Genomic DNA, 57671 nt, shown 5'->3' on the forward strand with positions numbered 1-57671 from the left:
ATTTTGTGATCGCAGTCTTGGGAAACCCCTATTCGTCTAATAATGGCTCTCACCACTCCTCTCCCAATCCTTGCCTAAATCCTAGTCTCTATCACCGTTTCGACTACTTTTGCCTAATGGATAGCTTAAAAAAGGGGGGCTGGGGGGGATCATAATCTTGCGGAAAACTTTGAAAACACGCCCTAGGGGGGCAAAACCATACCCAGAATCAGCAACGCCAAAAAAATAGCCGTAGAAATACTATCCACGGCTATTTAAATGACTTATGTCACTGAGTTCCCAAACCGAAACTGATGTGATCTTATTTGATTGAGCTTGGTCTTTCGGCCACCCTACGGGACCAGACCGGAGCCAAGGCTCTGGGGGGAAGCCCCCCCAGAAATTAAGGTGTTATGGCAACAGCCAATACTTCATCATGGTTGTCTTCACTTCCCCTGGAGTTTCAGTAGGTTCCAAAGGGCTCCAGTCGGCAATCTCCCCATAGCCAAGGGAATAAAACCTTTGCATACTATGGATTACGGCTTGACGAGGACCTTTTAGAGTGTGCTCAACAGGTTGTTTCTTGAAGTTTTGGTTAGAGTATTTTGACATAAGTCAGAACTTGAAATCATTGTGGCTTTATATTAATTATTGTAATGATTATAATTTAAGTTGTCAAGGGTTTTTATAAGTTTTTATTTGGAAGTTTTAGAGATAGTTAAAAAAAATGATTGGAGCAGGGAGACTATGTAATAATAATTGAAATTATAGCGTTTATAGGACTCATGATGTACATATAATTATTTTACTACTGGTTGTTCCCTGTTCCCTATTCCCTGTTCCCTGTTCCCTGTTACCTATTCCCTATTCCCTGTTACCTATTCCCTGTTACCTATTCCTTATTGCCTATTCTCTGTTCAAAACTTCTGATGCTATAGTTATGCTAAATCAGCAAGACTATGACAGAGTTTAGCCAGGGTAATAAAACTAAAAAACTAACTATCGCCGCTTCTTAAAAAGGTGTATAAACAGCGAAAAAGGCTTTGGATAAGCTAGGATTTGAGTTAAAAAGTAACTTTCCAAAGTCACAAGGGATAAGTCACTATACAGTTACAAAATTTTTTAAGTCAGAGCCAATTCAGCTTGATTTATTTAAACGGATATGCGAGGGATTGACCCTAGACTGGAAAGAAATTGCGGGAATAGCAGAAGAACAAGCATCAGAACAGCTAAACAAAACTGATGGCAGTAGCTCAGAGCTGGTGAAGGGTGTAGAGCAAAGTGAATCCCTGAGCCAAAAAGAGACTGTAATCGAGAGACACAGTGAAACAATCAAAGCTGTTCTTGTATTAGAAGGAGATATAAATTCAGTTCAACCTTCAAAACTGATTGAATCTATTTTACAACAATCTTCAGGATACACGATCAACATTATTGATATTAAAACCAAGCCGCTTAATCCTAGAGTGCTCTCAAGAGGCGATTGAACAGCTTGAAGCTCGGATAAAATCAGAAGACCTAAAAGAATTAAGCGGTTTTCCTATTAAAGATATTCAAATTTTGAACGAAAGGTCAGATGATGAAGAAAATAGCAACCTTGATCATAAATGGCGTCTAGTGGCAGAGATTACCAGCAGTGGAGCTGTGGGTCGAGATTTGAGGGGTGCGGACCTTAGTGATGCCGACCTCAGTGATACGAAGCTTAGTGGTGCTAATCTATGTGATGCGGACTTGAGGGGTGCAGACCTTAGTGGTGCCGACTTAAGTGGTGCCGACTTCAATGATGCAGACCTGAGTGGTGCCCACCTCAGTAGTGCTAACCTGATTCGTGCTAACTTGATTCGTGCTAACTTGAGTGGTGCCAACCTCACTGGTGTTAACCTGATTCGTGCCAAGCTGATTGGTGCCAATTTCAGTAATGCCAACCTCAGTGGTACTAACCTCAGTGGTGCTAACCTTAATGGTGCCGACCTCACTCGTGCCCAGCTCAGGGATGCTAAAGTCAAAAATGCCCGATTCGCATATATTTTAGGAATTGATGAATCCACCAAGCTTGAGCTAATTAAAAGAGGAGCAATTTTTTATAATTTTCCAGCTTAACCCTCTGAAATTAGTTCTTGAAACATTACCAGTTATGTGTATTAAAAAAAAGCGATCGCTTTTTTTACATAACTGGTAATTCGACGGATAATTTATGTGTATAAAAAAAAAGCGATCGCATAACTTACATAACTGGTAATTAGTCTAAAGGTAGGTGAACCTAAAGGATAAATCCTAATTTTAAATTCTTCAGCTAGGGTTTAAACAAAGCGACCAATCACTTTTTTATAAAGTTCATATTCAGGGGAAGGATCCATGATTTCTAGCTTCCCAGGATTGTAGGTAAGGCGTAAGCAGCGATAGTTTTACAATTTATTGAGTAATGTTTAATAGTGTTGCTAACTGATCCCATAGCGTTATATTCCTTATAATGCTGGGGTAAAGGGAGTGATGGTCATAGGGAGAGTGCTTTGGAATTATAGTTATTTTAGCAGTACAATTTAAGTAGAAGGAGACTAGTTATGAATCAAGCAATGACACTAATCAGGAGTAACGATTATGAAAGATTACAAGAACAACGATGTAGTCAACTCTTATGAAATTCTGAAACGAGAGGAAGGGTATACTGACAACCGTAATACAGAAGAAGTCTTTTTAGCAGACCTGACTGGAATAGAAGACCCTGACCGGATTTTTGAGGGTGTAGTTGACCGTGACACTGGGATGGGACGCACCTTGGAGAAGTTGAGAACTAGCAAACTATCCGGTGGCAATGTCACCGGTGGCGATATTTACGATAATTGGTATCAGGCTGAAGTAGTGGGTGAAGAAGCAGTTGGAGGAGAAACGCCCACTCCTGACCAAAATGTAACTGAAGACTTGCTGGAGTCCATGGGAATTTCTTCAGTTGATGGTGAAGCTGTCCAAACTCGAGACAAGTTAGAGGTTCGCGATCACCTCCGCTGGGAGCTGAACCCTGAATCTTCTGAAGATTACTCCCAACACTTGAAATAAGTTCCTGTTGGCAACGGATGGCTTAACGGATGTCAGGGATGGGGAGAGGGATTGATGGTTTTTTGCGAATCCATTAGTTTGGGAATTGATTAGTTTGGGAAGATCGGGACTTAAACTCTAAAAAACCTCTAAAAGAGGGGAGAGTTGCTGCCAACCTTAGTTTTCCCCTCTAGTTCAATCCCGATAAATCAGACAACTACAGCTAAGGATAAAATGATTATTTATACTCAAAAAAAATAAGTAATTTTCTGGCGGCTTCTGTGTTATATATATACTACATTTGAAGCATGTATTTGGGTTGATCAATTGGAAAAATTAACGTAAAGTCTTGAAAGTAATCTCAATCATAGAATAGTGAAACAAATTTTACTGAGAAGCTTTAAAGCTTTGGTGATGACAGTTATGTTGATGCTTTCGATAGTAGCATCACTGACTAGTTACCCCGATCTAGCCCTAGCCCAAACATATCTTAACTTCTCCAGCCCTGGTTCTCAGGTTGAAATCCTACATCCAACTGGTTTTGTTAACCTAAATAATGGCTCGTTCACACCTAATTTTGGAGCTGTAGCTAACATTTTCAATGGCAATGGACTGACTGGTAGCGGCACGGAACTGGATCAACTCCACGTAGCTGGAGGAAATTCAGATAACTTTCTCTCAGCGAAGCTAAATCATTGTGCAACGGCAGCTGATGTAAACTTTGACTTTGACTTTGGCAGCCCAGTCGTCTTGAATACACTAGCCCTATGGAATTACAATGCTTTCAATACAACGGCAACTAATCGGGGTATCAAAGACTTTATCTTAGTTCTCTCTAACAAAGCAGATTTTAGTGATCCAGTTTTTGAATCTTCAACCCTAACTCTGCCTAAAGGACCTGCAACCAATATTCCGGCTACTATCTTCTCTTTTCCTAATGTGAAAGCTCAGTTTGCCAGAATCGATGTTGTCTCCAACTATGGACCGACAAGTCTGATTGGCTTATCTGAGGTTCGTTTTGCCAAGATGGTTAGTAACACAACACCTAACTCGTCTCCTGCTCCACAACCTGAATTGCCCAATTGCGTGAATACAGATTGCAATTGTTCAGATTTCAGTACTCAAGCTGAAGCCCAACAGGTGCTTGATGCCTTTCCCGGCGACCCGCACCGGCTAGACCGTGATAAAGATGGTATCGCTTGTGAGTCACTGCCCTAAACAAAGTGGGCGTTGCTGAATCTTCGCGCTGAATAGGAGTAGAGTGGGCATCCTGCCCGCCCGGGAATGAAACAGGCAAGATGCCTGTTCCACGCCTGATGCCCATTCTACCAAGATCGCCGAACGGGCAAGATGCCCATTCTACCAAGATCGCCGAACGGGCAAGATGCCCATTCCACCTAACTATTAAAATCATTCCATTATTGATACTTAGCTGCAACAAGCGCCCTACCCCGGCGAGTTAACGAAACTTAGGGCAATCCTGCCAAATTAAAAAATCTGAGCTTTAATCAAAAATGGAAGCTCCAAAAGGAAAATCTAGGCACGCCATGGGTAGGGTAATTAAAACAGCCATAGGGTTATTACTGGGATTATCTCTCATCCTAGGAATAATAAGCTGTGATAGCGCTAAACTAACGTCAGGGTTTCAACCCTTACCAGCAGTAGCTCCCCTACCGATGCCTCAAATCCCAGAGTGGATTGAACAAATTAGTCCCATCGGCATGGCTGAGCCCCTTTCCCAAATTCGGATTCGCTTCAAAGACCCCCTGATTCCCGTTGAACGCTTGGGAAGTCCGAATCAGCGGGAAATCTTACAGAAATTTGAAATCATACCCCCTATCCCTGGGAAATTTCGTTTCTTAACCCCACGGATGGTAGGATTCCAAGCTGACCAAGCTCTGCCTCTAGCCGCTCGTGTCCAAGTTACCATCAAAGCAGGATTAGCTGACCTAAACAATCATAGTCTAGAACAAGACTTAGCCTGGACCTTCAATACTGCCCCGATCCAGTTAACCAATTTGCCAGCAACTCAGCGGAATCCAGAAGCGGAACCAGAACCGATTGCTCTGGAGCCTAAGTTAGAGTTTACCTCCAATACCCAATTGGATCTCGCTTCAGTAAACCAGCACTTGACCATGACACCGAAAGGTCAGACTCAGAGTGTCAAGCTAGATGTAGCCCTTAAGGAACAAGCAGATGTTTCCAATGAGTATAGGCAACCCGCTCAGGAATTTAACCCTTCGTTGCGGCAATGGATTTATACGATCACCCCTAAGCAACCCCTCACTAAAGCTACCGATTACAAATTAGCCTTTGCCCCTGGAGTGCGTCCCGCTCGCGGCAATATCGCGACCGAAACCGCTTTCGTTAGTCAAGTCAAAACCTTTGACCCCTTGACCTATCAGGAAACCACATTTTACGGACAGCCAGAGGCGGGAGGCGCTTATGGACGGTTTGTGAAAGGGGCAGCTCGGTTGGAATTTAATAATGGTTTGCTGGCCTCTTCCGCCATGGAGCATATTACGGTTGAGCCTGCTCCCAAGGAAGCTCCCAAATTGGTGCAAGCTTATGATGGCAATCGATTCGTTAACCTTAATCCTTGGGCATTAGAACCAGAAATTACCTATACCGTTACTCTCGGTGCTAATCTCACTGACCAATTTGGGCAAACCTTGGGTGAACCTGTAACCTTTAAATACCAAACAGGGGATTTAGCAGGGGATATCTGGGCTCCCTCGGATTTGCATATCTTTCCCTCTACCCTAAAACGCAATTCCGAGTCCCTACAGTTGAATATTTCTACAGTCAATTTACCGCAACCGGAGTATAAAGCGGCTTATCGCATCGTTCAACCTACTGACTTGGTCTATAAAGATTCCGCTTATCCCAGTGGCAAGAGCAATGATTTATTACCGAACCCAAGTCAATGGGAGCGTTTCCGGGTAGCGGGAAAGAAAAATAAAACCACTAATATCGCGGTTTCCCTGAGGAAACGACTGGGAGGTTCAACGGGAATGTTGGCCTATGGGGTGCAAGCGAAAACCTATCGCTATCAAGATGGGAATGGAAACGAAAAGTGGTGGGAACCAAAGTATTATGGCATGGTGCAGCTGACCAATTTGGGAGTGTTTGCGCAATGGTTTCCTGATTCGGGTTTGGTGCAAGTGAATCATCTGTCCGATGGCTCACCAGCAGCAGCAACGGTAGAGATATATAAGTCTGAGCTGAATGCTTCCTATCGAGGGTCACCAAAACCCTGTGCGATCGCAAAAACTGACAGAACTGGCACCATCGCCCTAACCAGCCAGGCTCTACGTCAATGTATGAATGGGGCAACGCGCTTCACTAAAGGCCCGAAATTACTGGTAATAGCTAAAGAAGGCAAAGACTGGGCATTTACTCGAACCAATGAATATAGTGGGTATTATGGCTACGGGATTTATTCAGACTGGGACAATGGCAAACCCAAATCCCGAGGCACTATTTTCTCAGACAGACAGCTTTACCAACCAGGAGAAAAGGCTTGGTTCACCGCAGCAGCCTATTATCTGGAAAAAGATAACCTCACCCAAGACAAAAATGCATCTTATCAGGTCACGCTGGTCGAACCCAATGGTAAGAAGACAGACTTAGGCACTAAGACAACCAATGAATTTGGTACCTTCTCCTTAGAATTACCCCTGAAAGAGAATCAACCCCTAGGTTTCTATACCGTTGAAGCCAGGGGAAGCAATGGCAGAGAAATTTCAGGTGGTTTCCGAGTAGCTGAGTTTAATCCTCCTAACTTTAAAGTTGACCTGACCCTTGCTCAAAAATTTGCTAACATGGGCGAGAAGGTGGACGCTAATGTCCAAGGAAATTATTGGTTTGGTTCAAATGTAGATGGGGGTAAGGTTGCCTATTATGTCACCCGCACCCCCTTCTACTTTACTCCAGCAGGATGGGAAGAGTTTTCCTTTGGTCAGCAGTGGTTTTGGCCCCAGGAAAGACCGCAAGTTACCAGTGATGTCCTCCAAACTAATCAAACTTTAAGTGAGTCTGGGGAAAGTAGTCTAACTATTCCGGTGACGAAAGACCTGCCCTATCCCATGACTTACCGGGTGGATGCCCAAGTTACCGATGTCTCGAATCTGTCGGTATCCGATTCTAAAACATTTACAGCTTTACCTAGCGATAAACTAATTGGATTAAAAGGGGATTGGGTGGCGGATGCCGGAAAACCATTCCCTCTAGAAGTGATTGTTACTGACCCCACGGGTAAATTAATCAAAGGACAATCAGTACGCCTGGAACTGCAAGAAATGAAATACAGCAGTGTCACCCAGGTCTTGGCAGGGAGTCAGCGAGAAAAGAATCAGGTGGAATACAAAACCGTGAAAGAGGTAACTGTCCGTTCCGGTAGTAGTCCGAAATCCATCAAGCTCACTCCCCCCTCATCCGGTTCTTATCGAATTCGCGCTAACTTTGCTAAAGCGAAAAATGACTTAGCAGCAACAGACTTGCAAATTTGGGCAACCGGTGGAAACGCAGTGTACTGGGGGTCTCGCTATGATAACTCTCGCCTGGATATCAAACTAGACAAGGATAGCTATAAGCCTGGGGAAACAGCCACAGCCTTGATTCAATCTCCTTATGCCGAAGGGGAATTGTATTTTTCAGTAGTTCGGAACAATACCCTCTATCGCAAAGTAGTCAAAGTTAAAGGGGGTGCGCCAGAGATTAAGTTCAAAGTCACTCCGGAGATGGTACCTAATGCCGCAGTAGAAGCAGTAGTAGTGCGCCAAGGCAAACCCCTCTCCCAAGTTGAGCCGGGGAGTGTAGAAAATCTGGTGCGGATTGGTTTTGCTCCCTTTAATACCAGCTTGGATGATAACTATCTCAAGGTAACAGAGACATTGCAGTCTAAGTCCATTGAACCTGGTGCTAAGCAAACTGTGGAATTAGCATTGCAAGATTCTAAGGGTAAACCTGTAAAGGGACAGTTTACCGTCATGGTTGTCAATGAAGCTATCTTGCAACTGAGTGGCTACCAAGTACCGGATTTAGTAGAGACCGTGTATGCTCAGCAAGATATTTCCACTCGCTTCAGTGATAACCGTCCTAAGGTGGTGCTAGAAAAGCTAGCGATGGAAATGACGCAAAAAGGCTGGGGCTATGGTGGAGGACAGTCTTCTGGGGCAGCTAGTACTCGGATTCGCACGGAATTCAAACCCTTAGCCTACTACAATGGTTCACTGGTAACAGATGCCAATGGTAAAGCAAGGGTAACCTTTAAACTACCAGATAACTTAACCACTTGGCGGGTGATGGCAGTAGCAACGGATGGCAACCTACACTTTGGTAATGGCCAGGCTACCTTTATCACCACCAAGCGGCTGATGGCTAATCCAGTATTACCTCAATTTGCTCGTCCAGGCGATCGCTTTAAAGCTGGGATAGCGCTAATTAATAATACTGGGCAAACGGGAGATTTACAAATTAATGGACAACTGACCGGTGCCGTTCAGTTTGATGGTGGTAAAGGGCCTACGCTGAATCAAAAAACCTCAGCCAAGACCGGAACCAGTGGTTATCGTTTTCCGATGGTAGCCAATAACTTGGGTAAAGCTAAAGTCAAGTTTACGACTAAGCTCAATGGTAATCAGGATGGGTTTGAAGTACCTTTAGCTGTTAAACCGGTTGACATGACTGAGCAAGTGGTGGAATCGGGAGTAACCAGGACTCAAGTAAAAATCCCAGTGAATATAGCTAGTAACGTGGTACCTGACAGGGGAGGGTTAGAGATTTCCCTGGCTAGCACTCTGATTCCTGAAATTACTGCTCCGGCTAAGCAAGTCTTGGATAACGAAGACTTACCCTTCTTAGAACCGGTAGCAAGTAAATTAGCGATCGCATCCAATTTGGAAATACTCGGCAAACAATATGGTCAGACCTTTGCTGAGTTTAACCCTAGCCAACAAGGCACTGAGGCTATCAAACAGTTACAGAAACTTCAGCGACCAGATGGTGGCTTTGCCAGATGGCCCGGACGAAAATCCTCAGACCCCTTTGTTTCTCCCTATGCTGCTACTGCTCTAGCTCGGGCGAAAGCAGCAGGATTACCAGTAGATGCTGGGATGGTGAGCCGTCTCCAGAACTACTTGCAGAAAATATTGGCAAATCCTGGTCAGTATGATTATTGCAAGAGCGTAGTGTGTAAGAGTAAGGTGCGATTAGAAGCACTGATGGGGTTAGCAGAACTCGGTCAGACCCGCAGTGACTTCCTAGGATACCTTTCTGAACAGAGCAGTAACTTCGACCGGGTCACTCAGATTAAATTAGCGCGTTACTTATTCCAGTTTCCTCAGTGGCGGAGCCAAGCCCAAACTTTAGTCAATCAGTTTCAGGAAAGCATCTATCAAACTGGGCGTTCAGCTCGGATAAACTTACCCCAAAGCTGGCGTTGGCTGGATTCTTCTACAACTGCACAAGCTCAAGCCTTGCGCCTATATATCGCCCAAAACAGCTCAGCCGAGGTTCGCAGTAAACTATTACAAGGGTTATTAGAGTTACGGCGAGACGGCACTTGGCAAACTAGCTACGATAATGCCCAAGCCTTGAGTGCCTTAGTAGACTATAGTCGATTACAGCCTACACCCCCGAGCTTTGGAGCAACGGTACAACTAGCCGGGAAAAAACTTGGCTCAGCCCAGTTCCAGGGGTATCAGAAACCTAGTCAATCGATTCAGGTTACAATGGATAACTTACCCCGAGGTCGCCATGACTTGATTGTCAAAAAATCTGGTTCAGGGACTCTACACTACTTAACCAGCTATCGTTATCGCTTACAAGGCAATCAACCCGGTCGGTTTAATGGATTACGAGTAAACAAGACCATACGTCCCGCTAATCAGGAAAAGGTATTGCGAAAGATTGGACTGTATGCTCTCAAAGAGCCATTAACAGTACCAGCGGGACAAGTGTTTGATATTGGCGTGGAGGTGATTACCGATCATCCAGTGGATCATGTCGTGATCGAAGATCTCTTACCAGCTGGCTTAGAAGCCGTCGATACTAGTTTCCAAACTGCTACCCCTTACTTCCAAGCTCAACAGGATAGCTGGCAAATCGATTATCAGAAAATCCATCGCGATCGCATTGTGGCTTATGCCGATCGATTGGAAGCTGGTGTCTATAATTTACATTATCTGGTGCGCTCAGTTACACCAGGAACCTATTTATGGCCCCCTGCCCAAGCACACCTCAACTATGCCCCAGAAGAATTTGGCAGGTCGGCTTCCTCTACGTTAGTGATTAGTGATTAATGATTAGTTAATTATTAATTGTTAATTGCTAATTGCTAATTACCATTTTGCTTTTGCCTTAAATGGCTCTCCTAGGGTGGCTATGATAAATTACTATAAAATAATCGCTATAGCCCTTACTAAGTAAGGTTTTTAGTAATTTAAAAATGCAATTTTAATAAAAGCGATGCAGCGCGGTCTTGGGGGTTTCCACGGGGCTTACAAGGTGCGGACGCAGGTTCCGCACACAGCCCCTCCCCATGAGCGACTGCATCAAGACAATGTATTTTGATTTTATTGAATCCCTTGCTATTTAAGGGGTTAAGCTCATTTAAACTACTAATTTACTATAATCAGTCTAGGAGAGCCCCTTAAATTGACAACTTAAACTTATTGAATACCCTTATGAACTACCCCGCCCTGGACGTTCGCCTTTGGCGTGGCCTACGGCCAGGACGGGGTATCAGCAGACCCGTCTGATGAGCGCGATTTTTGACGCTTCATCTTTCCCAGTTGCTTCATCGATCCAGTATGTTTACTGGTCTTTGAAGTAGAGCTAGAAAATCCACGTTTTTCGAGGTCAGTCCCGTACCCCGGCTGATTTCCATTAGCTGCTTTGAACATCACCATTGCGCTTGTTTTGTCTCTATCAAGTTCAAACCCACAAGCATCACAGCTGTGGTATCTATTTGATAGTTCAGCCCATTCTTTGTGAACTTTTCCACATTTTGGACAGCGCTGAGATGGTTTTAGCTGTCTAGTTGGTAACTGAAGGACAATTCCGCCTTTGAGTTCAATTTTGTAGGTCAGCATTTTATTGATAGTACCGAATCCTACATCTAAAATGGCTTTGTTCAATCCAGCTTTTTGCTTCTTTCTTTTTGACCCTTTTTTTGCTTTTCGGGTCATCCCTTTCGTGTTGAGTTTTTCAGTTACGCCGATGTCATAACGACTAGATAAATCTGACGTAACCTTGTGTTGCCAGTCTTTGCGCGCCAAGCCAACTTTTCTTTTTAACTGGGATTCCTTTTTGTTGGCTTTTTTCCAACGCTTAGACGCCAAAATACCTTTTTTGAAATTAGGAGCTTGCTTTCTACGTTTTTCTTTCCCGGCTGCCTTCACTTTAGGCTCTAGAGTTTTAGTAAAACGCTGGTTAGCTATCTCCTCAAACTCGCTGCCATTGAAGGCTGTGATTGCTGTCTCAGTCCCCAGGTCATAGGCTATGATCTTCTTGTACGTCAAATCAGATTCTGAGCCATATTTAGTTAATGGGGTTTCTGCTTTGACAGTTATTGAAGCATACCAAGCGTTTAGACTAGGCTTATAAGTAATTGTTAAGGTTGTTGGTGTTCCCCAAAACTTTGCCTGCCCACGCATCTTTATAGTGAGACCGAGGTCGTTCAGTGTCAAAGTCCCATGCTTCCCGTCAGTATTCACTTTCCAGCCAGCTTTACTGGGGTAAGTCCATCCGGAGTATTTCCGAATTGGCTTATATTTTGGGATTCCAGCTAATCCTTGAAAGAACCGATTATAAGCCAGGTCTACTCTCTTTAGAGTAGCTTGCAAAGACGTACTATATAACTCCTTATATTCCGGCCAGCATTTTTTGAAATCAGGCAAACAGTTTTGCTGATCAAAATATCCTATAGACTTTTTGTTTACTTTCCACTCATAACGACGATCAGCTATCCCAGCGTTGTAGAGTAACTGGTGCAGTTTTCTCGCATAAAACATCTTTGATGTAGCTGTTTTATTGGGATATATACGGAACGTCTGCCTAAAAATCGCCATAAGTGGAATCACCTCCTTGAATCTCGTGCTATTTGTTTGCTATTATTTTAATATAGTTGATAGTAAATATAAATGTCAAGCATAAAAAGGAAAAAAACTCAGAAAAGAATGAGAGGAGCACCTGATCATTATGACGAACTAAAAAAACAACACGGAATTTGGTTAACAGACACTACTTGGAAATGGTTGCAGTTAGCAGCTAAAGATTCCGGGGTAAGCGTTGGAGAGTATATAGAGAGCTGGGTAAGAAAACAGGCTTCTGGTATTTGTTCGCGTAGCGTGGCCGTAAGCCAAGGGGCTATCCATCCCCCACCTGAAAGTTCGCTTAGCGTGGCCTTTGGCCAGGTGGGAGAATTTCGCCCCCTTAAACTCCCCCTATTTTGTTAAAGTTGATGGTACTAAATTCATATCCGAATCAAAAACCGAATCCCAATAAAAAACCATATGTCCGCCCCTTGGAGGTCAAGCTAATGTTAGAGTTTAATAAATCTTCAGCTATCGACATCGATAAAGGAAATTCGAAAAAAACTAATAATCATGAAACCATTGAAACCGTTGTCAAAACGGACAATCAGGAAACTAAGCCAATAGGCTTAACTGAGCCAAAATTTTGGTCGAAGCCCCTGATTGGACATATCGCCATAACTTCTGTATTGGTTTTACTTATTACTGTAGGAGTCATATTTCTGTATTCCTTAGGTAACTACCAAACCCAAAAGTGGTTGTTGCCCCCAAGAGAACCAGTTGCCTATACTGAGACCATCGCTGATGCTGCTCCCCTTGAACAAGAAAGAATTAGTGACCAAATCCAAGAAATCCAAGCGCGAGACCAAAGACATTTTAAAATGATGACATTCTTCTACAACAATTACTATATGTCTAAGTTAATGACCTATGGTACAGCAATTGTAGCAGGAATTTGTTTACTCTTTATTATTCGATCAGGTTGGAATAGTACTCACCCTTATGTGATTAATATCTTCGTAGTGGTTTCAGCATCAGCTATTCTGTTTGGAAATATTCCGGGATTATTCCGGTATGAGGACAGTATTGTCAATAACAAACAGTTATACCTGAACTATGCATCTCTACAGAATGAGGTAACTAGCTACTTGGTGACAGGCCAAGATATCGATGGGAATCCTAGAGAAATGAAATACTTTATTAATCACATTGATAAGGAATTAAGTCGATTAAATCGACTGCCAATTGGGTTTGAGAGAACTCCACTATTAAATTATCCCACTTTATATAGCAGCTCTCAATTGGATAAGGGACTTTAGTCCTGGGTTATAGGGAGTAGGGAGTAGGGAGTAGGGAGTCGGGAGTCGGGAGTCGGGAGTCGGGAGTCGGGAGTCGGGAGGTAGCTTGCTCATGGGGGGACTCTCATGAGCAACTGCATCAAGACTACGATTGTATAATCAACGAGCTCTAAAAGCTAGGTCGCTTATATAGTCTGCGTTTTAGCTTATATATAGTCTGCGTTTTAGCTTATTTCCTTACCCCCTCAGGCTTGATCGATGAAGATTCTAAGACGAACACAGAATTTCCGGGTCTAGTGTACTGAGGCTCGGAGTACCGATTTCCCCAACTGCGCGAATCACTAAATCAGGGCATTTGCGTCCAGGGTCAAGGCAAGAAGCAATAAGCATATGCTTATTGATAAAAAGACCGCGTCATTCTCAACAAATTAACTCTATTGCGAGTACAGTTCTACGAGATTATAGGGGTTTCGAGCCACGATCAACCGATATCCAGCCAATGCACATTATGAGCCATTTTTTCTTGCGCTTACCCTGGTAATTAGGCGTTGCTGAATTAAGGAATGAATGCGGGATAATTTGGTTTTATTAAAGCCCCCTAAATCCCCCGAGCGAGCAATCCCTCGCTCGGGGGACGCAAGAGAGTTTTGTTCCCCCCAAGCGAGCAATCCCTCGCTTGGGTGGCTAGGGGGGCGTGCGCCATACCCAGAATCAGCAACGCCGGTAATTAAGCCTCTTTCTCTGGGTTAATTGTTCAAGTTATTTTACACGGTTCCTAAGTAGTCGGTTTGCAGCCAAGAGGCTGTTTAAACCACTGCCCTCCCAGGGAATAGAAGATCTGATAAATGCACCATTCACTAGCTTATAATAATTATCATCAGTGCCGATTAACCAGACATTCTCCGATGCATCTACTGATATCTGCTTGCCCTCAGAGCCAGATGGAGTCTGTACAAATGATCCGTTCTTTAGCTCATATGTATTGGTGTCCGTTCCAATTATCCAAACCGTAGTAGTGTCGTATACGGAGATCTCCAGTGCTTTAGAGCCAGATGGAGTCTGTACAAATGATCCGTTCTCTAGCTTATATGTATTGGTGTCCGTTCCAACTATCCAAACTTGGGTTGGATCAGCTATACCAACAGATATGCGAATAGCTTTACTGCCCTGCGGTTGTTGAACAAAGCTATTTCCTTCAAGTTTATAAGTGAATAATTCTCCAGCCCCGATTGCCCAAACATTTTCACTGTCACCAACTGCTATTTGAACTGCTTCAAAATCTGGGTCTACCCTTTGCCAACCCTGTAATGAATATTTGAAAACTCTTTGTTGATTGTCAATGCCAAAAGCGGTACCATCAGAACCAACAGAGATGTCCAGCATGGTCTCGAAGTCACTCATATAAAACTCCTGTGAGTGTGGAAACTACATGTATGTATTTGCAGATTGACTGAAAAAAGATCAGTGTCATTAATTTCAATCAACACATTTATATAATGTTTGATTTAACCTAGACTTTGCAGTACCCCTGAGGGTACCTTTTGTACTATTTTCGGATATTGTGTAAAATGGCTCTCCTAGTTTGGCCAGGGTAAGCGCAAGAAGCAATAAGCATATCCTTATTGATAAAAAGACCGCGTCATTCTCAACAAATTAACTCTATTGCGAGTACAGTTATAAGAGATTATAGGGGTTTCGAGCCACGATCAACCGATATCCAGCCAATGCACATTATGAGCCATTTTTTCTTGCGCTTACCCTGCATTTGCGTCGGATTTGAGTTGGGTAAGCTGGGTCAACATTCTCATCCATTAGATACTTCAGTGCCATTGGCTTTCAACTGGGCTTGTCTTTCTGCTTTGATTTTCCGGAGTCGAGCAACAGCAGGATGAGGATTCAAGGCTTGAGCTTTACGCTGTTGATGTGCCCACTCTAGCCAGTCAGCAATGTATTGACTAACTGTGTCTTTGTTCTGTAGGTAATAAAGAATTGTGGCATAGACCTCTTCCAAGGTCAGAGTTGAGTAGATTTTCGCAATTTCTTCAGCAGTGCGTCCTTGTCTTGATGCAGTCGCTCATGGGGGAAACCCCCAAGACCGCGCTGCATCGCTTAAATAGATACTCGTACAACACAGTTTCAATCCCAATCCGATGACCTTTTATCCGAATGTCATCAGGAGCCAGAAAGTTGAAATACTCTTCTAGTTGCATAAGGAATTTGATGGCGATAGTGTTTTGAAATGAGATGCTCTACTAGGATTGATGGAAACAGGGAATCGGGAGTCGGGAGTCGGGAGTCGGGATACAGAAAGGTAGCGCTATAAGACCATCGAACCTTGGCCAATAGGCCACGCTACGCCAACAACCGACGAACCTTGGCCTATTGGCCACGCTACGCGAACAACCGACGAACCTTGGCCTATTGGCCACGCTACGCCAACAACCGACGAACCTTGGCCTATTGGCCACGCTACGCGAACAACCTTCAACCGGTTAACCTTCAACCGGTTAACCTACCCTTCGGGAACGCCAAAGGCGAACAACATAACAACTGACGTTACCACTCATCTTTAAGCCTCTTTTGGCTTTAACCCCATCACCTCTGCCACAGCAGCAGTTGTGGGCTCAATCCCTTCTGTCAATGGGTTTTTGCTGTGTTCGATAGCAGTATCTGGATCTTTGAGACCATTACCTGTCAATACACAAACCACAGTTGCTCCTGTGGGTACCTGGTCTTTTACTTTCAACAAACCAGCGACTGATGTGGCGCTAGCTGGTTCACAAAAAATTCCTTCTTGGGATGCCAATAACCGATAGGCATCTAAAATTTCTTGATCGGTAACACTATTAAATGCCCCTTTACTAGCTTCTTGGGCTGCGATCGCTTTTTCCCAGCTAGCTGGGTTACCCACCCGAATTGCCGTTGCAATGGTTTCGGGATGCTCTAGGACTTTGCCAGCGACAATCGGAGATGCTCCAGATGCTTGAAATCCCATCATTTGGGGTAAGCGATCGCATTTCCCCTGCTGATGGTACTGGCAAAAGCCCATCCAGTAGGCACAAATATTACCAGCATTGCCCACTGGTATGCACAGCCAATCAGGAGCATCACCTAAGTTGTCCACTATCTCAAACGCAGCTGTCTTTTGACCTTCTAAGCGATAAGGATTGAGGGAATTGACCAAGGTCACGGGATACTTGGATGCCATTTCCCGGACAATTGTCAAGCAGTCATCAAAATTTCCCTTAATGGCGATTACTGTCGCTCCATATACCAACGCTTGGGCTAATTTCCCCAGAGCTACATAACCATCAGGAACAATTACAAATGCCCGCATTCCCCCCCGACGAGCGTAGGCTGCTGCTGATGCCGAGGTATTTCCGGTACTAGCACAGATTACCGCTTGGTCTCCTGCTTCCTTAGCTTTTGAAATCGCCATGGTCATGCCCCGGTCTTTAAAACTACCGGTAGGATTGAGACCATCATATTTCACCAGTACCTTTACTCCTCTGCCAATAATTTTGGCAATAGTGGGGACAGGAATTAAAGGAGTGTTACCTTCGAGTAAGGTTACCACTGGTGTGGAGTCAGTGACTGGCAAATAAGGACGGTAAGCCTCAACTAAGCCAGGCCAGTTGAGTGAAGTAGAAACAGACAGACTTAAAGCCACGTTTGGTTAGGGAAGTATTCAGGGTGAAGTATCAAGTGTGAAGTGTGAAGTATGAAGCATGAAGTATGAAGCATGAAGGTTATGATTTGTCAACCCTTCCATTGATTTTTATTGCTTACTCAGCAACTGGTATATTGTGCTACTTCATCCAATACGCCTTCATCCTTTACACTTCATCTTTGTCTATCTTATCTTGACTGATTCTGAATCACAGGCTTTCTCGGTTTTTCTGACCGATGGCGTTTGTCTGTGTTAAGCCGCAGTTTGGGACGTTCCACCATTCGTTCTTCGATATCGTCACTAATGGGGGGTTGAGTTTTGTCATAGAACAACTGCAATGCTGCCGCTGCGATCGCATGAGCATCATATTCTTCTTCCAATTCCCGTACAACTGGCAAGAAAGAAGCCATCCGTTCCCCTGATAAAGCTTCCCGTAACTCTGCCTGCAGTCTTTCTAAGCGCCGGGCTTCAATTTGTGAGCGGGTCGGAATCCGGGTAACTTCCAACCGTTGCCGCACCTTGCGCTCAATCTGGTAGAGTTTACGGCGTTCAAAGGGTTGAATCAGGGTAATTGCTGTTCCTGTCTTACCAGCACGACCGGTACGACCAATGCGGTGAATATAGCTTTCTACTTGATCTGGCAGGTCAAAATTGATCACATGGGTCAGATGATCCACATCTAGACCACGGGCAGCAATATCGGTTGCTACTACCCAACGCACTTGATTTTTCCGGAACCGATACAATAACCGCTCCCGCTGACTCTGACTCAAATCACCGTGGTACTCATCCACACTGTGACCAGCCGCTTGTAATTGGTTGGTTAGTTCAGCAGCCGCTTTTCGTGTTCGCACAAAAATGATTGAAGCTTCTGGGTCTTCCAGTTCCAGAATCGGATGGAGAGCCCTGATTTTTGAGCAGCCACGGGGTACCATGTAAACTCGCTGTTCAATGCGCGCTGGTGCTGCTTTCGATTGCTGAACTTTAACAGTGACCGGGGATTTCAGGAATTTGCTGACTAGGTCCTGAATTGGCCGGGGCATAGTTGCTGAGAAGCAAGTAGTCTGACGCTCTTCGGGAGTCTGTTGCAGGATTTTCTTAACATCATCGATAAAGCCCATGCTTAACATTTCATCCGCTTCATCGAGTACCACCCAGCTCAGGTTTTCCAGCTTAAGGTCTCCCCGGTCTAGCAAGTCAATCACCCGTCCGGGAGTTCCTACCACAATCTGAGCGCCTTTGTAGAGCATCCGAATTTGCCGCTCAATGGACTGACCACCGCAGACGGTTAGTATATGCAATCGACGGTCCTCACTGAAGTCCCGAATCGCTTGGTTAACTTGCTGGGCTAACTCTCGGGTTGGGGTTAGAATTAAGGCTTGTACGGTTCGCTTGTCCAAGTCAATGCGATCTAGCATTGGTAGGGAAAACGCTGCTGTTTTGCCAGTACCGGTTTGAGACATACCGAGTACATCATGGCCATTGAGCAGTTCAGGAATAGCTTGGGCTTGGATAGTAGTAGGTGTAGTGAAGCCGATTTTTTCGAGTTGGCTTACACAAGTTTCAGACAATCCCAGGCTTTGGAAAGAAACGGTCATAAGTTATTTTTCGATTTTTCGTTGGTTAGTTGTGGTTTTTTTCTGGTAAGTCAGAAAGTTAGTAGTTGAACGTGTGAGGAAACACTGTCATGGCTATAAAGACAGTGAGCCTTCAGGTTTTACTCACCATGGTTTTTGCCTTGACAAACCTATGATGAGATTAGATGAGTAGAAAGCGGTTTAGTTTCCACCCATTTGGTTAGGTGCGCTTTCCGTTGGCGAATTAAATTCGCCACGGGTCGCACCTGTTGATAGGCATCAACTCCTAAGTTGCACCTTGTCCCATAGGCAGTCGCGCTTTGGCTTAAACCCCCTCAGGTCGGGGCTGCATCGCGCTTCACCATCAGCTGGGGTCTGTTGCGACCTATTTAGTGTGTCTAAAAGCTTGAGATTAGGTTCATCCCACTAGAACACGTCTTACAGACGCAATGGTTAATGCCCTAGACACAGTTGTCAGGTTGAGGGTGGCTCCTTAGCTAGGTATTGCCCGTTGGATTGGGGTGGGTTAAATCATCCCAAATTTGACCCTCAAAGCTGAATTGATGCACCGCTCAGCTAGTTTTTACCCCCTAAGCAGGTCTTTTAAGTGTGCCGTTTACGCTGCCGTTTAGTGTGCGCTTTAGTGTGCCATTACTATGGGCGACAGACACCTGCTTTTGATAAGGCTAGAGGCCTTGTGAAAAGCTCCATAATCTAAAAGACCAAGGATTATGTCTGGTTCAGGATTGACCAGATTACTTGCCCTAGTGGTGGAGTGTTTAATTCCAGCCCCTAGTTAAAGCCTGTGGCTTGTTTACGGAGGTAGTACTACAGAACCATACAAGTCGTAGAAATCACAATCAGTAATTTCTACTGATACTATGGTTCCTAAAGAGGCATCACCTTGAACGTAGACCAATCCATCCACCTCAGGGGCAAACCTGGCACTGCGACCAATAAATTCACCCGTTAAGGGATTTTCTTGTTCTATGAGAACATCAACTATCTTGCCCAGACAGTTTTGATTTTTTTTCAAGGAAATCGGTTGTTGAACTGCCATCAGGGCATCCCGTCTGGCATCCATCACCCCTTGGGGCAACTGATTAGGCAATTTGTATGCTGCTGTTCCCTCCTCCGCAGAAAAGGTAAACACTCCAACATGGTCAAATTCATGATGCTGGACAAATTCCAGCAAGTGTTCAAAGTGCTGCTCTGTCTCGCCGGGAAACCCGACAATAAAGGTGGTTCGCAACACTGCATCAGGAAGTGCAGTTTTTAGTTGCGTGATTATAGCGTCATTTACTCGTCCCTGCCAAGGACGGTTCATGGAGCGGAGGATTTCTGGATGGGAGTGCTGTAGAGGCAAATCGAGATAAGGAAGAACATTATGAGTTTCCTGAATGGCTTTTATGACGGATGGGGTTAAACCGGTGGGATAGGCGTAGTGGATCCGAATCCAGGGGATGTCTACTTCACCTAATGCTCTCAACAGTTCTGGCAGTTTCGGTTCGCCGTATATGTCTAAACCATAGTTGGTGGTGATTTGGGAAATTAAAATCAGCTCTTGAACCCCTTGAGATGCCAACTGCTCGGCTTCCGCAACAATGGATTCTATGGTACGCGATCGCTGCTTTCCCCGGAGGTGCGGAATTATACAGAAGGAACAGCGGTAATCACACCCTTCTGCGACCCGCAGGTAAGCAACCCCTTCAGAAGTTGTTCGGTAGCGTGGCGTTGTTTCGTCAGCAATGTAGGTTGGTTCAGTAGAAACCTCTTGAACGCGATCGCCTGTTTCTACTCTTTGGATTACATCTACTATTTTATGGTAGTCCCCGGTTCCCACCACTGCCACTGCCTCTGGCAACTCTTCCAATAGTTGGCTTTGGAAGTGTTGAGCCATACAGCCGGTAATCACAATTTTTTGATCAGCTTCCGCCAGTTCTACCAGCGTGCGCACTGATTCTCGCCGCGCTTCTTCTATAAAACTACAGGTATTTACAATAACATAGTCAGCTAATTCTTCATTGGCATCTACCTGGTATCCTGCCTGCACCAGCAGACCCAGCATATGTTCGGTATCAATGCGATTTTTCTCGCACCCCAAGTGAGATATTGCTACAGTTGGCTTTTTGCCCATTCATTCATCATTTTATATTGTACTACGGCTTAGTCACATAACCTACTGCCCTTTACCAGAACCTTACACCATTGATTGAGCTTGGTGTGATTGAGCTTAGTGTGTAAGTGATGTGCTCAACTCCTAATCTGCTCTGCTAATCTACTAGTACTGATGTTCCATGTTGATTTCACTATCAAAACCTATACACTCATTCTAAATTAAATTTTATTAAAATATTCAAAAAAATATGAGGAAATCTAAAAATATCCCTCACAGAAAATCATGGGCTCGCGGGGATCGTGACTCCAACGGGCTCGTGTTGGTAAGCTCCCTCTATGGGGGAGCGGGGGGCTGAGCTCCTACAGGGATTAAATCGAGTAGTGCTGATCTGGGCTCTTAACCACAAGCAGCTCGAAAAGCTCAAAGTTGACAGGACAAAGGTACAATCTACTGGTACTATATATAATCCTATTTTACCCTTGACCTAGCATCAGTAGGCATCAAAAACAGATGTAGTAGTTTTAGGGCTCACCTCTGTTAACCTACCACCACTAGAAATCGTCTTCAGGAATTAAGGTGCTTGCTTTGGGGATAGCACTGACCGATACAATTGGTTTGAGCGACTGGTTTTAGCAACCGGGAGAACTAAATCCCAGGTTTCATCAAATAGAGTAAGCACCATAGCTTTACCATTAATGCCAGTGGTAGACCGATGCCAGAAAGCGATGCAGCGCGGTCTTGGGGGTTTCCCCCATGAGCGACTGCATCAAGACAAGGCATCCGACCTCTCAATTCCCAAGTTTTCTACAGGGGGCGCTGAGGCGCTCTATCTGTAGCTTTTCCTCCCCGCTCCCTGATGAGATGGGGCTTCCAAACATCCCACGATTGTGAACTTAGAGCAAATTTTCCAGACACCGAATCCGATCATAGGAGTTGTGCATTTGCTGCCACTCCCTACTTCCCCGCGCTGGGGGGGTAGCCTGCAAGCTGTGATTGACCGAGCCGAGCAAGAGGTCACCGCCTTAGGGTCTGGTGGAGTCGATGGGGTGATTGTTGAGAATTTTTTCGACGCCCCATTTACTAAAAACCAGGTCGATCCAGCAGTAGTCAGTACCATGACGATCATAGTCCAGCGACTGATGAACCTGGTTCCCATACCAATAGGGATCAATATTTTACGCAATGATGCTCATAGTGCTTTAGCAATTGCTACTTGTGTAGGGGCTAAATTTATCCGTGTTAATGTTCTGACTGGGATTATGGCAACAGACCAGGGGTTAATTGAGGGACAGGCTCATACACTCTTGCGCTACCGTCGGGCACTGGGTAGTGATGTTAAGATTCTTGCTGATGTTCTAGTCAAACATGGACAACCTTTGGAGTCACCGAATATCACCATAGCTGTACAAGAAACCATAGAGCGGGGGTTAGCTGATGGTGTGATTCTCTCTGGCTGGGGAACCGGTACTCCTACTAATCCCCAAGACCTGGTGTTAGCCTCGGCGGCGGCTAAGGGCAAACCAGTGTTTATTGGCAGTGGGGCTAATTGGGAAAATATCTCCACCCTGATGCAATATGCTGATGGGGTAATTGTCTCTAGTTCCCTCAAGCGTCGTGGACAAATTGATCAACCTATTGATCCGATTCGGGTCAGTCAATTTGTGGAAGCAGTACGCAGTAGTGTGTCTGCTAAACAAGAAGAAAAACCAATTGTTTGAAGGTTGGCCAGTTGAAGGTTGAAGGTTGGCCGGTTGAACGCGCACGCGTGGCCAATAGGCCAAGGTTATCAGGTTGAACGCGCACGCGTGGCCAATAGGCCAAGGTTGGCCGGTTGACTTTCAACAGTATGTCACCTTGGTTTCTGTCTATTGGTTGTTTGACTTGATAACGTAATAGTTAGAACTTTCAAGCAACCCCTATTCCTCATTAATCTAGATTATGAGTGTGAGTCGTCGGCGTTCTGCCCCCTGGATTTATCGTTGGTCCCGTCAGCTGATTGCTGCGATCGCTGTCGTGGGTGCCCTGTTAACTGCTTATCTGACTGTGGTTAAACTGACAGGTGGTACTGCAGTTTGCAGCGCGGGTGCAGCTAATGCTTCTAGCTGTAATGATGTCCTTTCCAGCCCTTATGCTAGTATATTTGGTCTGCCACTAACCTTGTTTGGTTTCTTGGCATACACCAGTATGGCTACATTTGCCTTGGCTCCGTTGTTAGTAAAGGGAGACCCAAAGAAGGGACTTCGCTCAAAACTAGAAAATTGGACTTGGTTACTGCTGTTAGCAGGCGCAGCAGCTATGACAGTTTTCAGTAGCTACTTGATGTACTTGCTAGCGTTTGAGATCCAAGCACTCTGTATATACTGCATCACTTCAGCATTATTTGCCATTAGCCTGCTAGTCCTAACCCTTGTGGGTCGCAGTTGGGACGATATTGGTCAAATTTTCTTTATCGGTCTGATCGTGGGCATGATCACCTTGGTGGGTACCTTAGGCGTTTATGCTAATGTTGGGGAATCCGTGGCCACATCAGCAGATAATGGTGGTCCAATTCCCACAGCCTCTGGTGCGCCAAACGCAGCTATTGGTGGCTGGAAAGTTAACACAACCTCTGGTCAATCGGAAATTGATCTGGCGCGTCATTTGACTGAAGTTGGTGCTAAGAAATACGGAGCTTACTGGTGTCCCCACTGCTATGAGCAGAAGCAACTGTTTGGAAAACAGGCATTCTCTCAAATCAATTATATAGAGTGTGCTCGTGATGGCAAAAATGCTCAGACAGAAGCCTGTATCGCTGCTGGAATTCAATCCTATCCTACTTGGCAAATTAATGGCGAATTGCTCCCTGGTGTCCGAACTCTAGAAGAATTGGCTAATGTCACTGACTATCAAGGCTCCAGGGACTTTAAGTACTATTTGCCAGGACGATCCTAATTGGGAAGTGTGGGAAGTGTGGGGAGATGGGGAGGTGGGGAGATGGGGAGATGGGGAGATGGGTGCGATTCGTTGGCTAGAAACCTTGTCCAGAAAGGGCTTGGGGGATTAGCCGCTAGCCAGATAGAGCACCACGCTCTATTTGGAACCTAGATAACTTGATAACCATGCTGGTGAGTATAAGCAAGTCCAGCCGGAGTGGAATCCTCCTGACAGCCTTACCCCTATTCATAGGAACTAACAAGCCTATGGGTAAAGCGGGGTCAAACAGCGAAGCACTAGAAGCCGAATCTGGTGTTAGTAGCAGGCAAGGACTTATGGGTACGCAAGGAAGGTACGCTCAAATCATCGTTACCATCGTATGGCGCAAAGGCTGACACGCCATAGACAAAACGTCAAAGGAGGCACTGACTTCAAGGTTCCATCTCCATGAAGTGATTCCCAAAACCACACCTCCCGGTGAACAGTACCACCCTAAAAGTCCAACCAATGGTAATCAGGAACGAAGTAACCCCTGTTTGTACTCTTGGAAAGGTCGATATCCAAGTAGGTAGTTAGCCGCAAGTCATATGGGGGCAAGATTGAGCTCAGTTGCTAACGCCTAGGGTAATGCCTAGGATATGCAGACGGACTCACGTTGTAGGAAAAGAAATAGTCGCAAGTACCAATGAATAAGTCTAAAACGATGGGATTCTCCCATACGTCGGAATGGAATAAGGTCAATTGGCGTAAGTTAAAACGAGCCTTATTTAAGTTGCAAAAACGAATATTTCGAGCCTCCCAACGTGGCGATGTTCGCGCGGTTAGACGACTACAAAAAACCTTGATGAAGTCTTGGACTGCAAAAATGATTGCGGTGCGTAGGGTCACACAAGATAACAAGGGTAAGAAGACGGCTGGGGTTGATGGGATCAAATCATTAACACCATTACAACGTCTGTCCCTAGTTAAAAACTTGAAAGTCTGCGGAAAGGCCAAACCAACTCGACGGGTTTGGATTCCCAAACCTGGCAAAGGTGAAAAACGCCCACTAGGCATCCCTACCATGTATGACCGAACATTGCAAGCTCTTGCCAAACTGGCATTAGAACCAGAATGGGAGGCACAATTTGAACCTAATTCATATGGGTTTAGACCAGGACGCTCAGGCCACGACGCCATCGAAGCAATATTCAACAGTATCAAACAAAAACCAAAATGGGTTCTAGATGCTGATATTGCCAAATGCTTCGATAAAATCAACCACGATGCACTTCTGAGAAAATTAAATACTTATCCATCCATGAAACGTTTAATACGTTCCTGGCTCAAGGCTGGTGTGATGGACAATGACACATTCTCCACTACAGATGAGGGCACACCACAGGGGGGAGTAATATCCCCTCTACTGGCAAACATAGCCCTTCACGGCATGGAAAAACGGATTAAACAATATGCCGAAACATTACCCGGAAAAAAACGGGATAACAAATCAGCGTTAAGTTTGGTTCGATATGCTGATGATTTTGTCATCATGCACAAAGACCTAACCGTGGTAGAAGAATGCCAGAAGGTCATCAACCTATGGTTGATGGATATGGGCTTGGAACTAAAACCAAGTAAGACCAGGATTACCCACACCATGGATGGATTTGACTTTCTTGGATTCAATGTCCGTCAATATCAGGTTGGTAAAAACCAGTCAAAACAAGGTTTTAAGACCATCATCAAACCATCTAAACAGAAAATCCACAAGCATTATGAGCAGCTTTCCTCTGTTATTGATAGATATAAAGCTGCTCCACAGAAGGCTCTAATCAGCCGACTCAAACCCATTATAACAGGTTGGTGTAATTATTACAGCACAGTCTGTAGCAAAGAAACCTTGGCCTATGGCCACGCTACGCGAACAACGACCTGGGGAATATGTTATGGAATAAACTCCAACGGTGGGGGTACAGAAGGCATCCAAAGAAATCAAAAACCTGGGTAAACCAGAAATATTGGGGAACCATCTCAAACGACAACTGGGTATTCATGGCACAGGAAGATAACTATCTACCGAAACATGCTTTGACACCAATTGTTAGACATGTCAAAGTCAAAGAATCCAGAAGTCCTTACGATGGAGACCTAATCTATTGGAGTACCAGAATGGGCAAGCATCCTGTTTTGACCAATCAAAAGGCCAGACTTTTAAAAAGGCAAAAAGGGAAGTGCTCCCACTGTGGTCTTACCTTTAGGGACGAAGATTTATTGGAAAAACATCACATTATACCGCGCTCCATTGGTGGAAATAACACAGACGACAATCTGGAACTACTTCACCTACATTGCCACGATGTCAGACACGGTTCTACCGTAAAAACCAGTCATGAGCTTGATGCCCATCCCTGGTAGAGGTACCAATGTCAATGGTTCTTACAACGAGGAGCCGGATGAAGCGAAAGTTTCACGTCCGGTTCTGAAGACGAGTCAGTGGGGTGACTCACTGACTTAGTTTAATGGAGATGGGGAGATGGGGAGATGGGGAGATGGGGAGATTTTTATTAAGGGTAATTATCGGTTCTCATATTAATAAGGTAAACAAGATTTTTTCCCTGTTCCCGATTCCCGATTCCCGATTCCCGATTCCCGATTCCCGATTCCCAATTCCCGATTCCCGATTCCCTTGGATAATTCACGAAATCTCAATGTTGTAGTCATTGGTGGTGGAGCCGCTGGTTTTTTTGGGGCAATTACCTGTGCCACTACTCATCCCCATACCAATGTCACTCTCCTAGAAGCCTCACGCCATCCATTATCGAAGGTGCGCATCTCTGGTGGTGGACGGTGTAATGTTACTCATGCTTGCTTTGACCCAGCCCAGTTGGTGCAAGCTTACCCCAGGGGAAGCAAAGCATTGCGAGGGGCTTACACCCGTTTTCAACCCAAGGATACCATTGCTTGGTTTGGTGCTCACGGTGTTGATCTGAAAACTGAAGCGGATGGCAGGATGTTTCCGATTACTGACACTTCCGAAACTATTGTTGATTGTCTCTTACAAGTAGCTAAGAGGGCAGGGGTAAAGATTCGCACCAGTAATCCGGTTAAGTCGATCTCTCGGCAATCTTCCCAACACCCAACTCCTGACACGCCACACCAGACCCCAGGAGGATTTGAAATTGGGTTGAGGAATGGTGAGATTATAAAATGCGATCGCGTTTTGGTTGCTACTGGTAGCAATCCCCTAGGCTACCGTTGGGCAAAAGCCTTAGGTCATACCATCGAAACCCGGGTTCCCTCTCTATTCACTTTTAATATCCCAGACTCCCGTTTACAGGATTTAGCTGGGGTGAGTGTTAAACAGGTGTGCCTCAAATTACCCGATGCTGGTAAAACGTTGAAGGAACAAACGGGACCATTGCTAATTACCCACTGGGGTTTAAGTGGTCCAGTGGTACTCAAGCTTTCTGCTTGGGGGGCTAGAGTATTGCATGAACACCATTATCAAATGCCCTTGTTGGTGAATTGGCTTCCTGAGTATAATCCAGACCGATTGCGCAAATTACTCCTTGATGTTAAATCCCAGTTACCTCGACGCTTCATTACTACTAGTTGTCCCATTCCTATCCCAAAGCGCCTTTGGGTGAGCTTAGTTACTAGTGTGGGAGTGGGAGCACAAAACCGTTGGGCTGAGTTATCGAAAAAAACCGTACATCAGTTAGTTCAAGAACTGACTCAAGGACGCTATTTGATTCAAGGTAAAGGGGTTTTTAAGGAAGAGTTTGTTACTTGTGGTGGTGTTAGTCTCAAAGAGGTGAATTTCAAGACTATGGAAAGCCGCCAATGTCCAGGTCTTTACTTTGCTGGGGAAATTCTCGATATTGATGGAATTACCGGGGGATTTAATTTTCAGAGTGCTTGGACAACGGGTTGGTTAGGAGGTCAAGGTATTGGAAATAGTTAGTGTTGTGGGAATTGATAATTTGTCTTTTATTTGTCCATTAATTGTGATATTATTTGCGTCCTTAGTTAGAGTTCAAAATCCCAACGTACCAGTAAGCCATTTCAGAGTTTTGTAAGTCAACCAGGGCTTTCCCCAGTTCAACCCCTTGTTGTCGATCCCTGTCTAAAAAATCATCCATCTTGGCTGTTTGGGCTTCAGGAGATAGGGTTCGCCAGTCATGCTCAATCCAGGTTAGCTTGAAGGTTTTACGTACAACTTGCACCGGCTGCTTACGGTTTCTCCAAACAAATAAGGTGCGCAAAACTGGGTGTCTTTCTACCAGTCTCACCCAAGCCTGTTCAAAGAACTTCGGATTCAGCTTGCCGTGAATCGTCAACTTAAATTGGTCGAAATATACCCGATGTTCCGGGTGATACAATGTCTGAAATAATATCCCTTTTTGCGTTGAGTAAAGGGGATACATTGCTTCAATATCTTTAGTTTTATTTTGGGCAACAACCATTTTTTATATTGAGAATTTTTATGTTAAAGTCTTAAGAAATAAGGGAACAGGGAATGGGGAATAGGGAACAGGCAAGAGGCAACACTAGGGAATCTCCGTGCCTTTAGGTCGGGGAAGATGTTAAATGAGAGTATGAACTGCCTGCTCAATTCGATCCAATGCCTCTTCAATCTTGCTGAATGAGTTTGCGTAGGACAGGCGTAAATATCCCTGACCTTGATTGCCAAAAGAAGAACCAGGTAACACTACCACCCCAGCCTCAGTCATCAAATAATCTGCTATGGCTTGATCATCTAACGGTAACTGGGAGACATTTGGAAATGCATAGAATGCCCCTCTTGGCATTTGACAACTGATACCAGCTATTTGGTTGATCCTGGTGACAATCATATCTCGACGCCGATGAAATTCCATCACCATCTTCTCAACAAAGGTTTGGTCTCCTTCCAGGGCAGTCACCCCTGCCAATTGAGTAAACGAACAGGTACAGGAATTGGTATTGATCATGAGTTGAGTTAGCTTTTCACTGATTTCTGGAGATGCAACGGCATAGCCCAAACGCCAGCCAGTCATAGCATAGGTTTTAGAAAAACCATCTAGTAAAATAGTGCGCTCCTCCATGCCTGGCAAACTTGCAATACTAGTATGGGTCTGGTCGTAGAGAATATGAGAATAGATTTCGTCTGCGAGAATGTAGAAGTCGTATTGCTGAGCAAGGGTAGCAATTTCAGCTAGATCCTCAGACGTCAGCACTCCCCCAGTTGGGTTTTGAGGAGAGTTGAGGATCAATAACTTGGTACAATCGTTGACTAGGGTTTTCAAATCCTCAATTTGGATGCGAAAGTTCACGACTTCTCGCAAAGGTAGCGGAACAGGTTTAGCTCCGACAAAGTCAATAACTGATTTGTAAATGGGAAACCCTGGATTTGGGTAAATGACCTCATCTTGGGGATCAACCAGAGCCAGAATAGTCAAGAATATTACGGGTTTTGCCCCTGGCATTATGACAACCCGATCGGGTTCGACTGACAAATGCCGGGTTTTGGAAATGTGGCGTGCGATCGCTGACTTCAGTTCTGGTAGTCCTGCTGCAGGACCATAACCCGTGTGGCCCGCTTGCATGGCTTGGTAGGCTGCCTTACAAATGTGAGGAGGAGTAGGAAAATCTGGCTGTCCAATCTCCATATGAATTATATCTCGTCCTTGGGCCTCCAATTGTTTGGCTTTGGCGAGATATTCAAAGGCAGCTTCAGTGCCTAACCGTTCCATTCGGAGCGCAAAAGTTCTCATGGTCTTGATGTAATCGTTTATTCACTTTTCCAGTGCAGTGCGCTTGAGTTATAGTGTGGTAGTGTAGGTTATCCTGTGCCCCTCCCACTGTTTTTGTACTTGATGTGTTCAGTACTGTAACATACAATGCCAGCCACCAAGCCTCTCTCGTTACCACTCCGGATGCGCGGAATTCCCCATCTGTAGCTTAGGTCATATCTCAATTTCCTCAGTGTTTTTAACTGCTGCAAGGTCCACTGCATCTCGACCAAACCATAGCACTAGATCGATGTGTTTAGCCCACCCAGCTACCGTTGGATATTCAAAGAGGCTTTGGATTGGCAGTTCAATCTGCAAAGTTTGACGGAGCTTTGAAATGACCCGAGTAGCAAGGAGAGAATGACCACCCAATTCAAAGAAGTTGTCGTGAATACTGATGCGATCGCATTTCATGACTTCAGACCAGATTTTAACAATCCTGTACTCAGTTTCAGTTTGGGGTGCAGTAAACTCAAGCCTGTGAGGGAGTTGAGAAAAGTCAGGAATCGGCAGAGATCGACGATCTACCTTGCCATTTAGGGTTAAAGGCAAGGTTCTTAATTGTACAAAGGCGGAGGGGATCATATAATCTGGTAGCCTCTGCTTGAGAAACTGTTGGAGTTGATTAGGGAGAATTTGCTTATCTGCCTCAACTACAAAGTAAGCGACTAACCGCTTATCTCCTGGATTATCTTCTCGGGCTAACACAACGACTGCCTGTAAATCAGGATGCTCACCGAGCACTGTTTCGATCTCTCCTAACTCAATGCGGAAACCCCGAATCTTAACTTGATGATCAATCCGTCCTATAAATTCGAGATTTCCATCTGAACGGTAGCGGCAAAGATCACCAGTTTTGTAGAGGCGACCCAAAGCAGGATGGCAGATAAATCGTTCTGCTGTCAGATTAGGACGGTTAAAGTACTCGCGTGCTAAACCATCGCCACCAATATAAAGCTCTCCCGAAACTCCTATAGGAACTGGATGATAGCTGTCATCCAACAGATAAACCTGAGTATTTGAAATCGCACAACCGATTGGAACCGACGTGCCAATGGCTTCAAGATTTCGGATTGGGTAACAGCAGGTAAAAGTTGTATTCTCCGTCGGACCATAACCATTAATTACAAGGGTATTCGGTAAGGCTCGAACTGCTTTCTTGACATGGGTAACTGACAGAACGTCTCCCCCCGCCAGAAGTTGTCGAACTGAGGTGAAAGACTCCAAATGCTCTTCTACCATCTGATGGAAGAGTCCAGAGGTGAGCCAAACTACAGTGATTTGGTGATGTGATAGCAGATGTGCGATCTCTGCCAGAGATGGACGAGCAGCAGGAGCTAGGACTAATTTTGCTCCATTGAGCAAAGCCCCCCAAACTTCGAAGGTGGCCGCATCAAAGGCAATGGAAGCTAGTTGTAGGCATGTGTCGTCTGAGCAAATTGTCACATAGTTAGGATCGATCGCCAAACGTATCACTGCTTGATGGGGAATACTAACTCCTTTGGGTTGACCCGTAGAGCCAGAAGTATAGATTACATAGGCTAGACTCTCTCTTGTCACCAATTGCGGCTCTGACGAGCTATCAGACTGCACTTCATAAGATTGCAATCCATTGGATTGTGTCAAATCAATCTCATCGAGACAAATCAGGACACACTGCTCATAATTGGCTAATCGGGAGCGCAAAGTCGTTTGCGTAATTAATACGGGAATTTGCGTTTCATTTAAGATGAAAGCCAAGCGCTCCGAAGGATAGTTGGAATCAAGGGGAACGTAGGCTCCTCCAGCTTTGAGAGTTCCTAGCATGGCAACAATCAACTCTGGTGATCGTTCCAGGCAAAGGCCGACCAATACTTCTCGTTCTACACCCAAGGTCTGCAAATAAGTGGCAAGCTGATTTGCACGGCGATCCAGTTCTCGATAAGAGAGCTGTTGTTCTCCAAACACTAAGGCAACCGCATCTGGTGTACGTTCTACTTGTTGTTCAAATAGATGGTGTATGGAGGAATCACCGGGATAATCTCTATGGGCTTGGCTCCATTGTGCCAGTAATTGCTGCTGTTCTGCTTCGGTTAGCAGGGGTAACTCAGAAATTAATTGATCTGGATTGGCAACAATCCCTTTAAGCAAGGTTTGAAAGTGGTGATGCAATCGTTGAATTGTGTTAGATGTGAATAAATCACTGTTATACTCCCAAACCCCTTGCAACCCTTGAGAAGCTTCCCGCATTGACAAAATCAAATCAAATTTTGCAGTGGTCCGTTCTACCCTTCGTGGACTCACAGTTACGCCTGGAAAACTCAAGGCATGGGATGGGATGCTATTTTGCAATACAAACATGACCTGAACCAGGGGATGATAGCTCAGGTTGCGATCTGGATTTAATTCCTCTACTAACTTCTCAAACGGGAGATCCTGATGGGCATAAGCATTTAAGGCAACTTGGCGAGTTCGTTGCAACAATTCTAAGAAGCTTGGATTCCCTTCAAGGTTGTTACGCAACACCAATGTATTGACAAAGAACCCAATGAGAGGCTCAATTTCCTGACGATTACGATTGGCGATTGGCGACCCAACAACGATGTCAGTTGAGTTGCTGTAACGACAGAGTAAGATTGAAAACGCGCTCAGAAGTGATATGAAGAGGGTAGTGCCAGATTGTTGACTGAGAAGTTGTAATTTTTGGGTTAAGTGAGCATCTAAATCAAATTCAATCGTGCTACCCCGAAAAACTTGTTTTGCTGGACGTGGGTAGTCGGTTGGTAAATCTAGCAGGGGTGGACTGTCTGCAAGTTGGTTTCGCCAGTAGTCGAGTAAGGTCTCCAGAACTTGTCCTTGTAACCATTGATGCTGCCAATAGGCAAAATCTGCATATTGAATGGGCAAGGGTGCCAGCGGTAAAGGTTCCGATTGACAAAAAGCAGTATAGAGTTCGGAGAGTTCTTGCTGAAAGATGCCCAGTGACCAATCATCGGCAACGATGTGATGGATTGTAATCACAAGCACATGGACTGTTGTACTGCATTTCAAAAGCTTGCAACGAACAAGCGTATCTTGGGCAAGGACAAACGGTGTTTGAGCCTCAGCATTAATCAAAATCTGAATCTGAGATTCTAGTTCTGTTGGGGGAAGCGATTGTAAGTCGATTAGGGGAACCTGAACTGTAACGTCAAGTTGAATTTTTTGATATGGAGCAGCATTATCGCTCGGAAAAATGGTCCGTAGCCCTTCGTGGCGCTGCACAATTGTTTGAAGACTTTGGGTCAGTACTGATAGATTTAAGTCTCCTTCCAGTTGCCAGACATTTGAAATATTATAAGTTGAACTAGGTCCTTCTAATTGATCAAGAAACCAAAGACGTTGCTGAGCAAAAGATAAAGGAACCTTGGTGTCTTTGGGAACTGAACTAATGGTTGTCAGTTTAATTGAGTCTGTTGGCTGGATAGTGTCGATCGACTGGGCTAATTCCATCAAAGTGGGATAAGCAAACACTTGAGCCAGAGGTAATTCAATGAAGAATACGTCCCTGATCCGAGAAATCACCTGCGTTGCAAGCAGGGAATGTCCACCCAATTCAAAGAAGTTATCGTCAAGGCTAATCTGAGTAAGATTGAGAATGTCACACCAAATCTTGGCAAGCTTCACTTCGGTCTCTGTACGGGGAGCAATCAATTCTCGGTTTTCAAACTGCGCTTCTTGTTGTGCAAGCAGCACCTTACGATCGACTTTGCCATTCGGAGTTAGGGGAAGATCTTCCAGAATCACAAACTTGGATGGCACCACATAGCGAGATACTTGGGCTTGGAGATATGTCTTGAGTTGATGGATCAGCTCTGAGTTTGACTCAGCAACGGTAAGACTATCTATCTTCACAGACTTGCCAGATCTTACCGTTTGGAGGGCGATTTCAATTTGCTCCCAATTGTTATCCTCACGAGACAGGGATGTTGGTTCGAGGGTTAAATAAGCAACTAAATAAGGTTCATTCAGGTTCGTTTTCAGATCTAAAACAGCAGCTTCCCTAACGGTGGGATGTTGAGAGAGAATTGCTTCAATTTCGTCTATTTCAACTCGAACACCATTAATCTTAACTTGACGATCTACACGCCCCAACATTTCAAAAACCCCATCGCTCCGACATCGCCCCAAATCTCCAGTTTTGTAGAGGTAGAATGGAACAGTCTGGTCAAGTTCTTGTTCACTATTGCCGGACTTATGATTAATCAAGGGATTAACGATAAACCTTTCATCATTCAGTTCTGGGCGTTTAAAGTATCCCTGAGATACCGCTGGTCCTCCCACGTAGATTTCCCCGCAAGTTCCAGGCGCTACAGGGGTTAAATTATCATCAAGGATGTAGAGTTTCATCCCTGGTAATGGCTGACCGATCGGCATCACAGCGCCAGGTTCTCCGGATTGGTAAAAACAAAAGGCAACCGAACCTGTTGCCTCTGCTTGACCATATAGATTCAACGTCGCAGCAGGATGCTGTAACCTCTCTTGCCAGATCTGAGGAATATATTGGGGGACAGGTTCCCCATGACCGTTAACAAATCGTAGAGTGTTGGTCAGAAGTTTCTGGCGCGTATCAGGAGGCAAATGCTGTAGGGTTGAATTTAGAATTCGCCAATAGGATGGCACCATATCCATTAAGGTAACCTGCTGATCCTTTGCCAGTTGTAGCACTTTGAGCGGGATTTGACGTTCTTCCGAGGTCGCGATAACAACAGTTGCCCCATGTGATAGGGGTGACAATAACTGACGGGCAGATGTGGCAAAGCAGATGGAGGCAAGGTGCAAATAAATATCAGTGGATTGCAGAGCCATGGGCTGAACGATCGACCAACAGTAATGTGCCAGATTCCGATGGCTGATCATTACGCCTTTGGGTTTGCCCGTTGAACCAGAGGTGTAAATAATATAAGCGAGGCGATCGAGGGGGTTGATTTCAGGAGAAGATTTGGCTCGCTTGTCCCAGCTCAGTTTATCGCGGCCTTCACTGCACTGATCTACAGAAGGAGGATCTTCCACCTTCGACGGGGAAAGATCCTTGGCCGTCACTGGCGCAGAAATCGCTGTCGAGACAGATGGTTTTAATTTCGATGAGATTACTGAAGCAAGGGACAAACGACCGTCGGTCTCGACCTTTAACGTGATCACCTGTGCAATTGTTGATAGTTTTGGTAAATCCTGACACAACTGAGGTTCAGTTAAGACTATCGCTGCTTCAGTCTCTGCCAGCATAAATTCGAGACGCTGCTTGGGATATTGACTATCAAGTGGAACATAGGCACAACCCGCTTTCCAAATTCCCAATAAACCAACAATCATAGCCAACGATCGATCCATATACAGCCCGATCAATCCTCCGGATTCAATCTCTAAATGCTGCAAATGCTCAGCAACTTGATCGGCAAGCTGATTGAGTATGCGATAGGTCAGGGTCTGACCTCCACAAATTACAGCAGTTTTGTTAGGTATATTGTGGGCATAAGCATCTATCAGTTGATAGATACATTGGTTTCTTTGTTCAGGCAACACTTGATGTTTCAGATTCATCAGTAAGTTTTCCTCACCAGGTTCTTGCTTTGGAGTTGAAAGAGTGGCAATGGGGGGGGTGATCATAACTAAAGAACCGATTGGTAGGTTAAGGGTAGAGGGTCACCGATAAGTAGGTGGGCATAAATAAACGTTAAAACTCAAAATCCGAAAATGAAGCTGGAATCCTCTATTCATAGGGGTTTCATGATTTTGAATTTCCATCGCTATTTTACACTTAATTACGCCCACCTACTTAGCAAAAATCACGATTGCAGTGAGATCATGAAGGTTTTTGGGATCGATTCACTAAATCAACCAATTCATGATCAAATAGCATTCGCTTATTCTGAATTGTCCCTTCACGAATCTGGGGCAACAGTTTGAGAGCAGCTTCATCAGTCAACGGTATGCCCAACCCAGCAAATTTATGCTGGACGGCACGTTTGCCAGAATGTTTATTGATACCTAAACGTCGAGCAGTGTTAGTTTTGCCAACAAATTCAGGGCTTATCAGCTCGTAATTTGCAGGGCTTTTCAACACACCATCTACATGAATACCTGAGGAATGAGACCAAATATTGGGACCTACTACTGGTGCATTAATCGGGATCGGGCGACTACTTGCTTGCGAGACATAATCACAAACGCTGGAGAGTCTCGATTCCTGTACAGATAGATTTATATTTAGCCCAACTTTCAATGCACCCACTAATGTAGCCAAATCAGTGTTACCAGCTCGCTCACCAATTCCATTCACTGTAGTGGTTAAATAGAGCTTCCGGCTTGGTCGTTCTTTTTGGGCCTCATACCAGAGATCAAATGCTTTGATCGCAGCCACACAGTTGGCAACCGCCATACCCAGATCGTTATGGGCATGGAGTTCCACATCGATTTCCGAGTTATTGAGAATATCCGTTATGATATCGAAGATCATGAAGGGATCAGTGCGACCTACGGTATCGCAGAGCCGTACTCGATCTGCACCTGTTTCTTCTGACATCTGGATCATCTCAAATAAAAATGAGCGATCAGCATTAAAAGCATCCTGAAAGTCAGAAACAGCGTATAAGCCGTTCTCCTTGATGAAAGCTAATGCACTCCGTTGAGCTTGTAAGATTTTGTCCGGTGTAGATCTCAGGATGCTATCAATCATATAAGGGGTAATCGGAGTAGAAGAGCAGCAGCCATCTAGGCCCAACTTAACTGACCAGGATAGTTCTTCACGCAATGGCCGATGCCAGCCTAACACCCGTGCTGAGATACGCCCATTGGTTTTACGGGAAATCAGCTCTTGCAGGTAGGTCCTTTCACTTCCTTCTTGAGCTGGAAATCCAGCTTCCAACTCCTGAATGTCTAGTGCATCAAGTTGTCTAGCAATTTCCAACTTTTCCTCATTGCTGAAGACAATGCCAAATGTCTGTTCACCATCACGGAGGGTAGTATCTGAAATTATGATTGAATCTTTCAGGTCATTACTTTTCATTAATTGATTCATGGTTTTTTCCAGAGAGATCTTGAAAAAGGTGTTACAATGTACGTTTTTCGATTGTTCAATTAGAAAAGGTTAATAGGATGTAAGAGTAGTTCACACGTTACCTTAACCTTGAGGGTATAAATTATTACTTTTCAAATGATTACAGAATTTTACCACGGCTTCAAGGCGAAAAAATTCTGCTTCAGAAACAGGTGAATGATATCCTATAAGGATTGCTTGGCTAGACGCCTACTTCCCCCACTTCGCAATTACGATGTTAGATTTACTGCAATCATCTCGAATTCAGTTTCTATGGCGAGGGTGTCAGAATGTCGCTGGGATAACTTTAAGATTGGTAGTGATCTGTTTTCTAGTGCAAACCGCGATCGCCTGGAGTGACCTTGCCTACATTAGGACATTGGCCGAAGAAATTCTCATAACTCTTAGCCACGAGATCTCCCTTAATCCGTGGTTTTATGGGATTGTCTCAATGATTCTACTGATCGAAATCTGGTTACCCGCACGTCAGCAGGCTCGGCTGTCCGTTGGTTTCTGTCAAGACTCCTTGTGGTTGCTAGGTGACCTTGTCGAAACGATTCTTTTTCTGAAGCCTTGCATCTCCGTTCTTTACGCTTTGAGCAATCGTGTCGGTTTCCCTATCTTTGATAGCGCAACAATACTTCCTCCACCAATCATGTTAGTGCTCGGCTTTCTGCTTAGCGACTTTCTAATTTGGTTTGGACATATTCTACGCCACCATATCCCAGCCTTTTGGTATTTTCATGCTGTCCATCACTCCCAAACCGAACTGAACCTCTTGAGTGGTCTACGCTTTCATATCGTTGATAAAGCAATTGCTTATATCATTGTTGCTTTACCCATGATCGCGCTTGGGATTTCTGCGCCTTCTATCATTCTATTTAAAGTGTTGCAAAAGTGGTATTTACGTATCTATCATGCCAATCTCAAACTCAATTATGGTTGGTTGAAGCATATCATGATTACCCCTCAGTCTCATCGCATTCATCATTCAATTGAAGCACAACATCGCGATCGCAATTTTGGCTCAATTTTAATTATCTGGGATTACTTATTTGGAACTCAATACTGCCAATATGACGAATACCCAGCAACTGGCATCGACGATCCGAATTTTCCCCTTGAAAGCAGTCGCCAGCCGCACCATCTTCTGATCAACTTTATTCATCAAAACCTCTACCCATTTCAGCAACTTTCGAAATTCTCAATTAATCACGATAGGTTTACAGGTTGGTTCAAAAACTTGTTTGTTATTCAACCTCAGAAATAACATCAGATGAATCATCTCCAATTACATCAGGTAGCTCATCCTCAAGGTATCTCAACCGAGGTAAAAAATAAGCGATGCAAGTCATGGTAAGCGTTAAGATTCCCATGCAAATATAAAGCAAACCAATACCTCGGCCAGGACCTACCCCGATCGCTTGACCAATCAGTCTAGCACCTGGGTTATCTCCACTCATAAAGCGTTCAAAGTAATGATCAGCAAGGAAGCCAGCAAGAAGAAAAGAAATAGGGATTCCAGAGCGAGCAACTGATCTTAATAACGCTAAAACCCGCCCTAGTAATTCAGGGGCTACTTTACGTTGAAAGATACTAATAATGGAGCTGTTAATTAAGGGGACAGGTAGAAGCAAACAAAAACTTGAGATCGTAACTAACCAAATTGAGGGACGAATACCTTCAAGCAGAATGGATAAGCCGATTAAAGCCATGCCAATCAGAATGGTGCGCATTTGATTTTGCTTACCTCCTCTGCTCATTGCCACTAGACCTCCTGCAACCATACCAACATTTGAGCAGGACACAACTAGGCCAAAACCGATCACTGATGCGAAAGAAAGAATGAGGGGAGCCTCTAAAACAGCATGGGCTCCTATCAAAAAGTTACAGACTGTTAGTAGAAAAGTAAGCCATAGAAGACCTGATCGTTCTTTACAGTAATTCCAGCCAAGGGCTAAACTCTGCATAAATGACTCATGCTCAGTCTGCTGCTCAGTTTCAGCGGCAATCTCAGGGAATTTGACGATTAAGAGAGATACTAGGGCAAAGGCCAGGGTAATGAAATCGATAGCCACAATGCCTTCAAACTGAACGATCCCTAATAAAGCTGCAGCTAGTGCAGGTCCTATCAACTTGGATATGGCTTGACTCGTTTGCATCATACTGTTAGCACGAATTAGCTTATCTTTAGGGACAAGCAAACTGGTTGCAGCAAGATAGGCTAATTCTTGAAAGGTGCTAAAGCTAGATCGCAATATATTAGTCAGGCAAATATGCCAAAGTTCTAAATGACCTGTTACGTACAACCAAGCTACTATCAAGGTAGACAAGCCAGCACAGAAATCACTGATTATCATTGTCCATCGGCGATTCCAGCGATCGATATAAACTCCAGCAATGGGACTGATGAGAATAGTAGGCAGCAAAGTAGATAAAATAGGCAATGAAAACAGGGTGACAGAATCCGTGTGTGAATAAACCCAGATGCTGATGGCAAAACTGGTAAGCCTGGAGCCAAGTAGAGAAACGACCTGGCTGAGCCAGATGAAGCTGAAGATTTCCATACCCTCTAGGGCAGTAAATTGCTTCGTGAAAGCGTTAATGATGGGAAAGCTGCTACCATTAATGCGTGATTGCTTTATATCAGTCATTTGATTTATCAGTACATCACTGCCCGAACAATTTGCAGTTTTTCTAAGCAAGAGAGATAGAAAAAGGAAGATTCTTTTACTGTGACAAACCCTACCTGGCAAATTTGAAATAGTTCTCACAACCTTGCCGGAGCATCAAGGTAATTCTCTTGAATTAGAAAAGATAGAAAGAGGTTGAGATATGCCTGGTTGATGGATTCCAACTGAATATTACTTTGAGCTAAACCATTAGTCAAATTTTGATAGTCAAATCTCAGCACCTTGCCTGTATAAGGAGGATTATAGGGTGAGAACGCAGGAAATAACGAATATAGACTGTTATTACTCGCTTGAGAAATTTCTAGTTGTGTAAATTGAGTTCGCCACTCTGAATAGGGGATAGCTTCTAAAGGATAGCCAAAAGCCTTGATCCACTCAAACAATGTTTGTAGATTTACGGTTTCAGGATTATTGATATGGAAAACTTTACCCAGCTGACCTTTCAAAGATAGATGAACAATTGCTTTACTTACGTAATCTACAGGAGTCAATCGGTCTACCATCTGATCACTGTCGGGATATTTGCCAAACTGGATACAACCTCTCAGGAAAATGCAAAGGAAGTCCTGCATGTTCATGATGCCTGTCTGGCAATGGCTAAAGACTCTCCCTAGTCGGTAAATTGAAGTGGGTAATCCACGATTTCGTGCCGCCATAACAAGTTTTTCTGCTACCCACTTGCTCTGGCTGTATCCTCCTTTGAGTCCTTTGCCATGAATCAGGGGATCATCCTCAAAAATAAGGTTTTGTCCAGAATAACTTCCGGCAGAAAAAACTCCAAGGGTTGAAATATGGTGCAGCGGTTTGACTCGACTGGCACATGCTAGCTTTATAATCTCCTGGGTTCCTGCAACATTTACCGGACTTAAAAAAGAGTATGGATACATGCTATTGACCCAGGCTCCAGAGTGATAAATAGATTCAACCTGATGACTGAGCTGTTCGTACTCTGATTCCTCAAGACCAAACTTAGGCAGTGAGAGATCTCCCTTAATCACAACCACTCGCGATTGATAGGTTTCATGCCAAAGACCAAAAGATTTCAGGAGCTTGTGCAGGCGCTGCCAACCCTGAAGGGGATCGCCAGTCCGCATGAGACAGTAAATCTTGGCTGAAGTTTGTTTGAGTAATTCATGCAGGAGAAAAATACCGACAAAACCTGTTGCTCCTGTTAAAAGAATGTGATCTGGGTTGCGAGAAATTTGTGCCTTAGCAGGCTTGATGTTTGGATCTAAAATGGCTTCAGCTTCTAAATCAACAAAAGATGTGCCAAGTTTTGAAATATCCTGATCGCTATTTCGAATCCGATCTATAGCTTGAGCCAGCTCTAACAGTGTTTTGGAGGTAAATAAGAGTTGAACGGGTAGACTAATTTGCAAAGCTTCTTGTAGGCGAGAAATAACCTTAACAGCTAGCAAAGAATGTCCCCCAAGGTTAAAGAAGTTGTCATAAAGACCAATCTGGTCCACTCCTAAAACATCGGCCCAAACCATTACTAAGAGTTGCTGGGTGGAGGTGGAAGCAGGGACAAAAGTTGTCTGTCGCTGCAAATCAGAAACGTTGGGCGCAGGCAGTGCTTTACGATCTATTTTGCCATTGGGCATTAAGGGTAATTCTGCCAGTGACACAAACGAACTGGGCAACATATAAGCTGGTAAGCTTTGCTGCAAATATTGCCGCAAGACTGGTGGATCTACATGAACGTTATCCTTCGCTACCACATAGGCAATCAGTTGCCGATCTCTAGTCTCAGATTCACGAGCGATGGTGACAGCCTGACTAATATCTGGATGTTGGCTTAAGACGGTTGTAATTTCACCTAACTCAATGCGGAAACCACGAATTTTAACCTGTTGGTCCAAGCGACCCAGGTATTCAATGGAACCATCAGGCAAGTAACGGGCTAGGTCACCAGTTTGGTACAATCGCCCAGCACCAAAGGGATTAGCAATAAACTTTGTGGCAGTCAACTCTGGACGATTTAAATAGCCACGGGCTAACCCTGCCCCTCCAATATACAACTCGCCAGGAATTCCTATCGGAACAGGTTGTAGATGACTATCCAACAGATAAACCTGCGTATTCACAATAGGGCGACCAATAGTACCAGCACTATGAGCGGACTGTAAACGACAGATCGTAGCATCTACAGTACATTCTGTTGGACCGTAGAGATTAAAGCAGTGAATTGTCTCGCAGCTTTGAACCGCTAGCCAAGTGGAGGAGGCAATCGGTTCTCCACCTACTAAGATGGCTCTCAGGGGTACTTCATCTGTGCTAAGGAGACCTGCTTCTATCAACCAGGTGAATTGCATGGGTGTACAGTCAAAAACATCAATCTGATATTGCTTGAGATAGTGCAGTAGAGTTGAGCCGCTGTATCGATCGCTTTCTGGAACAATGACTAGGGTGTGCCCATGTAAAAGTTGAAGAATCTGCTTAACCGATGTGTCGAAGGCATATGAACCATTAATACTAATGCAAAGGTTCTCCTTACTATGAGTCAGAGAACTGTAAACAGCGTGCAATAATCCCTGATCCAGGTTCAGTACAGAATGATGAGTGATCGCTACGCCTTTGGGTTGTCCAGTAGACCCTGATGTATAGATGACATAAGCAAGGTTAGTAGGATGGACCTTACTGTGAACTGTATCAGTGCTGTATTTAGCAAAAACGTCATCTTCTACATCCAAGCAGATGATTTGAGGTCGGTGAAGCGGTAATTCCTTTAGCAAACATTGTTGAGTGAGGAGCAGCCCAATCTCTGAATCTTCCATCATGTAAGCAATTCGATCACTCGGATAGGTGGGGTCTAAGGGAACATATGCCCCTCCTGCTTTAAGAATACCTAGCACGCCCACCACCATCTCTAGGGAACGCTCAACACAAATACCAACTAATACTTCGGGGCCTACACCTTGCTGCTGTAAGTAATGAGCCAACTGATTAGATCGCTCATTCAGTTCCCGGTAAGTTAGTTTCTGCCCTTCGAATATTACAGCAATGGCATCAGATGTGCGCTCAACCTGAGCTTCGAATAATTGATGAATACATTGATCATGAGGATAATCTTTCTGAGTTTGATTCCAGGCAACTAACAGTTGCTGTTCAGCCTGAGTCAGGAGGGGAAGTTCTGCAATTCCTTGAGTACTATCAACAACAATGGCTTGTAAGAGAGTCTGAAAGTGGCCCAACATCCGTCGAATTGTTTCAGCCTTAAATAAACCAATATTGTAAGTACACCGTCCTGCCAAACCTTCAGGATTCTCAAAAAGATCAAGTTCAAAATCAAACTCACGAATGGTCTTCAGTTCTACGCCTAGACGTTCTACTTTCAAATCAAAGAGTTCTAATTTATCACCCAGGGCATTCTGCAAAGCAAACATGACCTGAACGATAGGATGATGATTGAGGTGACGTTCTGGTTGTAAGGTTTCCACCAGTTTTTCAAAAGGCAAATCTTGGTGAAGATAAGCCTCCAAGGTTGTTTGTCTGACCTGAGCCAATAACGCCTCAAAGCTAGGATTGTTAGACAGATCAGAGCGCAGTACCAGGGTGTTGACAAAAAAGCCCAGCAACGATTCAACTTCAACCTGTTTGCGGTTGGCGATTGGCGATCCAACCACAATATCTGATTTTCTGGTGTAGCGCGAGAGCAACACTTGAAACGCTGCCAGTAAGGTCATAAACAGGGTGACACCTGCTTTTTGGCTTAGGGTCTTCAGTTGTTGCGTCAGGCTAGAATCCAGCCAGAACCACTCTATTCCTCCCTCAAAGGTAGCTACCTCTGGGCGAGGATGATCTGTGGGGAATTCTAACAGGGGAGGAGCACCATCAAGTTTCTGTTTCCAATAGTCTAGATGGCTTGTCAGGGCTTGACCTGCTAACCATTGCCGTTGCCATTGGGCAAAGTCGGCGTATTGGATTGTTAATGGAAAGAGTGGAGAGGTCTCTCCTTGACAAAAGGCTTGATAAAGTTGAGATAGTTCCTGAATGAATACCCCTAATGACCACCCGTCTGAGACAATGTGGTGTATGGTTACTAGCAATACATGGGTAGTGGGGGACAGACACAGTAACTTGGCACGAATCAGTTGATCTTGACTAATATCAAAGGGCTGGTGGCTTTCTGCTTGAATTTGATCTTTAACTTGGCGTTCTTGGTGTTCGCTGTGTAATTCAATCACTGGCAAGGTAAAGATTCCAGCCTCATTAATATACTGGTAAGGTGTACCCGTATCATCAGCTTTAAAGGTGGTCCGTAGGGTCTCATGACGATGAATGATCGCTTGAAAACTTTGCTCCAATGCGGTGTGGTTCAACACACCCTCAAGTTTGAAAGCATTGGGGACGTTATAGCCAGCGCTCATGCCTTCGAGCTGAGTTAGAAACCAAAGCCGTTGCTGAGCAAACGAAACGGGCAAGAGTGTTGCACGAGAAACGGGCTGAATGGCAGGAAAAGAGATTAAATCCCCTTGCTGAGCAGTCTCTATTGCCTGGGTGAGATCCCTCAATGTCGGTTGCTCGAACATCACTTGCAAAGGCAGTTCAACTCCTAGTCTATGGCGAATCCGCGACATCACCTGAGTTGCCAATAAAGAATGTCCCCCTAGCTTAAAGAAGTCATCGTCAAGGCTAATCTGTTCAATTCGCAAAACCTCACGCCAAATCGCAGCTAACAACTCTTGAGTCGGGGTCTTCGGTGCAACAAATGCTCCCTCTCGAGCCACATCCATAACATCGGGGACTGGCAAAGCGCTGCGATCGACTTTGCCATTGGCGGTCAGAGGTAAATGGTCTAAGACAACAAAGTGCTGAGGCAGCATATACTCAGGCAACTTGTTTTGCAAAAACTGGCGTATTTCAGGAATCAGTTTGTAAGTTAGCTTACTTTGTAGGGGGATATTGGCATAGTCTTGCCTCAGCTTAAGAGGACTTCGGTGCTCTTGCCAAAAGGCAACCTTTTGAAGAGCTGAGACAACATCCTGGTCCTTGGGAACAGTCTCACGTAGAAAAACTACATCATAATACCCTGTTGAACTGGCTTCCCACCAACTCAAATGCACCTGATAGCCCAATTCTTCTGCTAATTCCCAGAACATATCCGGCTCAACGCCACTGGAGTTGTTGTGTGCTCCATCACCCATTACATCCATTAGATGTTGTCGGAGATGTTTAACGGTTTTGAATTCCTGAGACGATTGCTCCAGACATTGTTGGACTTGTAATGCCTGTTGAATTCGCCCATTGGGAATACGACGAATACCCAACGATTCTGGACGTTCTTCCAACAACACACGCCGAACTTGAGTCAACATGTCTGGGTCATCCTGCCAGTCCTGCCAAGGAATTGTTACATTTTCCCTTGGTTGAGTCATGCTGAGATGGAGCGTTACATCATAACGAAACTGGGTTAACTCATTGTGATGTTTGCCTCGCTTCGGTTGAACTTCAACATGGCTAATTTCAGGGAAATAGTGAGGTAAGGTAACAAAGAAATCTGGATCAATGACAAGCTCTTCTTCCGCTTGCAAGCTCTGCTGACATCGAGTTGTCAGTTCCTGTAACAACATTGAATCGTCCGCTTGCAAGTATTGCACCATCGTATGAAACTTATCTAATAAGGGTAAACTCCGAATATCTCCCACAAAAATGCGACCGGGGGTGCCAGGAATAATGACATCTATTGCCCCTTGTAAAACCTGGAGAAGATAATGAATACTGGGGAAGTATTGAATGACTGAATTGAGTATAACGGTGTCAAATTTTTGCTTAGGAATGCCTTCAAAGTCATGGGCTAATTTATGATGAAAAATAACATGATTTAAGGTCGTTTTACTTTGCTGTAGATTTTGGTTATAGGCTAAGGCTGCCCTGGAATAATCAGTTCCTTCATAATGTTTGCAATGGGGAGCAATTCGACTTAACAATAATCCTGTTCCACAGCCAATTTCTAATACTGACTGAGGGTGATAATGCTGAATTCGCGACACGGTATGCTCAACCCATTCCCTCATTTCGATAGCTGGAATTGGCTGACCTGTATAACTGCTATTCCATCCTACAATATTGAAATCCAAGTTAGATTTTAATCCTGTCTCATCCGGTTCTGAAGTGGATGGACTGTAGATTTCTTCGTAGAGGGTTTGCCAATCCTCTAATAATTCCTGTTCTGCCTGAGCAAGTAATGCAGCAATCCCTTGTCCGCGCCAGTCAGGCACTAAATAAGCAATCAAACTTTTATGACTGGTTGCATCTCTATGCACCGTAGCAACGGTTTGAGAGACAATTGAATTCTGCCGAATCGTTGCTTCAATTTCTCCCAGTTCAATGCGGAAACCACGAATTTTAACTTGATGGTCGACTCGTCCAAGAAACTCAATATTGCCATCAGGAAGGTATCGAGCTAAGTCTCCTGTTCTGTAAAGTGTGTCCGAAGTTGAAATCTGGAGGGGTTCTTTTGATTCTCTCCCTTCATCCTTTTCTATGACTTTGCCAGAGAGAAAGGGATTCACGATAAAGCGTTCTGCGGTCAGATCAGGACGCTTGAGATACTCGCGTGCTAAGCCGTCTCCGCCAATATAAAGCTCTCCAGGTACTCCAACTGGAACTGGGTGAAAAGTTTGATCTAACAGATAGACTTGAGTGTTTGAAATCGGAGATCCGATCGGAATTGATGTGCCGATCTCATCAAGATCTCGAACAGGGTAACAGCAGGTAAAGGTGGTATTTTCTGTTGGACCGTAGCCATTAATCACCAGGGTGTTGGGTAAGGCTTCAACTACGGTTTGAACATGAGCAACAGAGAGAACGTCACCTCCAGCTAAGAGTTGTTGAACAGAGGAGAAAGCTTCAAGATGCTCTTCCACCATTTGATGGAAGAGCCCAGCAGTGAGCCAGAGAATCGTAATGTGATGATGCTGCAGGAGGTAAGCAATTTCAGCCAGAGAAGAACGAGAGGCTGGAGCGAGCACCAAGGTAGCTCCGTTGAGTAACGCACCCCAAATTTCAAAGGTGGCTGCATCAAAAGCAATGGAGGCGAGTTGTAGAAAGGTATCCGCTGCGGTGATGTTAACATAGTTGGAATTGACCACCAAACGAACAACTCCCCGATGGGAAACTGCAACACCTTTGGGTTTACCTGTAGAGCCGGAAGTATACATCACATAGGCAAGATTGTCAGCGGTGATTGATTTTCCGCTCAAAGAAGTCCCAGCCTGGGTTTCTAGGGTAGGAGAGATGGTGTCTGTTAACGTTCTCTTCAAATCAGGCTGGACATCGTGTTCTTTCCGGTTAGTCGGTTGTTGAGCAGCAAACTCTCTTAAGTTGATTTCATCTAAACAAATGAGGAAACAGGTCTGAGAATCCGAAAGGTGGGCTCGAAAAGCTGTTTGAGTAATTAATATCGGTATTTGTGTATCTTCGGCAATGAAGGCCAAACGTTCTGAGGGGTAGTTTGGATCAAGGGGCACATATGCTCCCCCAGCTTTAAGAATTGCCAGTATGGCCACAATCAGGTCAGGCGATCGCTCCAGGCAAACCCCAACCAATACGTCTGGATCGACACCCCAGTTCCGTAAGTAAGCGGCAAGCTGATTGGCCTGGTAATCCAGCTCCTGATAAGTAAGTTGTTGGTCTTCAAATACTAGGGCAATGGCATCTCCTGATCGTTCTACCTGTTGCTCAAATAGTTGATGAATACAGGAGTTACGAGGGTAGTCTCTTTGAGTCTGATTCCATTGCGTTAGAATCTGGTGTTGTTCAGCAAGAGTCAGAAGGGGCAACTCATCGATCCTTTGACTGCTATCGATCACCACTGCTTGCAATAACCTCTGAAATTGTTCAAATAACCGCTGGATCGTTTCAACTTTGAACAAATCACCCCTGTAAATACAGGAGCCGACCAACCCCTGAGGTTTTTCCCAAAGGTAAACCTCCAAATCAAATTCGCGGGTTGTCTCAACCTCTGATCTGAGGGACTTGACTTCTAAGTCTGGTAGTTCTAAATCAGCATCTGGAACATTTTGCAAAGCAAACATGACCTGAATAATCGGATGATGGTCAAGACGACGCTTCGGTTGTAATTCCTCTACTAATTTCTCAAAAGGTAGGTCTTGATGCGTGTAAGCCTCTAGCGTGGTTTGTCTAACCTGTCTCAGCAGTTCCACAAATCTAGGATTGCCGGACAAGTCGGAACGCAATACCAGGGTATTGACAAAAAAACCAATCAAAGGCTCAATTTCAGCCTGATTACGATTAGCAATGGGCGCACCCACCACAATATCGGTCTGTCTGGAGTAGCGAGATAATAATATCTTAAAGACAGTAAGCAAGGTCATAAATAGGGTAACGCCTGCTTTTTGGCTGAAGGCTTTCAGATTCTGGCTCAGGGATGCATCAACCTGAAAACTGACCTCCCCCCCTTGAAATGTTTGCACAGCAGGTCGAGGGTAGTCTGTGGGCAGTTCTAATAGAGGGGGAGCGCCTTCCAGTTGTTGTTTCCAATAGTTGAGTTCAGCCTCTAAAACTTGATCGGTTAGCCATTGCCGTTGCCAACAGGCAAAATCTGCATATTGGATCTGTAAAGGGGAAAGGGGAGAAGATTGATTCTGGCAAAAAGCTTGATACAGTTGGAGTAGCTCTTGTTGGAATACCCCGATCGACCAACCATCACAAATAATGTGGTGTATCGTGACCATCAAAATATGATCAGTAGGCGACGATTGCAGCAGTTTGAAGCGAATGAGCCTGTTGTGAGTCAGATCAAAGGGTTGTTGACTTTCTACTTTAATTAGCTCTTTAATCTCGGCTTCTTGTGCTCCTGCTTCCAACTCAATCACGGGTAATGTTATCGTTCCAGGCTCATTAATCCGTTGACAGGGAATACCTTGACGATCAATGGGGAAGGTAGTGCGTAGGCTTTCATGACGTTCGATGAGGGCTTGCAGACTTTGTTGTAGTGCGGGTCGATTCAAATTCCCAGTTAACTGAAAAGTTCTACCCGTGTTATAGCTTGTTGTATTGACCCCTTCAAGACGATTGAGGAACCAGAGCCGTTGTTGGGCAAATGACAGGGGAAATGATTTGGGGTCGCTTAAGGGGTTGCGATCGATCGGCTGAATAGGAGGTAAGGGAGAAAAATCTTTCTTCTGAACAGAGTTCACAGCCTGAGCAAGGTCTATTAACCTGGGTTGCTCAAATAGAGTGATCAGTGGGATCTCAACCCCAAAACTTTGACGAATTCGAGAGATAACCTGAGTCGCTAATAACGAATGGCCTCCCAGTTCAAAGAAATCATCCTGCAGACCCACCTGTTCTAAACCCAATGCCGAGGCGATGATATTGGCAATAACAATTTCAACCGGACTGCGAGGCGGAACAAAGGTAGCTTGTTGTAGGTGTTGCAAATCAGGAGCAGGCAAAGCAGCACGGTTGATCTTGCCATTGGGGGTCAGGGGGAATTCTGACAGCAAAATGATCGCCATTGGCACCATATAGTGAGGCAAGAGTCCTCGCAAAAACCTTCGCAGTTCAGGAGCAGAAGGCTGATCACTCCCACTGTGCAAAACTGCATAGGCGACCAATTGTTGTTCGCCACGTTGATCTGGTCTCAACAAGGCAATTGCAGTCTGAATGGCTGGATGTTGTTCCAGGGTTGCACTGATCTCTCCGAGCTCGATCCGGAATCCGCGCAACTTAACTTGGTGATCAATCCGTCCTAAAAACTCAATTCTGCCATCAGCAAGATAACGCACCCGATCACCCGTTTTGTATAAACGATTGGCTAGAGAGTTTGCAGGTAAAGCCTTGCCAAAATCCTCGTGCAGCCTCTTTAAGCTGTGAGGCATTGCGGCAAATGTTGCCTGGGTCAGATCAGGACGGTTGAGATAACCTCGTGCAAGACCGATCCCCCCAATATACAACTCGCCAGGAATACCGATCGGAACCGGCTGACCATAGGGATCTAGAATATAAACGTTGACATTGGGAATGGGGCGACCGAGTGTAATGATAGGGTCCTCTGGTTGACAAAGGGCGATAGTCGTATACACACTCGCCTCTGTTGGGCCGTAAGCATTAAAAAATTCCCGACCCTTAGCCCACTCTTGCATCAACGGAACAGGACAGGCTTCCCCTCCTACAATCAGCACTTGTAAACTGGGGATTGGCATGAGCGGTAAAGTCGCCAGGGCAGATGCAGGTAATGCCAAATGCGTAATTGCCTGCTGCTGGAGAAGTTGCACTAAATCTAAACTCGGCAGTAAAGATTCTGATGGATTCAAGCACAAGCAAGCCCCAGAACTTAAAACCATCAAGATTTCTGAGATTGAAACATCAAAACTCAAGGAGGTAAATTGAAGAACCCGACTGTGGGGGTTGACTTTAAAAGTCGCAATCAGAGTTGCTGCTAGATTGCTTAACCCCCGATGCGTGACCATTACTCCTTTGGGTCGTCCGGTAGAGCCAGAAGTATAGATTACATAGGCTAGCGTCTCTGCAGTAATGGCAGAGGTTGGTGCTGTCACAGGTTGGTTGGCAAAAACAGCAGAGTCGCTCTCTAACATCACCACTTTTGCTGGGTGAGATGGAAGTCTAGTCAGTAGAGTGGGCTGAGTCACAAGCACCGAAACTTGTGCATCTGCAAGCATATAAGTGAGCCGTTCTTGGGGATAGGTCGGATCAAGAGGGAGATACGCTCCACCTGCTTTAAGGATGCCCAGAAAACCCACAACTAGCTCTATAGACCGTTCGACACAAAGACCTACGACAACTTCTGGACCAACCCCAAGACTTTGGAGATAATGAGCGAGTTGATTAGCCCGATCATGCAATGCTTGATAAGTGAGCGTTTGCTGTTGAAACTGGACAGCTATAGCATCTGGATGCTGAGATACCTGCTGCTCTAACAGAGTTAGAACCTGTGAATGAACAGAAATGTCACACAGAGAATCCATTTGGGTTTGATTCCAAGCAACTAGGAGTTGATAGGATTCCTCAAGACTTAAAAGCGGCAGGTGACAGATCGATTGATCAGGATTTCTGACAATTGCGGCAAGGAGCGTTTGAAAATGCCCAATCATTCGAGCAGCAGTGTCCTGATCAAACAAATCCGTGCTGTATTCTAACTTCCCTCTCAGCCCAGATTCCCGATTCTCAAGACATAGGGTCAAATCAAACTTGGCCGTGACCCTTTCCGTTGGTAAAGGAGTCAGGGTTAAATCCGAAAACTTCCATTCATCAACCTCATTCTCCTGCAGAACAAACATCACTTGAAACAGCGGATTGTAACCAGGGTTTCGTTCGGGTTGTAGCTCTTCCACAAGCTTCTCGAACTGCAAATCTTGATGGGAATAAGCGTCTAACGTTACCTGTCGTGTCCGATCCATTAATTCTCGGAAGCTTGGATTACCAGAGAGATCAACCCGCAACACTAACGTATTGACAAAAAAGCCAATCATTGAATCAAGGGCAGGATGATTGCGACCCGCGATCGGAGTGCCCACTATAATATCTTCCTGGCCGCTATAACGGCTTAGTAAGACCATAAAAGCCGTCAACAATGTCATGAATAGTGTTGTTCCGGCTTGGTAACCCAGTTCTTTAATTTGTTGCGTCAGGTCTTTACTGAAGTCAAAAAGCTGAGTCGCACCTCGAAAGGTTTGCACTGGAGGGCGAGAATGATCAGTAGGTAAATCTAGCAAAGGTGGTGCGCCAGCTAATTGATGTCTCCAATACTCCACCAGATTTGCCAATCGTTCTTTTGATAAGCATTGTCGCTGCCAGTGGGCAAAGTCTATATATTGAATTGGTAACTCAGGTAATGGTGAAGACTCATCATTCAAAAAAGCCGTATAAAGACTTCCGAGTTCTCGCAACAAAACTTTTGTAGACCAGCCATCTGTAATAATATGATGACAAGTTAATAGTAAGATATGCAAAGGCTCTGACAGATGAAGCACTGTGGCTCGCAATAATATCTCTTGAGATAGGTCAAAAGCATATTGATTTTCTGCCTGAATGAATTGTTCTGTTTGAGTCAACTGCTCTTGGCTAGGTAGCGATTGTAAATCAACAACTGATAAGATCAGATTTAAACTAGGTGCAATTGCTTGTATTGGGCTACCTTTTTTTATGGAAAATGTGGTTCGTAGCACCTCATGACGGCGAATAATCTCATTTACACTTTGTTCAAGTATTGAAACATTGAGTATTCCTGAAATTTGAAAATTATGAACCACATTGTAGTTAGTATCACCAGGATTAAGCTGATTTATAAACCACAGTCTTTCTTGAGCAAAGGAGAGACTATAGTTTCCTTCACGAGGAACTTTTACAATAGTTTCAACTGCTTGATTATTATATTTCTCCCACTGTTGTAGAGTCTCAATTATTGCTATTTTATGCTGTTGCAACTGATCTCGTAAGGCTGGATTTAAAGCTCCTTCTGGAGCTCTACATTTTAACCTAGGTGCTTGAGTTGAATCACTATATTCAAGCCATAGCTTTATTCCCAAACGACTGATATCAGATAAAAGATTCTCGATTACTGTCATAAATATCCTGTTTTATAAGAGCTTGAAATGCTTAAACTTTTTGCTCAACAAATTTTAGAAAATATAACTTTTACTCCAATACAGGTGTCTCGAAATAACATTCGAGGTAAGGATTCAGGTCGTAAAAATAGGGATAAGTCAAGGAAAACCCATGTCACGACCGATGTGGGCACGTAATGCTTCAGCAAAAAAGTTGACGACACAACGTTGCTGAGAACGACAGGTTTGCACAACAGTCAAAAGTCTGGCGGTGTTTTCAAATCTTTCCAAGGAGCGAGAACCTCCGCGCTCCCTTACGCTTTGTAACAGCCAATCAATGACAACGTTCTGCCAAATTGTTTCAGGAGGTACTTCTGGATGCATGGCGAAAATACCACCACTGATCAAACTTGTTTTGGAGATTATTTAAAAGCCTCAAAGCTCTTGCTCCCCCTTGCGGTATCCATTTATTGAAAGCTTTACTTAATTTGGATTTGAATTCCTTGGCCCATAATTCGTAAGCTTTATGATCAGCCTGGGTTTGCCATAAGTGATAATGCTCAAAAGCGCACATCTTGCAGACTAATAAATGCTTTGCCAATACTCTCATTGTGTAATCCAGGACATTTAATTAAACCCTTGAAATGCCTGCGCATATGTGCCAAGCACTTTTGTTGGGCTACTACAGGGTAACCATTAGTATACACGCTTTTCGTCGCTGCGCTCGAACTCCACCATACTTATCTCCTAGCAGTGACTCTAGTTCTTTTCGTGAACGTGTATCTGCTGCTCTTTATAGGCAAAAATCCTGGTTGGCGACTAGCCATAACCATTCCTTTACCCCAATGACCCCCCAAGGGGTTTCATCGACATGGACATTGGGTTGTTCTATTTTTACCCAATTTTCCAGTTCTAGTACCGGCTGTTCTATGGCTTGGGCTACTAGGCACGTTGGTGGCCCCTTTGGTTCCGACTCCAATCTCTACTTCACCCATCTGCTAAATCAACTCTTACACTTAATTACGCCCACCTACTTAGCATATCCAAATTTACACTATATACCAAGTTAGTATACAGGAAGTTTTTTTTTACAAAACTTTATTTTTTAGGAACGCAGTATCAGGTGATGAGAGAGTAACTTATTACTGTATCATAGTAAGTACCGCGCGCCGAATTAATTACCTACTATAATTCTCTGTAACCCTTGAATTAAAAGAGTTTCAGTTTTTGCAAATTTGTAATTAATTTTGTGTACCTGCTTACATTTGAAAAACTGTAACAAGGTAAGCATATGCGCTACGCGCACGCTACGCGAACAGCGGTCAGCGTTCAGCCGTCAGCTTAAAATAAACACTGCTTGGTGGGATTAGCAGTGGTGGCTTTCTAATTAGCTCAATAACAAACTCAACAAACTCAGGAAACAAACTTTTTCCGAGCTACATGAGTAGTTTCAAAGATTTTTTCCAGACTCGACCAATCTTCCTGTTCAATCACCTCAATTATCTGGTCAAGGCGATCGCGATACCCTAAAAGCGTACGCATGATCGACTCCTGATTGTAACGAGCCATCATTACTCCCAGTTCTGGATTACCACCCCCGACACGGCTAGTATCACGAAAACCAGAACTAGCTAACTGTTGGGCTAACTTCAACACCACTGGGTCAGTCTCCTGCATACAAGCATCAATCAAACTCCCACTCACCATCACCGGTAGATGAGAAATCCATGCTACCGCTTGGTCATGGTTTTCCGGGCTTGTGATGTAAACCAATGACTTAAGCGATCGCACAATCTCCTCCACCTTCTCAAGTGCTGGTGGTGGTGTTGTCTCAATCGGCGTCAGTACGTAAGGATTTCCTGCAAATAGATTCGACACCGCAGCTTCCACACCCCTGTGTTCCGTTCCTGACATCGGATGACCACCTACAAAATTTTTCCACAGGGGAGCAATGTCTCTAACCACTGGCATTTTGACCGAACCAATATCAGTGATTACGGTATCCTTGTTAAGATAGTTGACTAAATCCTTGACAGTAGAGGCGATCGCGGCTATCGGGGTGCAAATAAATACAACCTCTGCTGTGGCTAGGATACTTAAGTCAATACTCGCATCATCAACAATGCCGTGATCACGTGCGAATTGACAGGTTTTTGGTTGACGAGAGACTCCCAAGACCTGGTGACCTTGTGCTCTCAAGTCCAATCCTAGGGATCCACCCATCAATCCCAGTCCTACAATACCAATTTTCATTATCTCTCAGCGGGATTCAGCCTATGCCATGATAAATATTAATTTTTGTTAGATTGTAATGAATGTCAGGGAAATTATCCAACAATATGCAGCAGGGGTAAGAGATTTTACAGCTGCTGATCTTACGGAACTTAACCTAAGCAGCGCTACTCTTAGTGGTGCCGACTTGAGTGAAGCTAACCTGAGGGTAACTAACTTAAGTGGTGCTAACTTGAGCGGCACAAACCTCAGCCGAGCAAACTTAAACGTTGCTAGACTCAGCGGTGCCAATCTCTCTAAAGCCAAGTTAACACAAGCACAGCTCAATGTAGCAAATTTGATTCGGGCTGATTTAAGAGGTGCCCAACTGATTCAGGCATCACTGATTCGTGCTGAGATGGTTCGTGGTTCCCTAAGTGGAGCAAATCTAACCGCAGCAAACCTCTCTGGTGCTGATTTACGAGAAGCCACCCTCAGACAAGCTAATCTCAGCCGCGCTACCTTCAATGAAGCCAATTTAGCCGGGGCAACCCTTAGTCAAGCAAATTTGAAGGGAGCGCACTTAAACGGAACAAATCTGCACAAAGCCGATTTCAGCGGTAGTAATCTCAAAGGGGTTGAAATCAGACAAGGAAATCTCACCTGTGCCAATTTTAGGGGAGCCGATCTCAGTGGGGCAAATCTACGCTGGGCTGATTTAAGTGGAGCAAACCTCAGTTGGGCTGATCTCAGCAACGCTAAATTAAGTGGAGCTACCTTAGTTGGGGCTGATTTGAGCAATGCCAATTTAGTTAATACCAGTTTAGTACACGCTGATCTTAGTAAGACAAGGCTGATTAAAGCCAATTGGATTGGAGCAGATTTGACTGGTGCTACCCTGACTGGGGCAAAACTATATGCCGTTTCCCGGTTTGGTCTTAAAACTGAAGGACTGATCTGTGAATGGGTTGACTTGAGTCCCGATGGCGATCAAAGTCAAATTATCCGTCTGTCTTCCGAAGCTGCCAAAACCTTTTTCAACGAGACCCTGCCAACAGTAAAGATTATCGTTGATACCCCGTTAGACCTCAAAGCAAATTTGGCTTTAGCCTCGATTTATAATCAGATAGCCAATGTGTCTGAAGTGCTCAATCAACCACCCAGCATTGAGGTGAGTGTTCGCAGAACAACCATTACCTTTACAAGCAACAACGCTGACTTATTCATTATCGCTTACTTGGCAATTGTCCCCTTCAAAGATGGAGGTCAAACTCATCGCAATATTGTGACCTTATTAAATAGCCTACCCTCACGATCAATATACACTTTAAGTAATCAAGACAAAAAGCAAATAAATAAATTACTTACAAATATTGGCCAAGCTATTGAGCTGCTTAAACCAATTAAAACCCTTAAGTTAGCACCAGAAATAAAATCATCGGCTAACTTTTTTATGGCTCCGACTAAGACAATTATTACTAACTCTAGAGACTACTCATTAAGTATTTATTATAATCAAGATTTTGGGAAGTATCTGATGAATCAATCAAGCTGGAGCGAGCAATCTGAAGACACTACAACACCATCAAGACCAGTATCAACCCTGCCTCCAGTGAGCCAAATTGTTGCATTTATTAAAGCCTGGGATTATTTGAGCGGTTGATGGTGTAGACAAGACCATTATCTATTATAGCAATTTTTTATAGCAATTCTCAGCAACGTTTGAGCGACATTGCTTATCCTTTTAAGGCAAAAGGCATGCTAGCAATAGGCATGCTAGCAATAGTCAAGAGGGTTTGAAGGGAATCAGCGTCAAAAAAGACTCTACTTTATAAGTGCGATCAACCCTATCAATTAACAGAACCCAATTTTAACCAGATATCTAGCAATCCGTGTAGGAATTGTGATAATTTTTGTTCCCTACTCCCTACTCCCTACTCCCTACTCCCTGCTCCCTGTTCCCTGTTCCCTTTGCTATCAATTACTGCTTTAGGAGTGCGTTCGCGAAGCGGAGGCCGAAGGCCACGCTACGCGAACGGCTTTGCCGAATCGCTTATCTTGAACTCAGGTTAATTAGAGATTTGCTTTCTCCAAATTCTAATCTGCTGATCCCAACCACCACTAACTAGGGTTTGACCATCCTGGCTCAAAGCAACAGCCACAACATAGCCCGAATGACCATTTAAGGTGCTTTTCAACTGAGCGCTCCTCATATCCCACAACTTAATGGTCTTATCCCAACTACCGCTAATCAGGGTGCTTCCATCTCTAGTCATGGTTACTGACCACACCCCATCTGTGTGACCCGTCAAGGTTCTAGTCAGTTTACCAGTGTTAACATTCCACAAGCGAATCGTGCCGTCCCCTCCACCACTGGCTAAGGTTTTCCCATCCAGACTAATCGCTACAGACGATACCGATCGAGAATGTCCCTTGAAGATACGCACTAACTTACCTGTAGCTAAATTCCACAGCCGAATAGTTGTATCTTGAGAACCACTGACTAAGGTTTTGCCATCAGGAGAGATTTCAACAGAATTCACTGAACCTAAATGTCCGTTAAGGGTATGCAAGAGTTTACCCTTAGGCAGCTGCCAAATCTTAATAGTGTTATCCCAGCTGCCACTAACTAAGGTTTTGCTATCGGCACTAAAGGCTAAAGTCGCCACTGTATCTTGATGTCCAGTCAGGGTAACTAACGGTTTACCGGTGTTAAGATTCCAGATCTTGATCATACGGTCATCACCGCCACTGACTAAGGTTTGACCATCCGGACTAATCACCACAGTATTCACTGCGCCACCGTGACCTCGCCAGGTACGAATTAATTGACCAGTTGACAGATTCCACAGGGAGATAGTGCCATCACTATGACCACTAGCGGCCATCAATCCCTTTACTGATCTCCCTTGAGCAAGGGTGCCAATTGCCACAGAACTCACTGAGCCAGTCCCTACTTTAAGGGTATTGGCCAACTTGTAGAAAACTGTTCCGGTCTTGGCAGAGGCAGCTGTAGGAGAGACAGCGACTTGAGGAGTCTTTACAGGAGTTGGCAGTTTCAGCTGAGAGCGCCAGGTTAAATAAGTGTCAATGGCAATCCCAGATGCCACAATTGTGTCAGAATCACCCACTAACCTGACCATGCCATTAATGCCAATTACCCGCCCCTGATGGTCTAATACCGGTCCACCACTCATCCCAACTCTCACCAAATTGGTATAACTCAGAGCATATCCCCTAGGAAGTTTAGAAGCAGCATCCGTCAGCAGTCCTTCAGTATTAATAAACCGCCGTTGTTGAGAAGCACCTCCAGAACGAGGCCATCCAGCCACATAAACCCTTTGACCTGCACTGATTTGCTGGGAATTCCCTAACCTAGCAACTGGGTAGTTAGAGGTGCTAATGAAAGGTAAGATCGCTAAATCTACCCCTGGCATCCGTCTGATATAACGGGAGTCTACAGGATAACGATTGCCATCAGGGGTTTGAATCCTGTAGATGCCAGCTTTCTGTAGCACATGAGCACTAGTCAAGATATAATAGATATTTCCTTGGCGTTCAACAATTATCCCACTGCCACCCTGTTTTGGACCATCAATCCGGACAGTAATCTGTTGCGCAATACTTTTCGCAGCTGGTGTTGATATCACCACTGTGGGAATTGCTGCAATGATGGCGATGCTTCCAATTAAAAAAAACCCTGGAACTAAAAGCGCTGGAACTGTTTTAGATAAGATGTTCATCAAGCTTGACCAGAATCAATGGCGACGTTTCCTCTAGTTTTCCCTGTCTTGATG

The 57671-nt window shown here is 44.6% G+C and carries 39 protein-coding genes and 1 pseudogene; 18 read left to right on the forward strand and 22 right to left on the reverse strand.

All coding sequences use genetic code 11. From position 1 onward, the window contains the following. Positions 1–390 precede the first annotated feature (390 nt). Positions 391–591 carry a hypothetical protein gene (locus F6K57_RS13480; RefSeq protein WP_075900035.1) on the reverse strand — a complete coding sequence of 67 codons (201 nt, stop codon included), beginning with the start codon at positions 589–591 and terminating at the stop codon, positions 391–393. Positions 592–794: 203 nt separating this feature from the next. Here F6K57_RS13480 and F6K57_RS13485 point away from each other — a divergent pair, with 203 nt between their 5' ends. The 5 genes from F6K57_RS13485 (at position 795) to F6K57_RS13505 (ending at position 4230) form a co-directional block, all read left to right on the forward strand. Then, the gene (locus tag F6K57_RS13485; protein ID WP_293068292.1) at positions 795–917 is read left to right on the forward strand and encodes a hypothetical protein; all 123 of its coding nucleotides are present in this window, start codon (positions 795–797) and stop codon (positions 915–917) included. A 105-nt stretch (positions 918–1022) separates the two neighbouring features. Further along, positions 1023–1466 (forward strand): hypothetical protein, encoded by a 444-nt coding sequence (locus F6K57_RS13490; protein WP_293068294.1) that lies wholly within the window; start codon positions 1023–1025, stop codon positions 1464–1466. Continuing rightward, complete coding sequence (locus tag F6K57_RS13495; protein WP_293068296.1) at positions 1414–2079, forward strand: pentapeptide repeat-containing protein; 666 nt, start codon at positions 1414–1416, stop codon at positions 2077–2079. Before F6K57_RS13490 ends, F6K57_RS13495 begins: the two co-directional genes overlap by 53 nt. Positions 2080–2577: 498 nt before the next feature. After that, positions 2578–3033, forward strand: a complete 456-nt coding sequence (locus F6K57_RS13500) for a DUF6335 family protein (RefSeq protein WP_293030426.1) — start codon at positions 2578–2580, stop codon at positions 3031–3033. Between the two features lie 354 nt (positions 3034–3387). Further along, positions 3388–4230, forward strand: a complete 843-nt coding sequence (locus F6K57_RS13505) for an excalibur calcium-binding domain-containing protein (protein WP_293068298.1) — start codon at positions 3388–3390, stop codon at positions 4228–4230. On the opposite strand, the gene F6K57_RS13510 is transcribed toward F6K57_RS13505, so the two are convergent. After that, positions 4219–4344 (reverse strand): hypothetical protein, encoded by a 126-nt coding sequence (locus F6K57_RS13510; RefSeq protein WP_293068300.1) that lies wholly within the window; start codon positions 4342–4344, stop codon positions 4219–4221. The two genes, F6K57_RS13505 and F6K57_RS13510, sit on opposite strands and share 12 nt — an antisense overlap. A gap of 182 nt (positions 4345–4526) precedes the next feature. On the opposite strand from F6K57_RS13510, the gene F6K57_RS13515 reads away from it, so the two are divergent. Continuing rightward, the gene (locus F6K57_RS13515) at positions 4527–10316 is read left to right on the forward strand and encodes an alpha-2-macroglobulin (protein WP_364302743.1); all 5790 of its coding nucleotides are present in this window, start codon (positions 4527–4529) and stop codon (positions 10314–10316) included. Positions 10317–10739: 423 nt separating this feature from the next. On the opposite strand, the gene F6K57_RS13520 is transcribed toward F6K57_RS13515, so the two are convergent. Beyond that, entirely contained in the window at positions 10740–12086 is a 1347-nt protein-coding gene (locus F6K57_RS13520) for a transposase (RefSeq protein ID WP_293021407.1), read from the reverse strand. A 108-nt stretch (positions 12087–12194) separates the two neighbouring features. Here F6K57_RS13520 and F6K57_RS13525 point away from each other — a divergent pair, with 108 nt between their 5' ends. Continuing rightward, entirely contained in the window at positions 12195–12473 is a 279-nt protein-coding gene (locus F6K57_RS13525) for a hypothetical protein (RefSeq protein WP_293068302.1), read from the forward strand. Between the two features lie 83 nt (positions 12474–12556). Then, on the forward strand, positions 12557–13369 hold the full coding sequence (locus F6K57_RS13530; protein ID WP_293021405.1) for a hypothetical protein: 813 nt from the start codon (positions 12557–12559) through the stop codon (positions 13367–13369). On the opposite strand, the gene F6K57_RS13535 is transcribed toward F6K57_RS13530, so the two are convergent. The 5 genes and pseudogenes from F6K57_RS13535 to F6K57_RS13555 form a co-directional block, all read right to left on the reverse strand. After that, on the reverse strand, positions 13334–13462 hold the full coding sequence (locus F6K57_RS13535) for a hypothetical protein (RefSeq protein ID WP_293021404.1): 129 nt from the start codon (positions 13460–13462) through the stop codon (positions 13334–13336). The genes F6K57_RS13530 and F6K57_RS13535 overlap by 36 nt on opposite strands. 153 nt (positions 13463–13615) lie before the next feature. Beyond that, a complete protein-coding gene (locus tag F6K57_RS13540) occupies positions 13616–13738 on the reverse strand; it encodes a hypothetical protein (protein WP_293068305.1) in 123 nt (40 codons plus the stop codon). Between the two features lie 369 nt (positions 13739–14107). After that, positions 14108–14749, reverse strand: coding sequence for a tectonin domain-containing protein (locus F6K57_RS13545; RefSeq protein ID WP_293021402.1), 642 nt, complete (start codon positions 14747–14749; stop codon positions 14108–14110). A gap of 403 nt (positions 14750–15152) precedes the next feature. Next, positions 15153–15558, reverse strand: a pseudogene (locus tag F6K57_RS13550) (hypothetical protein). Next, complete coding sequence (locus F6K57_RS13555; RefSeq protein WP_293068307.1) at positions 15521–15691, reverse strand: hypothetical protein; 171 nt, start codon at positions 15689–15691, stop codon at positions 15521–15523. Before F6K57_RS13555 ends, F6K57_RS13550 begins: the two are co-directional and overlap by 38 nt. Here F6K57_RS13555 and F6K57_RS13560 point away from each other — a divergent pair. Next, positions 15684–15902: a hypothetical protein gene (locus F6K57_RS13560; RefSeq protein ID WP_293046741.1), complete on the forward strand. Its 219-nt coding sequence runs from the start codon at positions 15684–15686 to the stop codon at positions 15900–15902. The two genes, F6K57_RS13555 and F6K57_RS13560, sit on opposite strands and share 8 nt — an antisense overlap. 15 nt (positions 15903–15917) lie before the next feature. Here F6K57_RS13560 and thrC read toward each other — a convergent pair whose 3' ends face one another. The 4 genes from thrC to F6K57_RS13580 form a co-directional block, all read right to left on the reverse strand. Further along, on the reverse strand, positions 15918–17018 hold the full coding sequence (gene thrC / locus F6K57_RS13565) for a threonine synthase (protein WP_293021399.1): 1101 nt from the start codon (positions 17016–17018) through the stop codon (positions 15918–15920). Positions 17019–17206: 188 nt separating this feature from the next. Continuing rightward, entirely contained in the window at positions 17207–18616 is a 1410-nt protein-coding gene (locus F6K57_RS13570) for a DEAD/DEAH box helicase (RefSeq protein WP_293021397.1), read from the reverse strand. A 793-nt stretch (positions 18617–19409) separates the two neighbouring features. After that, complete coding sequence (rimO, locus tag F6K57_RS13575) at positions 19410–20732, reverse strand: 30S ribosomal protein S12 methylthiotransferase RimO (protein WP_293021396.1); 1323 nt, start codon at positions 20730–20732, stop codon at positions 19410–19412. Between the two features lie 627 nt (positions 20733–21359). Beyond that, positions 21360–21494 carry a hypothetical protein gene (locus F6K57_RS13580; protein ID WP_293068311.1) on the reverse strand — a complete coding sequence of 45 codons (135 nt, stop codon included), beginning with the start codon at positions 21492–21494 and terminating at the stop codon, positions 21360–21362. 107 nt (positions 21495–21601) lie between these two features. On the opposite strand from F6K57_RS13580, the gene btpA reads away from it, so the two are divergent. From btpA to F6K57_RS13610, 7 genes are all read left to right on the forward strand, one after another. Further along, positions 21602–22432, forward strand: a complete 831-nt coding sequence (gene btpA, locus F6K57_RS13585; protein WP_071104593.1) for a photosystem I biogenesis protein BtpA — start codon at positions 21602–21604, stop codon at positions 22430–22432. Between the two features lie 220 nt (positions 22433–22652). Beyond that, complete coding sequence (locus tag F6K57_RS13590; RefSeq protein ID WP_293021395.1) at positions 22653–23645, forward strand: vitamin K epoxide reductase family protein; 993 nt, start codon at positions 22653–22655, stop codon at positions 23643–23645. A gap of 18 nt (positions 23646–23663) precedes the next feature. Beyond that, complete coding sequence (locus F6K57_RS13595) at positions 23664–23798, forward strand: hypothetical protein (RefSeq protein ID WP_293021393.1); 135 nt, start codon at positions 23664–23666, stop codon at positions 23796–23798. 514 nt (positions 23799–24312) lie between these two features. Then, complete coding sequence (gene ltrA / locus F6K57_RS13600; protein ID WP_364302757.1) at positions 24313–25617, forward strand: group II intron reverse transcriptase/maturase; 1305 nt, start codon at positions 24313–24315, stop codon at positions 25615–25617. A gap of 44 nt (positions 25618–25661) precedes the next feature. Further along, the gene (locus F6K57_RS41985) at positions 25662–26024 is read left to right on the forward strand and encodes an HNH endonuclease (protein WP_364302760.1); all 363 of its coding nucleotides are present in this window, start codon (positions 25662–25664) and stop codon (positions 26022–26024) included. A 110-nt stretch (positions 26025–26134) separates the two neighbouring features. After that, on the forward strand, positions 26135–26326 hold the full coding sequence (locus F6K57_RS13605; RefSeq protein ID WP_293068316.1) for a hypothetical protein: 192 nt from the start codon (positions 26135–26137) through the stop codon (positions 26324–26326). Continuing rightward, entirely contained in the window at positions 26296–27573 is a 1278-nt protein-coding gene (locus F6K57_RS13610; RefSeq protein WP_293021391.1) for an NAD(P)/FAD-dependent oxidoreductase, read from the forward strand. The genes F6K57_RS13605 and F6K57_RS13610 overlap by 31 nt, the downstream gene beginning before the upstream one ends. Before the next feature lie 61 nt (positions 27574–27634). Here F6K57_RS13610 and F6K57_RS13615 read toward each other — a convergent pair whose 3' ends face one another. The 4 genes from F6K57_RS13615 to F6K57_RS13630 all read right to left on the reverse strand — a co-directional run bounded on the left by F6K57_RS13615 (position 27635) and on the right by F6K57_RS13630 (position 36419). Continuing rightward, entirely contained in the window at positions 27635–28075 is a 441-nt protein-coding gene (locus F6K57_RS13615; RefSeq protein ID WP_293068319.1) for a condensation domain-containing protein, read from the reverse strand. Positions 28076–28195: 120 nt separating this feature from the next. Next, positions 28196–29365, reverse strand: a complete 1170-nt coding sequence (locus tag F6K57_RS13620) for a pyridoxal phosphate-dependent aminotransferase (RefSeq protein ID WP_070393215.1) — start codon at positions 29363–29365, stop codon at positions 28196–28198. A 192-nt stretch (positions 29366–29557) separates the two neighbouring features. Next, the gene (locus F6K57_RS13625) at positions 29558–35008 is read right to left on the reverse strand and encodes a non-ribosomal peptide synthetase (protein WP_293021388.1); all 5451 of its coding nucleotides are present in this window, start codon (positions 35006–35008) and stop codon (positions 29558–29560) included. A gap of 196 nt (positions 35009–35204) precedes the next feature. Then, on the reverse strand, positions 35205–36419 hold the full coding sequence (locus tag F6K57_RS13630; protein WP_293021386.1) for a hypothetical protein: 1215 nt from the start codon (positions 36417–36419) through the stop codon (positions 35205–35207). A 253-nt stretch (positions 36420–36672) separates the two neighbouring features. On the opposite strand from F6K57_RS13630, the gene F6K57_RS13635 reads away from it, so the two are divergent. After that, positions 36673–37707 carry a sterol desaturase family protein gene (locus F6K57_RS13635; protein ID WP_293021384.1) on the forward strand — a complete coding sequence of 345 codons (1035 nt, stop codon included), beginning with the start codon at positions 36673–36675 and terminating at the stop codon, positions 37705–37707. Here the strand turns inward: F6K57_RS13635 and F6K57_RS13640 are convergent. The 5 genes from F6K57_RS13640 to F6K57_RS13660 all read right to left on the reverse strand — a co-directional run bounded on the left by F6K57_RS13640 (position 37688) and on the right by F6K57_RS13660 (position 53916). Then, the gene (locus F6K57_RS13640; protein WP_293068323.1) at positions 37688–39211 is read right to left on the reverse strand and encodes an MFS transporter; all 1524 of its coding nucleotides are present in this window, start codon (positions 39209–39211) and stop codon (positions 37688–37690) included. The genes F6K57_RS13635 and F6K57_RS13640 overlap by 20 nt on opposite strands. Then, positions 39208–51684, reverse strand: coding sequence for a non-ribosomal peptide synthetase (locus F6K57_RS13645; protein WP_293068326.1), 12477 nt, complete (start codon positions 51682–51684; stop codon positions 39208–39210). The genes F6K57_RS13640 and F6K57_RS13645 overlap by 4 nt, the downstream gene beginning before the upstream one ends. 138 nt (positions 51685–51822) lie before the next feature. Beyond that, positions 51823–52047, reverse strand: a complete 225-nt coding sequence (locus tag F6K57_RS13650; RefSeq protein WP_293021381.1) for a hypothetical protein — start codon at positions 52045–52047, stop codon at positions 51823–51825. A 409-nt stretch (positions 52048–52456) separates the two neighbouring features. Then, positions 52457–52642 carry a hypothetical protein gene (locus tag F6K57_RS13655; protein WP_293021380.1) on the reverse strand — a complete coding sequence of 62 codons (186 nt, stop codon included), beginning with the start codon at positions 52640–52642 and terminating at the stop codon, positions 52457–52459. A gap of 434 nt (positions 52643–53076) precedes the next feature. Next, positions 53077–53916 (reverse strand): prephenate/arogenate dehydrogenase, encoded by an 840-nt coding sequence (locus F6K57_RS13660; RefSeq protein ID WP_293068331.1) that lies wholly within the window; start codon positions 53914–53916, stop codon positions 53077–53079. A 58-nt stretch (positions 53917–53974) separates the two neighbouring features. Between F6K57_RS13660 and F6K57_RS13665 the strand changes: the two genes are divergently transcribed. Further along, positions 53975–55537 (forward strand): pentapeptide repeat-containing protein, encoded by a 1563-nt coding sequence (locus F6K57_RS13665; protein ID WP_293068334.1) that lies wholly within the window; start codon positions 53975–53977, stop codon positions 55535–55537. Between the two features lie 406 nt (positions 55538–55943). Here F6K57_RS13665 and F6K57_RS13670 read toward each other — a convergent pair whose 3' ends face one another. After that, a complete protein-coding gene (locus tag F6K57_RS13670) occupies positions 55944–57617 on the reverse strand; it encodes a trypsin-like peptidase domain-containing protein (protein ID WP_293068337.1) in 1674 nt (557 codons plus the stop codon). Positions 57618–57671 lie beyond the last annotated feature (54 nt).

The organism is Moorena sp. SIO4A5 (assembly GCF_010672005.1).
GTDB lineage: Bacteria > Cyanobacteriota > Cyanobacteriia > Cyanobacteriales > Coleofasciculaceae > Moorena.

Bases quoted from the DNA above. Each gene is read 5' to 3' on its own strand.
- ltrA (WP_364302757.1), top strand. From the start codon at position 24,313: ATGAATAAGTCTAAAACGATGGGATTCTCCCATACGTCGGAATGGAAT.
- F6K57_RS13580 (WP_293068311.1), bottom strand. From the start codon at position 21,494: ATGCCTTGTCTTGATGCAGTCGCTCATGGGGGAAACCCCCAAGACCGC.
- F6K57_RS13630 (WP_293021386.1), bottom strand. From the start codon at position 36,419: ATGAATCAATTAATGAAAAGTAATGACCTGAAAGATTCAATCATAATT.
- F6K57_RS13500 (WP_293030426.1), top strand. From the start codon at position 2,578: ATGAAAGATTACAAGAACAACGATGTAGTCAACTCTTATGAAATTCTG.
- F6K57_RS13570 (WP_293021397.1), bottom strand. From the start codon at position 18,616: ATGACCGTTTCTTTCCAAAGCCTGGGATTGTCTGAAACTTGTGTAAGC.
- F6K57_RS41985 (WP_364302760.1), top strand. From the start codon at position 25,662: ATGGCACAGGAAGATAACTATCTACCGAAACATGCTTTGACACCAATT.
- F6K57_RS13480 (WP_075900035.1), bottom strand. From the start codon at position 591: ATGTCAAAATACTCTAACCAAAACTTCAAGAAACAACCTGTTGAGCAC.
- F6K57_RS13540 (WP_293068305.1), bottom strand. From the start codon at position 13,738: ATGCTTATTGCTTCTTGCCTTGACCCTGGACGCAAATGCCCTGATTTA.
- F6K57_RS13590 (WP_293021395.1), top strand. From the start codon at position 22,653: ATGAGTGTGAGTCGTCGGCGTTCTGCCCCCTGGATTTATCGTTGGTCC.
- F6K57_RS13625 (WP_293021388.1), bottom strand. From the start codon at position 35,008: ATGATCACCCCCCCCATTGCCACTCTTTCAACTCCAAAGCAAGAACCT.
- F6K57_RS13670 (WP_293068337.1), bottom strand. From the start codon at position 57,617: ATGAACATCTTATCTAAAACAGTTCCAGCGCTTTTAGTTCCAGGGTTT.
- F6K57_RS13520 (WP_293021407.1), bottom strand. From the start codon at position 12,086: ATGGCGATTTTTAGGCAGACGTTCCGTATATATCCCAATAAAACAGCT.
- F6K57_RS13665 (WP_293068334.1), top strand. From the start codon at position 53,975: ATGAATGTCAGGGAAATTATCCAACAATATGCAGCAGGGGTAAGAGAT.
- F6K57_RS13515 (WP_364302743.1), top strand. From the start codon at position 4,527: ATGGAAGCTCCAAAAGGAAAATCTAGGCACGCCATGGGTAGGGTAATT.
- F6K57_RS13635 (WP_293021384.1), top strand. From the start codon at position 36,673: ATGTTAGATTTACTGCAATCATCTCGAATTCAGTTTCTATGGCGAGGG.
- F6K57_RS13535 (WP_293021404.1), bottom strand. From the start codon at position 13,462: ATGAGCAAGCTACCTCCCGACTCCCGACTCCCGACTCCCGACTCCCGA.
- F6K57_RS13530 (WP_293021405.1), top strand. From the start codon at position 12,557: ATGTTAGAGTTTAATAAATCTTCAGCTATCGACATCGATAAAGGAAAT.
- rimO (WP_293021396.1), bottom strand. From the start codon at position 20,732: ATGGGCAAAAAGCCAACTGTAGCAATATCTCACTTGGGGTGCGAGAAA.
- F6K57_RS13645 (WP_293068326.1), bottom strand. From the start codon at position 51,684: ATGACAGTAATCGAGAATCTTTTATCTGATATCAGTCGTTTGGGAATA.
- F6K57_RS13660 (WP_293068331.1), bottom strand. From the start codon at position 53,916: ATGAAAATTGGTATTGTAGGACTGGGATTGATGGGTGGATCCCTAGGA.
- F6K57_RS13620 (WP_070393215.1), bottom strand. From the start codon at position 29,365: ATGAGAACTTTTGCGCTCCGAATGGAACGGTTAGGCACTGAAGCTGCC.
- F6K57_RS13650 (WP_293021381.1), bottom strand. From the start codon at position 52,047: ATGCATCCAGAAGTACCTCCTGAAACAATTTGGCAGAACGTTGTCATT.
- F6K57_RS13545 (WP_293021402.1), bottom strand. From the start codon at position 14,749: ATGAGTGACTTCGAGACCATGCTGGACATCTCTGTTGGTTCTGATGGT.
- F6K57_RS13525 (WP_293068302.1), top strand. From the start codon at position 12,195: ATGAGAGGAGCACCTGATCATTATGACGAACTAAAAAAACAACACGGA.
- F6K57_RS13605 (WP_293068316.1), top strand. From the start codon at position 26,135: ATGGGGAGATGGGGAGATGGGGAGATGGGGAGATTTTTATTAAGGGTA.
- F6K57_RS13615 (WP_293068319.1), bottom strand. From the start codon at position 28,075: ATGGTTGTTGCCCAAAATAAAACTAAAGATATTGAAGCAATGTATCCC.